Annotated in this window: 49 protein-coding genes, 1 tRNA gene, 1 pseudogene and 1 other annotated feature (1 of these 52 running past the window's edge); of the genes and pseudogenes, 21 read left to right on the top strand and 30 right to left on the bottom strand. The window is 66.8% G+C overall.

What is annotated here, in order from left to right:
- Window positions 1-987, top strand: partial view of a tRNA guanosine(34) transglycosylase Tgt gene (gene tgt / locus DQ229_RS00360; RefSeq protein WP_114964305.1) — the 3' portion only. 144 nt of this gene lie to the left of the window's left edge; only the last 987 of its 1131 coding nucleotides appear in the window; the start codon falls outside the window, past its left edge; its stop codon occupies window positions 985-987.
- 15 nt (window positions 988-1002) lie between these two features.
- Here the strand turns inward: tgt and DQ229_RS00355 are convergent, their stop codons facing one another.
- Genes DQ229_RS00355 through DQ229_RS00345 form a run of 3 tightly spaced genes read right to left on the bottom strand, consistent with a single transcriptional unit; the run spans window position 1003 to window position 2578 of the window.
- Entirely contained in the window at window positions 1003-1284 is a 282-nt protein-coding gene (locus tag DQ229_RS00355; protein ID WP_155326403.1) for a hypothetical protein, read from the bottom strand.
- Window positions 1281-1568, bottom strand: a complete 288-nt coding sequence (locus tag DQ229_RS00350; RefSeq protein ID WP_114964290.1) for a hypothetical protein — start codon at window positions 1566-1568, stop codon at window positions 1281-1283. Before DQ229_RS00350 ends, DQ229_RS00355 begins: the two co-directional genes overlap by 4 nt.
- Window positions 1565-2578: an N-acetylmuramidase domain-containing protein gene (locus DQ229_RS00345; RefSeq protein ID WP_155326402.1), complete on the bottom strand. Its 1014-nt coding sequence runs from the start codon at window positions 2576-2578 to the stop codon at window positions 1565-1567. The genes DQ229_RS00350 and DQ229_RS00345 overlap by 4 nt, the downstream gene beginning before the upstream one ends.
- Before the next feature lie 262 nt (window positions 2579-2840).
- Here DQ229_RS00345 and DQ229_RS00340 point away from each other — a divergent pair.
- The 3 genes from DQ229_RS00340 to DQ229_RS00330 all read left to right on the top strand — a co-directional run bounded on the left by DQ229_RS00340 (window position 2841) and on the right by DQ229_RS00330 (window position 5563).
- Window positions 2841-2915 (top strand) — tRNA-Gly (locus DQ229_RS00340).
- Between the two features lie 168 nt (window positions 2916-3083).
- Window positions 3084-3143 (top strand) — a sequence feature (sul1 is cis-regulatory element that is thought to sense ions involved in sulfur or methionine metabolism; They are found in Alphaproteobacteria).
- Between the two features lie 61 nt (window positions 3144-3204).
- Window positions 3205-4695 carry a SulP family inorganic anion transporter gene (locus DQ229_RS00335; RefSeq protein ID WP_114964288.1) on the top strand — a complete coding sequence of 497 codons (1491 nt, stop codon included), beginning with the start codon at window positions 3205-3207 and terminating at the stop codon, window positions 4693-4695.
- A 13-nt stretch (window positions 4696-4708) separates the two neighbouring features.
- On the top strand, window positions 4709-5563 hold the full coding sequence (locus DQ229_RS00330; RefSeq protein WP_114964287.1) for a universal stress protein: 855 nt from the start codon (window positions 4709-4711) through the stop codon (window positions 5561-5563).
- A 337-nt stretch (window positions 5564-5900) separates the two neighbouring features.
- Here DQ229_RS00330 and DQ229_RS00325 read toward each other — a convergent pair whose 3' ends face one another.
- A complete protein-coding gene (locus tag DQ229_RS00325; RefSeq protein ID WP_114964286.1) occupies window positions 5901-6710 on the bottom strand; it encodes a type II CAAX endopeptidase family protein in 810 nt (269 codons plus the stop codon).
- Window positions 6711-7050: 340 nt separating this feature from the next.
- Between DQ229_RS00325 and DQ229_RS00320 the strand changes: the two genes are divergently transcribed.
- The 4 genes from DQ229_RS00320 (at window position 7051) to DQ229_RS00305 (ending at window position 11120) form a co-directional block, all read left to right on the top strand.
- Window positions 7051-8139: a polyamine ABC transporter substrate-binding protein gene (locus tag DQ229_RS00320; protein WP_114964285.1), complete on the top strand. Its 1089-nt coding sequence runs from the start codon at window positions 7051-7053 to the stop codon at window positions 8137-8139.
- A gap of 67 nt (window positions 8140-8206) precedes the next feature.
- A complete protein-coding gene (locus DQ229_RS00315; protein ID WP_114964284.1) occupies window positions 8207-9340 on the top strand; it encodes an ABC transporter ATP-binding protein in 1134 nt (377 codons plus the stop codon).
- Window positions 9341-9465: 125 nt separating this feature from the next.
- Entirely contained in the window at window positions 9466-10311 is an 846-nt protein-coding gene (locus DQ229_RS00310) for an ABC transporter permease subunit (RefSeq protein WP_238380901.1), read from the top strand.
- Window positions 10308-11120: an ABC transporter permease subunit gene (locus DQ229_RS00305; protein ID WP_114964282.1), complete on the top strand. Its 813-nt coding sequence runs from the start codon at window positions 10308-10310 to the stop codon at window positions 11118-11120. Before DQ229_RS00310 ends, DQ229_RS00305 begins: the two co-directional genes overlap by 4 nt.
- A gap of 59 nt (window positions 11121-11179) precedes the next feature.
- Here the strand turns inward: DQ229_RS00305 and DQ229_RS00300 are convergent, their stop codons facing one another.
- Entirely contained in the window at window positions 11180-11590 is a 411-nt protein-coding gene (locus DQ229_RS00300; protein ID WP_114964281.1) for a carboxymuconolactone decarboxylase family protein, read from the bottom strand.
- 287 nt (window positions 11591-11877) lie between these two features.
- Here DQ229_RS00300 and DQ229_RS00295 point away from each other — a divergent pair, with 287 nt between their 5' ends.
- Window positions 11878-13302, top strand: coding sequence for a hypothetical protein (locus DQ229_RS00295; RefSeq protein ID WP_114964280.1), 1425 nt, complete (start codon window positions 11878-11880; stop codon window positions 13300-13302).
- A 277-nt stretch (window positions 13303-13579) separates the two neighbouring features.
- Here the strand turns inward: DQ229_RS00295 and gdhA are convergent, their stop codons facing one another.
- From gdhA to DQ229_RS00245, 10 genes are all read right to left on the bottom strand, one after another.
- Window positions 13580-14929, bottom strand: a complete 1350-nt coding sequence (gdhA, locus tag DQ229_RS00290; protein ID WP_162300706.1) for an NADP-specific glutamate dehydrogenase — start codon at window positions 14927-14929, stop codon at window positions 13580-13582.
- Between the two features lie 164 nt (window positions 14930-15093).
- Window positions 15094-16338, bottom strand: coding sequence for an MFS transporter (locus tag DQ229_RS00285; protein ID WP_114964278.1), 1245 nt, complete (start codon window positions 16336-16338; stop codon window positions 15094-15096).
- Between the two features lie 104 nt (window positions 16339-16442).
- Window positions 16443-16901, bottom strand: coding sequence for an SRPBCC family protein (locus tag DQ229_RS00280; protein WP_114964277.1), 459 nt, complete (start codon window positions 16899-16901; stop codon window positions 16443-16445).
- Between the two features lie 112 nt (window positions 16902-17013).
- Complete coding sequence (locus tag DQ229_RS00275) at window positions 17014-17880, bottom strand: XdhC family protein (protein ID WP_114964276.1); 867 nt, start codon at window positions 17878-17880, stop codon at window positions 17014-17016.
- A 10-nt stretch (window positions 17881-17890) separates the two neighbouring features.
- Complete coding sequence (locus tag DQ229_RS00270; RefSeq protein ID WP_114964275.1) at window positions 17891-19084, bottom strand: vWA domain-containing protein; 1194 nt, start codon at window positions 19082-19084, stop codon at window positions 17891-17893.
- A complete protein-coding gene (locus DQ229_RS00265) occupies window positions 19084-19959 on the bottom strand; it encodes an AAA family ATPase (protein WP_114964304.1) in 876 nt (291 codons plus the stop codon). Before DQ229_RS00265 ends, DQ229_RS00270 begins: the two co-directional genes overlap by 1 nt.
- A 180-nt stretch (window positions 19960-20139) precedes the next feature.
- Window positions 20140-22560: an aerobic carbon-monoxide dehydrogenase large subunit gene (locus tag DQ229_RS00260; RefSeq protein ID WP_114964274.1), complete on the bottom strand. Its 2421-nt coding sequence runs from the start codon at window positions 22558-22560 to the stop codon at window positions 20140-20142.
- Window positions 22557-23048, bottom strand: a complete 492-nt coding sequence (locus DQ229_RS00255) for a (2Fe-2S)-binding protein (protein WP_114964273.1) — start codon at window positions 23046-23048, stop codon at window positions 22557-22559. Before DQ229_RS00255 ends, DQ229_RS00260 begins: the two co-directional genes overlap by 4 nt.
- Before the next feature lie 13 nt (window positions 23049-23061).
- Window positions 23062-23913: an FAD binding domain-containing protein gene (locus tag DQ229_RS00250; RefSeq protein WP_114964272.1), complete on the bottom strand. Its 852-nt coding sequence runs from the start codon at window positions 23911-23913 to the stop codon at window positions 23062-23064.
- A gap of 157 nt (window positions 23914-24070) precedes the next feature.
- Window positions 24071-25186: an MHYT domain-containing protein gene (locus DQ229_RS00245; protein WP_114964271.1), complete on the bottom strand. Its 1116-nt coding sequence runs from the start codon at window positions 25184-25186 to the stop codon at window positions 24071-24073.
- Window positions 25187-25498: 312 nt separating this feature from the next.
- On the opposite strand from DQ229_RS00245, the gene typA reads away from it, so the two are divergent.
- The 6 genes from typA to DQ229_RS00215 all read left to right on the top strand — a co-directional run bounded on the left by typA (window position 25499) and on the right by DQ229_RS00215 (window position 33743).
- Window positions 25499-27319 carry a translational GTPase TypA gene (typA, locus tag DQ229_RS00240; RefSeq protein WP_114964270.1) on the top strand — a complete coding sequence of 607 codons (1821 nt, stop codon included), beginning with the start codon at window positions 25499-25501 and terminating at the stop codon, window positions 27317-27319.
- 322 nt (window positions 27320-27641) lie between these two features.
- Complete coding sequence (locus DQ229_RS00235; RefSeq protein ID WP_114964269.1) at window positions 27642-29087, top strand: protein adenylyltransferase SelO; 1446 nt, start codon at window positions 27642-27644, stop codon at window positions 29085-29087.
- 268 nt (window positions 29088-29355) lie between these two features.
- Window positions 29356-30312 (top strand): Bug family tripartite tricarboxylate transporter substrate binding protein, encoded by a 957-nt coding sequence (locus DQ229_RS00230; protein WP_162300705.1) that lies wholly within the window; start codon window positions 29356-29358, stop codon window positions 30310-30312.
- 137 nt (window positions 30313-30449) lie between these two features.
- Complete coding sequence (locus DQ229_RS00225) at window positions 30450-30977, top strand: tripartite tricarboxylate transporter TctB family protein (RefSeq protein ID WP_114964267.1); 528 nt, start codon at window positions 30450-30452, stop codon at window positions 30975-30977.
- 42 nt (window positions 30978-31019) lie between these two features.
- Complete coding sequence (locus DQ229_RS00220) at window positions 31020-32513, top strand: tripartite tricarboxylate transporter permease (protein ID WP_114964266.1); 1494 nt, start codon at window positions 31020-31022, stop codon at window positions 32511-32513.
- 141 nt (window positions 32514-32654) lie between these two features.
- The gene (locus DQ229_RS00215) at window positions 32655-33743 is read left to right on the top strand and encodes an AbrB family transcriptional regulator (protein ID WP_114964265.1); all 1089 of its coding nucleotides are present in this window, start codon (window positions 32655-32657) and stop codon (window positions 33741-33743) included.
- A 561-nt stretch (window positions 33744-34304) separates the two neighbouring features.
- Here DQ229_RS00215 and DQ229_RS00210 read toward each other — a convergent pair.
- Complete coding sequence (locus DQ229_RS00210) at window positions 34305-35120, bottom strand: GntR family transcriptional regulator (protein WP_114964264.1); 816 nt, start codon at window positions 35118-35120, stop codon at window positions 34305-34307.
- Between the two features lie 221 nt (window positions 35121-35341).
- On the opposite strand from DQ229_RS00210, the gene DQ229_RS00205 reads away from it, so the two are divergent.
- Genes DQ229_RS00205 through DQ229_RS00195 form a run of 3 tightly spaced genes read left to right on the top strand, consistent with a single transcriptional unit; the run spans window position 35342 to window position 38988 of the window.
- Window positions 35342-36112 carry an SDR family NAD(P)-dependent oxidoreductase gene (locus DQ229_RS00205; RefSeq protein ID WP_114964263.1) on the top strand — a complete coding sequence of 257 codons (771 nt, stop codon included), beginning with the start codon at window positions 35342-35344 and terminating at the stop codon, window positions 36110-36112.
- A gap of 42 nt (window positions 36113-36154) precedes the next feature.
- Window positions 36155-37546 (top strand): MmgE/PrpD family protein, encoded by a 1392-nt coding sequence (locus tag DQ229_RS00200; protein WP_202909486.1) that lies wholly within the window; start codon window positions 36155-36157, stop codon window positions 37544-37546.
- Between the two features lie 47 nt (window positions 37547-37593).
- Window positions 37594-38988: an MmgE/PrpD family protein gene (locus DQ229_RS00195; RefSeq protein WP_114964262.1), complete on the top strand. Its 1395-nt coding sequence runs from the start codon at window positions 37594-37596 to the stop codon at window positions 38986-38988.
- A 253-nt stretch (window positions 38989-39241) separates the two neighbouring features.
- On the opposite strand, the gene DQ229_RS00190 is transcribed toward DQ229_RS00195, so the two are convergent.
- The 9 genes from DQ229_RS00190 to iscR form a co-directional block, all read right to left on the bottom strand.
- Window positions 39242-40462, bottom strand: a complete 1221-nt coding sequence (locus DQ229_RS00190) for a cysteine desulfurase (RefSeq protein ID WP_114964261.1) — start codon at window positions 40460-40462, stop codon at window positions 39242-39244.
- 20 nt (window positions 40463-40482) lie between these two features.
- On the bottom strand, window positions 40483-41073 hold the full coding sequence (locus DQ229_RS00185) for a YIP1 family protein (protein WP_114964260.1): 591 nt from the start codon (window positions 41071-41073) through the stop codon (window positions 40483-40485).
- Window positions 41074-41082: 9 nt separating this feature from the next.
- Window positions 41083-41583, bottom strand: coding sequence for a YIP1 family protein (locus DQ229_RS00180; RefSeq protein ID WP_114964259.1), 501 nt, complete (start codon window positions 41581-41583; stop codon window positions 41083-41085).
- A gap of 2 nt (window positions 41584-41585) precedes the next feature.
- Window positions 41586-42893, bottom strand: a complete 1308-nt coding sequence (sufD, locus tag DQ229_RS00175; RefSeq protein WP_114964258.1) for a Fe-S cluster assembly protein SufD — start codon at window positions 42891-42893, stop codon at window positions 41586-41588.
- Window positions 42893-43651 carry a Fe-S cluster assembly ATPase SufC gene (sufC, locus tag DQ229_RS00170; RefSeq protein ID WP_114964302.1) on the bottom strand — a complete coding sequence of 253 codons (759 nt, stop codon included), beginning with the start codon at window positions 43649-43651 and terminating at the stop codon, window positions 42893-42895. Before sufC ends, sufD begins: the two co-directional genes overlap by 1 nt.
- A gap of 98 nt (window positions 43652-43749) precedes the next feature.
- Window positions 43750-43995 (bottom strand): hypothetical protein, encoded by a 246-nt coding sequence (locus DQ229_RS00165; RefSeq protein ID WP_114964257.1) that lies wholly within the window; start codon window positions 43993-43995, stop codon window positions 43750-43752.
- Window positions 43995-45518: a Fe-S cluster assembly protein SufB gene (gene sufB, locus DQ229_RS00160; protein ID WP_114964256.1), complete on the bottom strand. Its 1524-nt coding sequence runs from the start codon at window positions 45516-45518 to the stop codon at window positions 43995-43997. Before sufB ends, DQ229_RS00165 begins: the two co-directional genes overlap by 1 nt.
- Before the next feature lie 80 nt (window positions 45519-45598).
- Window positions 45599-46648 carry a cysteine desulfurase family protein gene (locus DQ229_RS00155; protein ID WP_114964255.1) on the bottom strand — a complete coding sequence of 350 codons (1050 nt, stop codon included), beginning with the start codon at window positions 46646-46648 and terminating at the stop codon, window positions 45599-45601.
- Complete coding sequence (gene iscR, locus DQ229_RS00150; RefSeq protein ID WP_114964301.1) at window positions 46645-47106, bottom strand: Fe-S cluster assembly transcriptional regulator IscR; 462 nt, start codon at window positions 47104-47106, stop codon at window positions 46645-46647. Before iscR ends, DQ229_RS00155 begins: the two co-directional genes overlap by 4 nt.
- Before the next feature lie 179 nt (window positions 47107-47285).
- Between iscR and DQ229_RS00145 the strand changes: the two genes are divergently transcribed.
- Both DQ229_RS00145 and DQ229_RS00140 read left to right on the top strand, forming a co-directional pair.
- Complete coding sequence (locus DQ229_RS00145) at window positions 47286-47939, top strand: alpha/beta hydrolase (protein ID WP_114964254.1); 654 nt, start codon at window positions 47286-47288, stop codon at window positions 47937-47939.
- Window positions 47940-48252: 313 nt separating this feature from the next.
- The gene (locus tag DQ229_RS00140; RefSeq protein WP_114964253.1) at window positions 48253-48582 is read left to right on the top strand and encodes a DMT family transporter; all 330 of its coding nucleotides are present in this window, start codon (window positions 48253-48255) and stop codon (window positions 48580-48582) included.
- A gap of 88 nt (window positions 48583-48670) precedes the next feature.
- Here the strand turns inward: DQ229_RS00140 and DQ229_RS00135 are convergent, their stop codons facing one another.
- From DQ229_RS00135 to DQ229_RS00115, 5 genes are all read right to left on the bottom strand, one after another.
- Window positions 48671-50800: a TRAP transporter permease gene (locus tag DQ229_RS00135; protein ID WP_114964252.1), complete on the bottom strand. Its 2130-nt coding sequence runs from the start codon at window positions 50798-50800 to the stop codon at window positions 48671-48673.
- Between the two features lie 32 nt (window positions 50801-50832).
- A complete protein-coding gene (locus DQ229_RS00130; protein ID WP_114964251.1) occupies window positions 50833-51843 on the bottom strand; it encodes a TAXI family TRAP transporter solute-binding subunit in 1011 nt (336 codons plus the stop codon).
- 83 nt (window positions 51844-51926) lie between these two features.
- Window positions 51927-52835 (bottom strand): sugar ABC transporter substrate-binding protein, encoded by a 909-nt coding sequence (locus tag DQ229_RS00125; RefSeq protein WP_114964250.1) that lies wholly within the window; start codon window positions 52833-52835, stop codon window positions 51927-51929.
- Window positions 52836-52877: 42 nt separating this feature from the next.
- Entirely contained in the window at window positions 52878-54386 is a 1509-nt protein-coding gene (locus tag DQ229_RS00120) for an aldehyde dehydrogenase family protein (RefSeq protein WP_114964300.1), read from the bottom strand.
- A 260-nt stretch (window positions 54387-54646) separates the two neighbouring features.
- Window positions 54647-56002, bottom strand: coding sequence for a helix-turn-helix transcriptional regulator (locus DQ229_RS00115; protein WP_114964299.1), 1356 nt, complete (start codon window positions 56000-56002; stop codon window positions 54647-54649).
- Window positions 56003-56244: 242 nt separating this feature from the next.
- On the opposite strand from DQ229_RS00115, the pseudogene DQ229_RS00110 reads away from it, so the two are divergent.
- A pseudogene (locus DQ229_RS00110) lies at window positions 56245-56393 on the top strand (acetyl-CoA carboxylase, biotin carboxyl carrier protein); the annotation flags it as partial.

Genomic DNA, 56393 nt, shown 5'->3' with positions numbered 1-56393 from the left:
AACGTGCGCGCCACCGGCGCCGATATCCTGCTGGGCAACACCTATCACCTGATGCTGCGCCCCGGCGCCGAGCGGGTGGCGCGGCTGGGCGGCTTGCACCGTTTCATGAACTGGGCGCGCCCGATCCTGACCGACTCGGGCGGGTTCCAGGTGATGAGCCTGTCGGACCTGCGCCGCATCACCGAGGAGGGCGTACGCTTCAAGTCGCATATCGACGGCGCGACGCATCACCTGAGCCCCGAAAGCAGCATGGAAATCCAGCGGCTGCTTGGCTCGGACATCGTGATGGCCTTCGACGAATGCCCCGCCCTGCCGGCGGATCGCGACCGGATCGCGGCCTCGATGCGGCTGTCGATGCGCTGGGCCGCGCGCTCGCGCGAGGCCTTCGGCGACCGGCCCGGGCACGCGCTGTTTGGAATCATGCAAGGCGGGCTGGAGCGCGACCTGCGCGAGGAGAGTGCCGAGGCCCTGCGCGGCATAGGCTTTGACGGCTACGCAATCGGCGGGCTGGCCGTGGGCGAGGGCCAGGCGGCGATGTTCGGCGTGCTCGACTACGCCCCCGAAATGCTGCCCGCCGACCGCCCGCGTTACCTGATGGGGGTGGGCAAGCCCGACGATATCGTCGGCGCTGTGGAACGCGGCATCGACATGATGGATTGCGTGCTGCCCACGCGATCAGGCCGCACCGGCCAGGGCTGGACGGCGCGCGGCCAGATCAACCTGCGCAACGCGCGCCACCGCGACGACCCGCGCCCGCTGGACGAGGCTTGCCATTGCCCCGCCTGCCGGGGCTACAGCCGGGCCTATCTGCACCACACAGTGCGCGCGGGAGAGATCATCGGCGCGATGCTGCTGACCTGGCACAACCTGCAATATTACCAAGACCTGATGGCCGGGTTACGCGCGGCAATCAGCGAGGGCCGGCTTGCCGCCTTCGTCGCCGGGTTCCACGCCCTGCGGGCCGAGGGCGATATTGCGCCGCTTTGAGCGTCGCGCGCAGGATCAGCGCCCCGCCCCGGCCATGCCTTGCGCCCATTCGCCCAGCAGGCGCAATTGCGCGCCACAGGCACGCAGGGCATCGCGATCACGCCCCCACAGGGTTTCCACCTGCGCCTGCGCAAGGGCGCGGCCCGGCACCCAGCTTTGCGGCGCGCGACAGGGAGTCAGCAGCGCTTCGGGCGGATCGGGCAGGTCGCTGGCCGGGCGCGGGCCGCAGGCCGCCAGCAGGCCCAGCGGCAGGGCAAGCAGCAGGGCGCGCAGCATCGGGCACAACGCATGCCTCATCGCTGCAGCACCCGGTCGGCGGCGCGCGCGGGCAGCGCCATGCGCCCGGCCGTTTCATCTTCCTGTGCGGCGGCTTCCAGCCGGGCGGCAAGTGCGGCCCGGGCGCTGCGGGCGTGCCGCAAGGCCTCGGCCAGTGCGATGACCCGTGCGGCGGCGCGGTCGCGTTCTGCCAGCAGGGCGGCGCTGCGCGCCTGCTCACGCGCGCCCCGGTCGGCCCAGCCCCGACCATAGGCCGCGCCCAGCAGCGCCAGCAAAAGCGCCGCGATCATCAAATGCCGGCTCATGCCCGCACCCGACGCCACGCCCAGGCGCCGGCCCCGACCAGCGCGAACCCCACCGCGCCAAAGGCCGCCAGCGTGAACACCTGGTCGGGCAAGACCGCGCGAAACTCGCCCAGCGTCGCCGCCAGCGCCGACATCGCTGCCGCCGCCCCGGCAAAGCCGCGCAGCTGATCGGCCAGCGCATCGGCGGGGGTGGGTTGTGCCGGCGGATGCACCGGTGTGCCCCCGGCCGCTGCACGCCCCTCAAGCGCGGCCCAGCTGCGCGCGCCAACGACGCCGTCCACCGGCAACCCCGCCTTGCCCTGAAAGGACCGCACCGCCGCCAGCGTTTCCGGCCCGAAGGCACCATCGTCGGCCACGCCAAGCGCCGCCTGCAATTGCCGCACCTGCGGGCCGCGCGCGCCCACGCGCAGTACCACGGGGCTTTTCGCCCCGCCGCCATGGCGCCGGTACACCGCCTCCATCCGGCGGGCATATTCGGCCGCCTGGCCCGAGCCGTTGTAGCGTCTGGCAAATCTCTCCCAATCATGCGCGCGCAGGGCCGTGCCCAGCCCCCAGGCGCGGATCAGCGCGACAAAGGCGGCAAGCTGCGCCTCGGCCGCGCCCGCCATCGCCACGACCATCTCCTGCGCCGAGCCGAATCCTGCCTCGCGGCAGTTGAACCCCATGATCTGTGGCGCGCCCCAGCTTGCCGCGCGCAGCGCCGCCTCGGCATCGAGGGCGAATGCCCGGCACAGCATCGCCTCGCGCGCAGCACCCGGCAGCGCCAGACTGGCCCGCCAGGGCGCACGCCGGCCCGGCGCGAACCCCAGCGCCTGCCAATGCCCTGCCGGGAAATGATGCGGCTCGAACCGCCGCAGTAGCGAACGATCGGGCAGAAAGTGCCGTCCGCCCGCCTCGACCTCCCAGACCGCGCGCAGTTCGGCCTCGGCGCAGCCCAGAACCTTGGCGGCATCGGCGAAGGCCCTCGCCGGAAGCGCCCGTGCAGCGCCCTGCCAGGGGAAAGTGTCCATTTCCGTCCCTCCTTGCCGGGCCGCGCGCCGGGTGGCAGCGGCGACCGTTGCGATGGCGGAGGATTGATCGCCCAGGAAAACCAAACAGCTGTTACCGCTGCGCGCGCAGCCCGTTGCACGCTCCTTGCCGGGCGCCGCCCCGCGGCCCAGCCCCAAGCCGGGAACCGAAACCGGAAATCTTTGCCGGAATTCTTTGCGAGCGGGGGCAATTTTCCCCTTGCAGCCTCGCGTCGGAGTTTGTAAATCCCGCCTCACCAAGGACGCGGGCGTAGCTCAGGGGTAGAGCACAACCTTGCCAAGGTTGGGGTCGTGAGTTCGAATCTCATCGCCCGCTCCAATTTGCCAAGTCATCTGAATGACTTACGAGGGCCGCCACGCGCGGCCCTTCGGCGTTTCGGGCTCTCCGGCCGGCACGGCCCGCGGCCGAACTTCCGAACGTCTGCAACATATTTGCGCATTTCACGCCTTGGCTTTCTGCACTGCAGCAAGTAATTCCCCCGGCAAACACGGACCCGGGCGTGCGCGCGCCGGGTGGCTACTCCGGCCGCCAATCCGCCGGACAACGCAAAGAAAAAGGCTCTCCGGCCAGCAGGGTCAGCACCTTGCGGGCATGGAGCAGGACATGAATGATTTCACTTGATGCTTACCGCCGACAATGGGCCGGCAATATCCGCGGCGATCTGCTTGCGGGGCTGGTTGTCGCGCTGGCGCTGATCCCCGAGGCGATCGCATTCTCGATCATCGTCGGCGTGGACCCGAAGGTGGGTCTTTATGCGAGCTTTTCGATTGCGGTGATCACGGCGATCACCGGCGGGCGGCCCGGCATGATTTCGGCGGCCACCGCGGCCACCGCCGTGCTGATGGTCACGCTGGTGCGCGACCACGGGCTGGAATACCTGCTGGCCGCGACCGTGCTGGCGGGCTTGCTGCAGATCGGCGCGGGGCTGCTGAAACTGGGATTCATCATGCGCTATGTCTCGAAATCGGTGATGACCGGTTTCGTCAACGCGCTGGCAATCCTGATCTTCATCGCACAGCTGCCCGAGCTTGACCCCCGCAACGTCACCTGGATCACCTATACGATGGTCGCGGGCGGGCTGGCGATCATCTACCTGCTGCCGCTGCTCACGCGCGCGGTTCCCGCGCCGCTGGTCACGATCGTGGTGCTGACGGCGCTGGCCTGGGCGCTGGGGCTGGATGTGCGGGTGGTGGGCGACATGGGCGCGCTGCCTGATACGCTGCCGGTGTTCCTGATCCCCGACATTCCGCTGAGCTTCGAGACATTCCTCATCATCCTGCCCTATTCGGTGGCCGTGGCGGTGGTGGGCCTTCTGGAAAGTCTGATGACGCAGAACATCGTCGATGACCTGACCGATACCACCTCGAACCGCAGCCAGGAATGCGTGGGACAAGGCATTGCCAACACCGCCACCGGATTCATCGGCGGCATGGCCGGTTGCGCGATGATCGGACAGTCGATCATCAACGTCAAATCCGGCGGACGGGGGCGGCTGTCATCCTTCGCCGCCGGAGTGTTCCTGCTGGTCATGGTGGTGGGGCTGGGCGATCTGGTCAGCATCATTCCGATGCCCGCGCTGGTGGCGATCATGATCATGGTCTCGATCGGCACCTTTTCGTGGTCGTCCATTACCAATCTGCGCAGCCACCCGCGTTCCAGTTCGATCGTGATGATCGCGACGGTGGCAACGGTGGTCTATACCCACAACCTGGCCATCGGGGTGCTGGTGGGGGTGCTTCTGTCGGGCATCTTCTTTGCCGCCAAGATCGCGCAGCTTTTCCGTGTCACCACCGACATCAGCGCCGACGGGCGCGTGCGCACCTATCGAATCGAGGGGCAGCTTTTCTACGGCTCGGTCGAGGATTTCATGGCGGCCTTCGATTTCAAGGAAGCGCCCGAGCGCATCATCATCGACGTGTCACGCGCGCATATCTGGGATATCTCCTCGGTGCAGGCGCTGGACATGGCGGTGCTCAAGTTCCGCCGCGACGGGGCCGAGGTCGAGATTCGCGGCATGAACAAGGCATCCGAGACCATCGTCGACCGGCTGGCGATTCACGACAAGCCGGGCGCGATGGACAAGCTGATGGCGCATTGAGGGGGCAACCGACATGACACAGAAAATCGTCGCGCTGGTGGATGGCTCGATCTATGCGCAAAGCGTGTGCGATCATGCGGCCTGGGTGGCCGGGCGCACCGGCTGGGCGGTCGAGCTGCTGCACATCCTCGGCCGGCGCGAGGGCGCCGAGAAGGCCGATTATTCCGGCTCCATCGCCCTGGGCGCGCGTTCGGCGCTGCTTGAGGAACTGGCCGAGCTGGACGCGCAGCGGGCAAAGCTTGTCGCCCATCGCGGACGCGCCATTCTGGAAGATGCGCGCGCCGTCATCGACCGCGCGGGCATCAACGAAATCGCCACCCGCCTGCGCCATGGCGACATCGTCGATACCGTGGCCGAGCTGGACGCCACGGCGGAAATGATCCTGATCGGCAAACGTGGCGAGGCCGCGGATTTCGCCAAGGGGCATCTCGGCTCGAACCTGGAACGCATCGTGCGCACCAGCACGCGGCCGGTTTTCGTGGCCTCGCGCGCCTTTCGACCGATTGAACGCGTGCTGGTCGCCTATGATGGCGGGGCCTCGGCGATGCGGGCGGTCGATCACGTCGCGCGCACGGCGCTTTACGCGGGGCTGCATGTGACCGTCGCCACCGTGGGCAGCGAAAGCGACGCTACCCTGAAGGGCCTGGCCGATGCACAGGCGATGCTGGCCGCCGCAGGCATCACCGTCGAGACGCAGGTCATCGCCGGGCAGCCGGAAACCGCGCTGGGAAAACTGGTCGAGGAAGCGCCCTTCGACATGGTCGTGATGGGCGCCTACGGGCATTCGCGCATCCGCAGCATGATCATCGGCTCGACCACGACCGAGATGATCCGCTCGTGCAAGGTGCCGATCGTGCTGACCCGCTAGTGTTCCCCGCCCGACATAAGATACCCGATGAAAGTATGGTATCGAACACGGGCCCAGCACCCTGAAGCTTTCACTGACACGCGCCCTGCGCGGCATCGAGGCCGAAGGCCGCCGCGCATCGCCGGGCCGCCCCCCGGCACGGCGATACACGGCTCGACACCCGAATGGCGCATGCCCGCATGGCCGCCCCGCGGAGGTTCGTCCGGGCAACCGGGGGCGCACCAGAGTCAGACGGGGAACTTTGTGTCAGGTGGGGAACACGATGGAAGGCACGCGCCTGATGGGCTTCACCCCCCACGGGCCGCTTGCGGCCCGGGCGTGCGCCCCCCGGGGCCGGTCAGTGCTGCATGATCCGCGTAGCCGCGCCTTCACGGCTGAACATGGCGTCGCGCTTGGCCCAGGTCACGGCCAATGCCAGCGCCGCGAAGAGATACATGTCCCAGGGTTGCGCGTCGGGCCACATCGGCATGTTGAGCTGCCAGTGGAACAGCACGGCCACCAGAATGCTGCCCCGCGCCGCGTTGAAAAACGCCGTCAGGATCACACTGACCGCGATGATGCCGATCAGGAAGGGCAGAAAGGCCCAGTCGCTTTGCGGTGTGCCGCCAAGGTAGAAGGCCGGCAGGTGCCATAGGCCCCAGATCACCCCCACCAACAGCCCAGCCCAGACCGGCGCCATCCGTCGCTGCAAAAGCGGCAGCGCATAGCCACGCCAGCCGAACTCCTCGATCGGGCCAAGGATCAGCATGAAGCCGACAAGCGCCAGAAGCGTGCCAAGCGGCGGCTGCGCCAGCGCCTCGCGCGTGAGGTTTCCGCCAATCGCCGCCCCCAGCAGCGAGACCGCAGGCAAGCCCAGCAGAAGCAGCAGATACCACCCGATGGGCGCGCGCCACAGCAGCAGCCGCGCCAGAAACCCCCGCAGCCCGCGCCACCCGCCATGCCGGAGCACCAGGATGAAAGCCGCGATCGCCGGCGAATAGACCCCGAGGATGAAAAGCGGATGCGCCGCCCGCACCGGGCCGAACAGCGCCTCGACCGGGCCGGGCGCGACCAGGAACAGCCCGACAAGCCCCCAGGACAGCGCGAAGGTCAGCGCAAAAAAGGCCCAGACCGAGCCAAACGGCGGATCACGAGGGTCTGCGGCCATCTCTGCGCCTCATGCAATGCTGATTTAGCGTATCATGAACAGGGGCCGCCGGCAGGGCAAGCACTCCCTGCGGGGCGGCAACCGGCGCCCTGCCCCGGCCATCGCCTTTGCCTGCACGTTTCAGCAGCAGCGCAGCCCGGTTGCCGGCCGGATAACGCATTCACCACTTGTTCGGCGGGCCAAGCCCCGCTTAGGGTAGCTATAACCGGCGCGATTCCGTCCTTTTGCGGCAAGGTTGGCAGCATGGGGCGCGAGGCGTGCGCGGGGCGTGCCCTGCAAGCTGCGGGGCGTTCGTTCCTTTCCTGCCGGCAGGGCCGGCCATCAGGGAGTAGACAGAAACATGAAAAAACCAATCTTGCTCGCAATACTGGCCGGGTCCACAACTCTGGCCTCCGCCGCCCAGGCCGACACGATCAACGTGTTCAACTGGTCCGATTACATCGCCGAGGACACGCTGGCCAAGTTCACCGAGGCCACCGGGATCGCCGTGAATTACGACGTGTTCGATTCCAACGACACGCTCGAGGCGCGCCTGCTGGCCGGGTCGTCGGGGTTCGACGTGGTGGTGCCCACCTCGGATTACATGCAGCGCCAGATCGCCGCGGGCGTCTACATGCCGCTCGACAAGTCGAAACTGCCGAACCTGGTCAACATGGACGAGGCCCTGATGGCGCGGGCGGCAGATTATGACCCCGGCAACGAATTCGGCGTGATCTACATGTGGGGCACAACCGGCATCGGCTATAACGTCAATGCCGTGGCCGAACGGCTGGGTGAGGGTTATGAGCCGTCAAGCTGGGATCTGATCTTCGACCCCGAGATCGCCGCGCAACTGGCCGATTGCGGCATCACCTATCTCGATACACCGGTGGAGATGTTACCGGCCGCGATGAACTACCTCGGACTCGATCCGCGTTCGACCGATCAGGCCGATTTCGATGCAGCTGTCGAACTGCTTATGAGCGTACGGCCCCATGTGCGTTACTTCCATTCGTCGCAATACATCTCTGACCTGGCCAATGGCGAAATCTGTGTGGCCGTGGGCTGGTCGGGCGATGTGTTCCAGGCGCGCGACCGCGCCGAGGAGGCAGGGCGCGGCATCGAGATCGAATACATGATCCCCGAGGAAGGCGCGCTTCTGTGGTTCGACATGATGGCGATTCCGGCAGATGCGCCTAACCCCGATGGCGCGCATGCCTTTATCAACTTCATCATGGAGCCCGAGATCACCGCCGACATCACCAATTATGTCTGGTATGCGAATGCCAACGCGGCCTCGATGGAATTTGTCGATGAAGAAGTGGCTAACGACCCCTCGGTCTTTCCACCTGACGAAGTGAAGGCCAATCTCTGGACGAGCGAGGCATACCCGCCCGCCATCGACCGTGTCGTCACCCGCCTCTGGACCCGCGTGCGGACCGGCCAGTAAGCGCGGGCAACAGTGAAATGCGCCCCGCCCGATCTGCGGCGGGGCGGTATTGCGAGCGGCAACACGAATGACCGACACGAGACTGGCGGCCGACACCCGGCCCTGGCGCGACGCGCAGGCGCGGCCCTTCATCTCGATCCGGGGGCTGAGCAAGCGTTTCGGCGATTTCACCGCCGTCGATACGGTGGATCTGGATATTTACCGGGGCGAGCTATTCTGCCTGCTCGGCGCCTCGGGCTGCGGTAAGTCCACGCTCTTGCGGATGCTTGCCGGGTTCGAGAAGCCCAGCGAGGGCACGGTGACGATCGACGGGCAAGACATGTCGTCGGTCCCGCCGCACCGGCGGCCCACGAACATGATGTTCCAGTCCTACGCCCTGTTTCCGCACATGACGGTGGAAAGGAACGTGGCCTATGGCCTGCTGCGCGAGGGGATGCGCAAGGCAGATGCGATGGAGCGCGTGGCCGAGATGCTCAAGCTGGTCAAGCTGGGCCATCTGGCGCGGCGCAAGCCCGACCAGCTTTCGGGCGGGCAGCGCCAGCGCGTGGCGCTTGCCCGCGCGTTGATCAAACAGCCCAAGCTGCTGCTTCTGGACGAGCCGCTGGGCGCGCTCGACAAAAAACTGCGCGAGGAAACCCAGTTCGAGCTGATCCGCATCCAGGAAACGCTGGGCGTCACCTTCATCGTCGTCACCCATGACCAGGACGAGGCGATGACGCTGTCCACGCGGATCGGCGTGATGAGCGAGGGCGAAATCGTCCAGATCGGCGAGCCGCGCGAAATCTACGAAACCCCTGCCACCCGCCATGTGGCTGATTTCATCGGCTCGGTGAACCTGATCGAAGGCCGCGTCGATGTGGCTGCCGGCGACCAGATGCGCATCGACACGCGCGAGGCCGGCCCGGTGCTGGTCAGCCCCCGCGCGGGGCTCAGCCGTGGCCAGACCGTCTGGATCGCGCTCCGCCCCGAGCGCATCGCCCTGAGCCGCAGCAAGCCCGAAGGCACGGCGAACCTGCATCGCGTCACGGTCGAGGACATGGGCTACATGGGCTACCTGTCGAGCTACCGCATCCGGCTGCCCTCGGGGCGGCTCTTGCGCGCTAGCCAGTCGAACCGCCTGCGCGACGAAGACCCGATCAGCTGGGATGAAGAGGTCTGGGCAAGCTGGCAGCCCATGGCCTGCCGGGTGCTGACCGAATGAGCGCGCGGCCGGATCCGGGCGCAGACGCCGCCGGGCTGGGCGCGCGGGCCGTGCGCCGGGGCCGCACCGCGCGGCTGCTTGCGGCGCTGGGCCTTTCCGGGCGCACGCTGGTGATCGCGGTGCCGATGCTCTGGCTGCTGGTGTTCTTTCTGGTGCCGTTCTTCGTGCTGGGGCGGATCTCGCTGGCCGAGGTGATGATCGCCCGCCCGCCCTACTCGCCGCTGTGGGACCGCGCGGCGGACGGCACGCTGAACATCATCGCCAGCCTCGACAATTACCGCTTCCTGCTGGCTGACGCGCTCTATCGCAACGCCTATCTGTCCTCGATCGGGATCGCCTTTACCTCGACGGTGTTCGCGCTGCTGATCGGCTACCCCATCGCCTATTACGTAGCCCGCAGCCCCGAGCCGCGGCGCACCATCCTGCTTTTGCTGGTGATCCTGCCGTTCTGGACCTCTTTTCTCTTGCGCGTCTACGCCTGGATCGGGTTCCTGCAGCGCGAGGGGCTGATCAATTCCACGCTGATGATGCTGGGGGTGATCGACACACCGCTGGTCCTGATGCAGACCACCCTCGCGGTGCAGATCGGCATCGTCTACACCTACCTGCCCTTCATGATCCTGCCGCTTTACGCCAACCTGGTGAAGCTCGACGATCAGCTGCTCGAGGCCTCGGCCGATCTGGGCGCGGGGCCGGTGACGACCTTCCTTACCGTCACGTTGCCGCTTTCGGTGCCGGGCATCATCGCCGGCTGCATGCTGGTGTTCATCCCCGCCATTGGCGAATACGTGATCCCCGCGCTTCTGGGCGGACCCGACACGCTGATGATCGGCCGCGTTCTGTGGGATGAGTTCTTCTCAAGCCGCGACTGGCCGGTGGCGGCCTCGGTGGCCATCGTCATGCTGTTTTTGGTCGTGGCGCCGATCATGTGGCTGCAAAGCTGGCTCGACCGGCGGGGGCTGAATCAATGAGGCGCGGCTGGACATTGCCCATCCTCGCGGCGCTGGGCTTCATATTCCTCTATGCGCCGATCGTGTCGCTGATAGTGTTTTCCTTCAACGAAAGCCGGCTTGTCACGGTCTGGGCGGGGTTCTCGACACGCTGGTATGTGGCGCTGTTCACCGACCGGCAGATCCTGGGCGCGGCCTGGGTCAGCCTCAAGATCGCCTTCGCCTCGGCGACGCTGGCCACGGTGCTGGGCACGCTGGCGGCGCTGGTGCTGGCGCGGTTCGGGCGGTTTCGCGGGCGGCTCCTGCTGACCGGCATGGCCACCGCGCCGCTGGTCATGCCCGAGGTCATCACCGGGCTGTCGCTGCTGCTTCTCTTCATCTCGATGGAACTCACCTTCGGCTGGCCCGCGGGGCGCGGGCTACTCACCGTGATCATCGCGCACACGACCTTCTGCCTGGCTTTCGTTGCGGTGATCGCCGGCTCGCGCCTGCGCGACATGGATGAAAGCCTGGAAGAGGCCGCGCAGGATCTGGGTGCGGGGCCGGTGCGGGTGTTCTTCGACATCACCCTGCCGGTGATCGCGCCGGCGCTGGTGGCGGGCTGGCTGCTGGCCTTCACGCTCAGCCTCGATGATCTGGTGATCGCAAGCTTCGTGTCCGGGCCGGGGGCCTCGACCCTGCCGATGGTGATCTTTTCCAAGGTGCGGCTGGGCGTCAGCCCCGATGTCAACGCGCTGGCCACGATCATCATCGTGATCGTCGCGCTTTCCATCGCCACCGCCGGGGTGATCCTGACCCGCCGCGCGCGCCGCGGCACGCGCGGCGGCTGACCGCACCATCCGCCGCGCGGGGCGTGGGCGTGGGCGTGGGCGGCGGCGGCGGCGGCCGCTCAGCTTTCGCTGTCGCCTTCCTGGCCGGCCGCTTCGGCATCGATCGCATCGAGCACCCCGCGCGCCACGCGGAAACTGTCGACCATCGCGGGCACGCCGCAATATATGCCGACCTGAAGCAGCACTTCCTTGATCTCGTCGCGCGTGAGCCCGTTGTTGAGCGCCCCGCGCACATGCCCGGCCAGCTCGTGCGGGCGGTTGAGCGCGCTTATCATCGCCAGATTGATGATCGAGCGGGTCTTGGGCTCAAGTCCCTCGCGACCCCAAATCTCGCCCCAGCAATAGGTCGTGACCAGTTCCTGAAATTCGCTGGTGAAATCGTCCATCCGCTCCATCGCCTTGTCCACATAGGCGTCTCCCATGGTGCGGCGGCGGATTTTCATGCCTTTTTCGTATGTTGCCCTGTCCATCTGGCGCGTCCTCCTGTTGCACGGAATTTGCCCCGGCCCGCACCGAAGCATCTGGTCCGCCCTAGCTAGGCCAGCCGGCCGCCAATGGCAAAGCCCTCTTTCGCGCCGATCCGGGCCGCGCGGTGACCGGCGCGCGGCGCGTCCCCTCGCGAGGACGTGCGCGGGTTTCGGCGTACAGGGCTGGACGGCGCGGAGAGAGACGTTAAACACGGCTATCAGGAAACCCCGCATCGCGATCGGCGGCCGCGCCGGCCACCGACAGGCGGGCAAGCACGAGGGAGTGCAGGATGCTGGCATTTCGGTGGCGCAGCGGCGCGAAGCTGGGGCTGGCCCTTGCAATGGCGGCCGCACAGCCCGTGGCGGCGCAGACACCGGATTTTTCGGGTTTCGAGGCCGCCGCCGAAGCCGCGGGCTGGCGCGTCGGGCTGCTGCCCCTGCCCGAAAGCACCCCGCCGGAGGCCAGCAACCTGCGGCTTCAGCGCGGCGCGGTGGTGCTGCTGGCTGAAAGGCTCCAGCTTGACGAAACCGCCGGGCCGGAGGCCTTTCGCCTCGACGGGGTGCGTCTGCTGGAGCTGGGCCGCGAGGGCCGCAGCGGCGAGATGACCGCACGCACGCTTGCGGCAAGCCACACCGCCGCGCTTGACCTGCTCGACCCGCGCGGCGCGCCCGATCAGGACTTCTGCGCCGAAGACCGGCCCGCGACGCTGCGCCTGCGCGGCAGCGATGTGGTCATGCTTGCCGATCCCGACGCGATGTCGCTTGGCCAGGCGGGGCCGGAGGCGCTGCGGGTGGGGCAGGCCGAGCTGTCGATCCTGCGCCAGGGCACCGGCGAGACCTGCGGCCTTGCCCTGAGCAGCACGCTGGAACAGGTGCAGGCCCGCGCCGCCGATGGCACCGAAGGCTATATCAGCGCCCTGCGGATCGAGGCCGACACAGGCCCCGAAAACGGCGCCCTCACCCATCTTGCGCTTGAAATAGTCGACCTCGGCGCCCGCAACGGCAACCGGCTGCTGATGGCGGCCGAGCGCCTTGCGCTGCGGGCCTCCGGCGCCGATCTGGCGCGGCTCATCCCGGGCAATGCGGGCAATGCACCGCTGCTTGCACGGCTGTTCGATGCCGAAGGCGAGGTTGCGCTTGAAATCGACGCGATCGATCTGCCCCTGGGCGACCTGCTGCCCGAGGATATCGCCCTGCCCGCGCATCTGCTTGCGCGCATCCCTGGCGAACGGGTCGCAGGCGATTTCACCATGATGGCCCGGCTGGGCGAGCAAGGCGCGGTGGCGCTGGGGCTCGATATGACCCTTTCGGGGCTGGCCGACCTGGATTTCGACATCGAGGCGATTGTGCCGCAATCGGCCGGCGGGGCCGAGATGCTGCCCGGCGTTCCCGCCGAGATCGCCGGCATCAGCCTGAAGCGCGCGGGGCTTGCCCTGCATGACCGCGGGCTTGACGCGCTGCTGGATCATTACACCGGGCGCGGCCTGCAGACCCATACAGCCGAGGCCCTGCGCCCGGCGGGGCGGGTGCTGCCGGGGCCGGTTCTGGCCGGGCTTCAGGCGGGGGTGGAAGACTGGCTTGCCCGCGCCCTGCGCGACGGCGCCTGGCTCGAGCTTGCACCGCAAGAGCCGGTGTCGCTCATGCAGGTCGGTTCGCTCATGCTATTCGCACCCGACGGGGTGGTCGAACTTCTGGGGCTGCGCACCGAACGCTGACGCAAGCGGGCCGGGGGCGCGTCATGGCGCCCGCCGCATTTGCCTGGTTTCCTCCCGCCCGTCCCACTCCCGCCCCGGTGGGGCAATCCCGCCATACCCCTGAAGGGCCAGACAGGGGGCCGTGCTCCCTCCCCTTCACTGTGAGAAAAATATCCTCGGGGGGTCCGGGGGGCAGACAGCCCCCCGGCGTCGCCTGTCGCGCCGTGACCCGGGCCGCCGCTGTGTCATTGCGGCTCCACCCCCTTGCCGGGCGCAGCGGTTGCGCGGGCGCAGACGCTTAGATCACGCCAAGCGCGCGCATCGATTCGGCCACCCGCACGAAGCCCGCGATATTCGCACCCAGGACGTAATTGCCGGGGGTTCCGTATTCCTCGGCGGTTTCGGCGCAGCGGTCATGGATGCGCGTCATGATGCGGGCAAGGCGATCTTCGGTCTGCTCGAAGCTCCAGGAATCGCGCGAGGCGTTTTGCTGCATCTCCAGCGCCGAGGTCGCCACACCGCCGGCATTGGCGGCCTTCCCCGGGGCAAAGAGCACCCCGCCCTCCTGGAACACGCGCACTGCTTCGGGGGTGCAGGGCATGTTCGCGCCCTCGGCCAGCACAACGAGGCCATTGGCCAGCAGCGTCTTGGCGGCCTTGCCGTTCAGTTCGTTCTGGGTGGCCGAAGGCAGCGCCACCTCGCAAGGCACATCCCAGATGCTGCCCTTGGCGACATAATGGCTGCCTTCGCCGCGCTGGCGCGCGTATTCGCTGATCCGCTGGCGGCGCACTTCCTTGATCTCCTTGACCAGATCAAGGTCGATGCCGTTCTCGTCGACGACATAGCCGCCCGAATCCGAACAGGCGATGACCTTGGCGCCAAGCTCGATCGCCTTTTCCATCGCATAGATCGCCACATTACCCGAGCCCGAAACAACGACGCGCCGCCCTTCCAGCGCCTCGCCGCGGGTTTCCAGCATGCGCTGCGCGAAATAGACCGTGCCGTAGCCCGTGGCCTCGGTGCGCACGCGCGAACCGCCCCAGCGCAGGCCCTTGCCGGTGAGCACGCCCGATTCATAGCGATTGCTCATGCGCTTGTATTGGCCGAACATGTAGCCGATCTCGCGCTGGCCCACGCCGATATCGCCCGCGGGCACATCGGTATATTCCCCGATATGGCGGTGCAATTCGGTCATGAAAGACTGGCAAAAGCGCATGACCTCGCCATCCGAGCGGCCGCGCGGGTTGAAATCCGATCCGCCCTTGCCGCCGCCGATCGGCATTCCGGTCAGCGCGTTCTTGAAAATCTGCTCGAAGCCGAGGAACTTGATGATGCCAAGGTTGACCGACGGGTGAAACCGGATCCCCCCCTTGTAAGGCCCCAGCGCCGAGTTGAACTGCACGCGAAAGGCGCGGTTGATCTGGACCTGGCCCTTGTCGTCGACCCAGGGCACGCGAAAGATGATCTGCCGCTCTGGTTCGCAAATACGTTCGATCAGCGCGTCATCGGCATAATCGGGGTGCTTGGCAACGACCCGCCCAAGGCTTTCCAGCACTTCACGCACCGCCTGGTGGAATTCTTTTTCGCCGGCATTGCGGCGCAGAACCTCGTTGAGGACGGGTTCCAGCTTTTCGTCGATTGTAACCAATTCAGCTCTCCTCACATGTAGCAAGGGGACGATCCGCCAAGCCGACAGACCGCCCCCTGCCCGCCTGCTACACTGCGCGCGCGGAAAGTTGTATAGATTTTGCGCAAAGCGCCCAAAAAAATGTCGTTTTACGAAAATGCGGAACCCCAGGGGCAACATGCGCCTCAGGCGGCAGTGGCCTGTGCCGGCTGGCCTGCCGAGGGCGCGCCAGGGCTGCGGCTGCGCAGCAGGATCGCCAGCATGATCCCGATATTGAGGAAATTCCATGCGATCCCGTTGAGAAACGCCATGCTGTAGGAACCGGTCAGATCGTGGATCCAGCCCGACATCCAGCCGCCAAGGGCCATGCCCAGGATCGTCGCCATCATCACCAGCCCGACCCTTGCCCCGGCTTCGCGCGCGGGAAGATATTCGCGCACGATCACCGCATAGCTGGGCACGATTCCCCCCTGCGCCAGCCCGAAGATCAGGCTCACTACATAGAGCGAGACCAGCCCGTCAAAGGGAAGGTAGAGAAACAGCGCCACCATTTGCAGGGTAGAGCCGATCAGCAGCGTCATCACCCCGCCCAGCCAGTCGGCCAACAGCCCCGACACCAGCCGCGAGGCCACGCCCCCCAGCAGCATCAGTGACAGCATCTCGGCCCCCACCGCCGGGCCGTAACCCAGATCGACGCAGAAAGCGACGATATGCACCTGCGGCATCGACATGGCCACGCAGCAGGCCAGCGCCGCCAGCGACAGCGCCATGATCAACACTCTCGGGCGCAACTCCGCCACCCGCCGCCGCAGCCCCGGCATGGCGGCGGCGCGGGCATCGGCATCATGGGGCAGCCGTCGGCGCAGCAGCAGCGCCAGCGGCACCATCAGACCCAGGATCCCCAGCGCCAGCACCAGGTTGACGGCGCGCCAGCCATGCTCGGCCAGCACGCCCGCCAGAAGCATCGGCCAGATCACCCCCGACAGGTAGTTGCCGCTTGCCGCCACCGCGACCGCAAGCCCGCGCCGCCGGGCGAACCAGCGCGAGATATCAGCGATCAGTGGCCCGAACCCCGCCGCCGTGCCCAGCCCGATGACGAACTGCATCAGCGACAGCATCACGATGCCGCCGCTCAGCGCCGCAAGCCCGTAGCCAAGCGCGATCAGCCCGGCCGCGCCGCACAGGGCCGGGGTGATCCCGAAACGGTCCACCGCGCGCCCGATCAGCAGATTTCCCAGCGCAAAGCCCAGCATCGTCGCGGTATAGGCCAGCGATGACCCGGCGCGGGCCAACTCGAACTCCGCCTCGATCGCGGGCATCAGAACGATGATCGACCACATCCCGACATTGCCCACGGTGGCAATCGCCAGGGTGATGCCCAGCCTGAGCCAGGAATAGCCGCTGTCATGGATCGAGTCGTCGCCGCGCATGGCCGCAGGGTAGGCCAGGTTTCGCGCCGCTTGAAGCGAAATGCGCCGCGCGCGCGCCCCGGTGGCTGCACCCGCCCGGTCAACCGCGCGCGGCTGTTGCGAAGTCAGCCGTCCTTCGCCTCGCGCGCGGCCACCTGCTCGGAGAAGTTGGTGAAGAATTTCGCCGCAAGCTTCTTGGCCGTGCCAGTGATCAGCCGGCTGCCCAGCTGGGCGATCTTGCCGCCGATATCGGCGCGCGCCTCATAGCGCAGCAGGGTTTCCGCGCCGCGATCCTCAAGCTGGACCACCGCGCCCCCCTTGGCAAAACCGGCCGCCCCGCCCGAACCCTCGCCCGAGAGCGAGAACTCATCGGGCGCTTTCGACCGATCGAGCGTGACCTTGCCCCCGAAACGCGCCTTCACCGGCCCGACCTTGAGCACGACCTTGGCCTCAAGCTCGGTATCGGAATGCTTTATCAGCTCTTCGCAGCCGGGAATCGAGGCCTGCAGGATCTCGGGGTCGTTCAGCGCGGCATAAACGCGGTCGCGCGGCGCCGGGATGGTGATTTCTTCGCTCAGTTCCATTCCTTGGTCTCTCCTCAGCAGCAGGGAAATTTGACACGGCAGATCAGTTCTGCCCGGTCAATTGGCGGCGTTTCGGGCGGTCTGGCGGGCCAGAGCCCGCGCAGGAGACGCTTCAGCATGACGGCGCCTCCTCTTCATCCTTGCGCCCCGCAGAAGCGACCCCCGGCGTCTCGCGCTGGCTCTCGCGCCGGCAGGCAACGGCTTCGGCCAGGATCGACAGGGCAATTTCTTCGGGCGTGATCGCCCCGATGTCAAGGCCCGCCGGGGCGCGCAACCGTTCCATCTGCGCGGTCTCGATCCCCGATTCCGCCAGCCTTGCGCGCAGCGCCGCCATCTTGGCCCGGCTGCCGACAAAGGCAGTATACGCCGCTTCGGCCGCCAGGGCCGCGCGCAGCGCCGCCTCGTCACCGCGCCCCTGGGTCGACACCACGACAAAGCGCCGCCGCGCCGGCGCGGCCTCCAGCGCGTAGCCCTCGATCCGGCGCACGCCTTCGGGAAAGGTGCCTGCATCTCCGGGCGGCGCGCAGGCCGTCACCTCGAAACCGAAGCGCGGCGCCAGATCGCACAGGGCCAGCGCGACGGGGCTGGTGCCAAGCACCACGAACTCAGGGTGCGGCAGCACTGGCTCGATGAACACATCCATCGTGCCGCGGCTGGGGCACATCGAACGGGCGAAACGGATGCCATCGCGGGTGTCTCCCGGTCGCAGGCCCTCGGCTGCAAGCACATCCTCGGGCTGCACCGAGATCAGCCGAGGGTTGCCGTCTTCCAGCGCCTCGCGCGCCGCCCTGACCACCGCGCCACGCGCACAGCCGCCGCCGATCCAGCCGCCGGTGATCGTGCCATCGGCGCGGATCACCGCCTTGGCGCCCGCCTTGGCCGCCGTGACCGAAACCGTGCGCACCACCGTGGCCAGGGCGAAAGGTTCTTCCGCCGCTTTCAGATGCGACACAAGCGCGTGAATATCGTTGCTTGTCATCGGCTTACCCTCACAGTCGCGCGAATTCAGGTTCCAGCGCGGCCAGCGCCTCAAGCGTGTTGGCCGCGGCGAACAGATCAAGATGCGGCAGCGCCGCGGCCATGCCCGCCGCGACCGGCGCATAATCCTTCCAGCCCTTCAGCGGGTTGAGCCAGACAATCCGGCAGCCGCGCTTGCGCAGCCGCGCCAATTCCTGGGCAAGCAGTTCGGGCGGGTCGCTGTCATATCCGTCAGACAGGATCATCACCACCGAGCGCCCCGAAACCAGCCGCTGCGCGTAGGCGCGGTTGAAGGCCGCCAGGTTGCCGCCAATCCGCGTGCCGCCACCAAACCCCTGCGCCAGCAGCGACAGCCGGTTCACCGCGCGCAGGGTGTCGCGGTCGCGCAACGCATCGGTTATGCGCACCAGCCGGGTGTGAAACAGATAGGCATCGGTGCGCGCGTCGGCCCCCGTCAGCCCGCGCAGAAACGCCAGGAACACCCGCGCATAGACCGACATCGACCCCGAGACATCGCAGATCGCCACCAGTTGGGCGGGGCGCTCGACACGCCTGCGCCAGTGCAGCCGCAAGGGCTCGCCCCCGGTGGCGATGGCGCTGCGCATGATCCGGCGCATGTCGAGCCGAACCCCGCGCGCCGCCGCGCGCCGCCGCCGGCTGCGACGGTCGCGAATGGCCCGCGCCAGTCGCTCGGCCACACGCTCGGCCTCGGCGATGTCCTCGGGCGTGACCAGCTCGCGCAGATCGACGCGCGCCAGATTGCGCATCCGTGCCGCGATCAGCCGCCCCTCGCCCTGCTGGTCCATCTCGCCCTCGCGCGACTTGCCGGCATCGGGCCGCTCGGCCTCGCCCGCGGCATCCGCGGCCTGCGGCGCCAGCGGCTCCAGCCGCGCACGCCGCCGCGTCGTTTGGTGCTTTGGTGCGCCTGCCGGGCGGGCGCGCTCCCGCCCGCGGTTGAACCAATAGGCGGCGAACAGGTCATCAAAGCGCGCGAACTCCTCGCGCGTGCCGCAGCACAGCGCCTTGAGCGCCGCGCGCACCTCGCCGCTGTCGCCCGCGCTGACCTGCGAAAGCGCCTGCAACGCGGCCCGTGTCTCACCGGGACCCAGCGCCATGCCATTGGCCCGCAGATGCGCGATGAAGCCCGCCACCCGCCCGGCCGGGCCGCCCTCGCGCGCGGGAAATGCGGCGACGCCCCCGCGCATCACGCGGCCTTTCCCGCCAGCCGCTCGGCAACCTCGCGCGGCACGGAAGCCCGGTCCGCCTGCGTCTTGAGCAGGGTTACCAGCGCCGCCTGCACCGCCACCGGGTCGGCGCTCAGGTCGTTCACCCCCAGCCCGCCCAGGGCGGCGGCGAAATCCAGCATCTCGGCCACGCCGGGAACCTTTTCCAGCGGCTCGCGCCGCAGTGCCTGCACGAAGGCCACGATCTGCCCCATCAGCCGCAACTCCAGCTCGGGGTGATGCGCGCGCAGGATGGCGATCTCCGCCTCGCGCTCGGGATAATCCACGAAGGAATAAATGCAGCGCCGCCGCAACGCGTCCGACAAATCGCGCGTGGCGTTCGAGGTCAGGATCACATGCGGCCGGGCCCGCGCCCGGATGGTGCCCAGTTCCGGCACCGTCACCTGAAACTCCGACAGGATCTCCAGCAGATAGGCCTCGAAGGCCTCGTCGGCGCGATCCAGCTCGTCGATCAGCAGAACCGGCGCGACCTCCTCGCGCAGCGACTCCAGCAAGGGCCGCGCCAGCAGATACTCCTCCGAGAAGATCCGCGCCTCCAGCTCCGGCCCGGCCTCGCCCCGCTCCGCACCCGCGCGGATCGCCAGAAGCTGGCGCTGGTAATTCCATTCATAGATCGCCTGCGCCGCGTCCAGCCCCTCATAGCATTGCAACCGGATAAGCCGCGTGCCCAGCAGCTCGGCCAGCGCTGCCGCCAGCCGGGTCTTGCCCACGCCCGCCGCCCCTTCCAGCAGGAGCGGCCGCTCCAGCTTCATCGCCAGATGCAGCGCCATGGCCAGATCGTCCGAGGCGACATATTTCGCCCCCGCCAGCCCCTCCTTCAGCCGCTGCCACTCCATCGCGTCCACTCCATTGACGATCCGCGCCACATCCGGGCATGGCTCGAACCCGCCCTTCACTGTGTCAAAATATCCTCGCCGAAGGCAGCGGCCAGCCGCGGGCCCCGTGCCCGCGGCGCAGCCGCACCCGCCGCGCAGGCCGCTTTTGCGCCGCAAGGTGCAAAAGCGGCCCTTCTCCCGTCAGCCATGCAGCCCCAGATCACTGGCGACCTTCCATATCCGCCAATGGTCATGCGGCATATGCGCCTGTGTCAGCCCGAAGGTACGGAACGCGTCATGCACCGCGTTCGAGAACGCCGGCACCCCGCCGACATTGGGGCTTTCGCCCACGCCCTTGGCGCCGATCGGGTGGTGCGGGCTTGGCGTCTCTGTCCAGTCGGTGGTGTAGTTGGGCGTCTCCCAGGCCGTGGGTATGAAGAAATCCATCAGCGTGGCGGTCTTGACGTTGCCCATTTCGTCATAGGCAATCTCCTGCCCCATGGCGATGGCCAGCGCCTCGGTCAGCCCGCCATGCACCTGGCCCTCGATCACCATCGGGTTGATCCGGGTGCCGCAATCATCGAGCGCATAGAACTGCCGGATCGCGGCCTCGCCCGTGTCCACGTCGATATCCATGACGCAGATATAGGCGCCGAACGGGTAGGTCATGTTGGGCGGGTCGTAATAGCTGACCGCCTCGAGCCCCGGCTCCAGCCCCGGTATCGCCTGATTGTACGAGGCATAGGCGATCTCGGCCATGGTCTTGAACCGCTCCGGCGCGCCCTTGACGACAAAACGGTCCACATCCCATTCCAGATCGTTGTCATGCACCTCCAGCAGATAGGCCGCGATCATCTGCGCCTTGGCGCGGATCTTGCGGCCCGCAAGCGCCGTGGCCGCCCCCGCCACCGGGGTCGAGCGCGAGCCATAGGTGCCCAGCCCGTAAGGCGCGGTGTCGGTGTCACCCTCCTCGATGGTGATCATGTCGGCAGGGATGCCGGTCTCGCTGGCCAGGATCTGCGCGAATGTCGTCGCGTGCCCCTGCCCCTGGCTGATCGTGCCAAGCCGCGCAATGGCGCTGCCGGTGGGATGGATGCGGATCTCGCAGCTGTCGAACATGCCCATCCCGAGGATGTCACAGTTCTTGACCGGGCCCGCACCGACGATCTCGGTGAAGAAGCTCAACCCGATACCCATCAGCTTGCGGGTCTCGCCGCGCTTGAACGCCTCCAGCCGCTCGGCCTGCTCGCGGCGCAGCCCCTCGTAATCCACGGCCTTGAGTGCCTTGTCCCAGGCAGTGTGGTAATCGCCCGAGTCGTATTCCCACCCCAGTGCCGAATGATAGGGGAACTGGTCCTTGCGGATGAAGTTGATGCGCCTGAGCTCGGCGGCATCCATGCCCAGCCTCAAAGCCAGCACTTCGATCATGCGTTCGATGAAATAGGCCGCTTCCGTCACCCGGAACGAGCAGCGATAGGCCACGCCGCCCGGCGCCTTGTTGGTATAAACCCCGTCCACGCCAACCCAGGCCACCGGAATGTCATAGCTGCCGGTGCAGATATGGAAGAACCCGGCGGGAAACTTGGTGGGGTCGGCGCAGGCATCGAACGCGCCATGGTCGGCGGTGGTGTGGCACCACAGGCCGGTGATCTTGCCCTCCTTGGTGGCGGCGATCTTGCCCTGCATCCAGTAGTCGCGGGCAAAGGCGGTGGCCATCAGGTTCTCCATCCGGTCCTCGACCCATTTCACCGGCTTGCCGGTGACGATGGAGGCCACGATGGAGCACACATAGCCCGGATACACGCCCACCTTGTTGCCGAAGCCCCCGCCGATATCGGGCGAGATCACGCGGATGTTGTGCTCGGCGATCCCCGACAGCAGCGAAGCCACGGTGCGCACCACATGCGGTGCCTGGAACGTGCCCCAGAGCGTCAGCTTGCCGTTGATCTTGTCCATCGAGGCCACGCAGCCGCAAGTCTCGAGCGGGCACGGGTGGGTGCGGTGGTAATAGATCATTTCCTCGGCCACCACCTCGGCGCCGGCGATCACCTCTTCGGTGGCCGCCTTGTCACCCTGTTCCCACAGGAAGATGTGGTTGGGATGGCGGCGGGGGCCGTGGGCACCTTCAGTCTGGCCCTCCAGATCCTCACGCAGCACCGTCGCGCCCTCTTCCAGCGCCTTGAACGGGTCCGTGATCACCGGCAGGTCTTCGTATTCAACCTCGACCAGTTCGATCGCGTCGGCGGCGATGTAGCGGTCTTCGGCCACCACATAGGCCACTTCCTGGCCCTGGAACAGCACCTTGCCATCGGCCAGCACCATCTGCTTGTCGCCCGCGAGCGTGGGCATCCAGTGCAGGCCCAGCGGCTCCAGATCCTTGGCGGTCAGCACCGCCACGACACCGGGCAGCGCCAGCGCCGCCTCGGTATTGATCGACTTCACGCGGGCATGGGCGTGGGGCGAGCGGACGAAATCGCCAAACAGCATGCCGGGCAGTTTCACGTCATCGACATAGTTGCCCTTGCCCTGGGTGAAGCGCGCATCCTCGACGCGCTTGCGGGCGCAGCCCATCCCTTTGAGGTTGGCGACGCGCTCTTCGCGGGTTGGTGTCATCTCGTTCATTCTGCGGCCTCCTTCGCGGAGTTCATCTCGGACGCGGCAGCAAGCACGGCCTTGACGATGTTCTGATACCCGGTGCAGCGGCAGAGGTTTCCGGACATGCCGAAGCGTACCTCCTCCTCGGTCGGGTTCGGGTTTTCCTGCAGCAGCCGCCAGGCGCGCGTGATCATGCCCGGCGTGCAGAAGCCACATTGCAGCCCGTGATGCTCGCGGAACATCTCCTGCAGCACATGCATGCCCTCGGGGTTGGCAATGCCCTCGATGGTGGTGATCTGCGCACCTTGGGCCTGGGCCGCAAAGACGGTGCAGGATTTCACCGACTTGCCGTCCATGTCCACGGTGCAGGCGCCGCAATGGCTGGTCTCGCAGCCGATATGCGGCCCGGTGATGTCAAGCTTTTCGCGCAGCACATGGATCAGCAGCTCGCGCGGCTCGGCGAGGGTCTCGACCTCCTGGCCGTTGACCTTGAGTTTCAAATGCATCTTGCTCATGGGGTCCCCTCCCTCAGGCCCGTTTCCAGGCACGTTCGATGGCACGGCGCAGGATCACCCCCGCGACATGCTGCTTGAAGGCCACGGGGCCGCGGTTGTCTTCCATCGGGTCGATATCGCCCAGCATCGCGATCACGGCGGCATCCAGCGCCGCCGCGTCGCAGGCCGTGCCGAGAAGCGCGGCGCCCGCGCCCTCGCTGTAGACGGGCACATCCGAAAGGTTGGTCATCGCCACCGAGGCGCTTTTCACCTTGCCGCCTTCGGCTTCGATCAGCACTGCCGCCGCGGCGGTGGCATAATCGCCGATCTTGCGCTTCTGCTTTTCATAGGCGTAGCCCGGCGCGTGGCGCGGAAAGCTGATCGCCACGAGGATCTCGTCATCCTCGCGCGCGGTCATGTAGGCGGCCTCGTAGAAGTCGCGCGCAGACACATCGCGGGTACCGTCGGGCCCGGCCAGCGTATAGGTGGCATCAAGGCACTGCATCAGGCCGGGCATGTCGTTGCCCGGGTCACCATTGGCCACATTGCCGCCGATCGTGCCCATGTAGCGCACCTGCGGATCGGCGATCTGCATCGCGGCCTCGCTCAGGATCGGCGCGGCCTCGGCCAGGCCGGCATGATCGAGCAGCTCGGCCTGGGTCGTCATCGCGCCGATGCGGATGGTGTCACCCACCGCGATGTCGCGCAAATCCTCGATCGCCTGCAAGTCGATCAGATGCGCGAATTCAGCCATGCGCAGCTTCATCATCGGGATCAGGCTGTGCCCCCCGGCAAGCACGCGCGCCTCGTCGCCATGCGCACCCAGAAGCTTGAGCGCGGCGTCGAGGCTCTCGGGCCGGTGGTAATCAAAGGCTGGTGGTATCATCTGGCTCCTCCCACGCGGCGGCGTTTTGCCGCATTTCCGGTCACGAGGCATAGGCGCCTGCCGGAGCGCGTGCAGATCTGCCGCACAGGCTGCGGCGGTTCATTCACGAAATGCGCCTGTGCTGCACGAAATGCGTGCGCTGCACAGGCCGGCCAGGTCAGATTCCCAGCGCCTCGCGCACGGCAGAAATGCGGGCGCGCGCCACCGGCACCTTGCCCAGCCCCGGCGTGCCCTCCATCAGGCAGACCCCGTTATCTTTGCGCCGCTCGAAGCCGGTGACATGCGCGGTATTGACCAGATAGCTGCGGTGCACACGCAGAAAGGGCGCTGGCAGACGCGCCTCAGCCTGCGAGATCGACCAGGGGCAGAACACCCGTCCTTCGGCTGTGTAGGCCACGCTGTAATGCCCCTCGGCGCGGATCGCCGCGACCATGTGCGCAGGCACAAAATAGGTGGCGCCATCGCGCTCGAACGGCACGCGCGGGGCGGTGGCCCTGGACGTGGGCTGCGCGGCGGGCGACGGGGTTTCGCCTGCGACCGGGGCATCGCCCGCCCCCTGCGCCATCGGGCGGTTGAGCACGCTTGCCGCGGTAAGCAGGAACGCGCCCGAGATGACAAACCCCGAGAGCAGCACGACCAGCGCGATTTCCGCATTGCTCATCGCCGGCGCCTCGAGCGTGCGGCGCGAGGCCTCGACAAAATCGGTCCAGTGCATCGCGCTGAAATGCACCACCACCACCGAGGCCCCGAACACCAGCGTGGCAAACGCGGTGTTGCGCGCGCTGCGCTGGCCATAGGCAATGGCAATGGCGGCAACCCCCATCGCCCCGGCCAGCGTGCCTGCCACGATGAAGCCCGCCGGGCGGTAGACCGGGCGGCAGCCATCCATCGCGCCCAGCCCGACATAGTGCATCACCGCGATCCCCAGCCCCAGAACCACGCCCGCCAGCACCGTCTTGGGCCGGGTGCGCGGCCCGAAATGCATCAGCACCAGCGCCACACCGGCCATCAGGATGGCAACCAGCGCCGAGGCCGTTGTTTGCAGCAGATCGTAGAACACCGGCACCGGAAAGCGCATCGCCAGCATCGCCACGAAATGCATCGACCAGATGCCCGCCCCCAGCGCGATCGAGGCCATGATGATCCGCAACTGGCGCTGGCTTTCCACCAGCCCCGAGATCCCCCGCGTCAGCGACAGCCCGGTGAAGGAGGCCATCAGCGAAATGGCGACCGAGGCGGCCACCAGCCAGGGATCGTAGGAATAGACGATCATAAGGACAAATTCTCCCCCGACGCGCGCCACCAGCAGCTAGCCACCCGGCCGGCACCCTGCAGCGCGCGCATGCCCGCAAGATTAGCGAGCCGCGGCGCGAACTGTCAAACAGACGCTGCACCAGCGCGACCGGTTGCGCCTGGGCGGCGCAGGCCCCATATGCAGCCCCAGCCGCCGCGCGCGCCATCGGCCATCTCGGCCGGGCAATGCCGCGGCAGATATATCGCAACATGGCCGGCGCGCCGCGATCAGGGCTGGTCATCCGGCCCGATCCCCGTTATCGCGGCGGCGCAGCATTCAGGGCAGAGACTTATGGACCTTCGCAATATCGCGATCATCGCGCATGTCGACCACGGCAAGACCACGCTGGTGGATGAACTTCTCAAGCAATCCGGCGCCTTCCGCGAGAACCAGGCGGTGGCCGAACGCGCGATGGACAGCAATGACATCGAACGCGAGCGCGGCATCACCATCCTGGCCAAGGCCACCAGCGTCGAATGGGGCGATCTGCGCATCAATATCGTCGACACTCCCGGCCACGCCGATTTCGGCGGCGAGGTGGAGCGCATCCTCAGCATGGTCGATGGCGTGGTATTGCTGGTCGATGCCGCCGAAGGGCCGATGCCGCAGACCAAATTCGTCACCTCCAAGGCGCTGGCGCTGGGGCTGCGCCCCATCGTCGTGCTCAACAAGGTTGACAAGCCCGCGGCCGAACCCGACCGTGCCCTCAACGAGGTGTTCGACCTCTTCGCCAATCTGGGCGCCGATGACGACCAACTCGATTTTCCGGTGCTCTATGCCTCGGGCATCAATGGCTGGGCCGATACCGAGCTGGACGGCCCGCGCAAGGATCTCACCGCGCTCTTCGAGCTGATCGTCGCCCATGTGCCGGCGCCCGCGCAGGTGGCGCGCCGCGATGAGCCCTTCACCATGCTGGCCACGACGCTGTCGGCCGACCCGTACCTGGGCCGCATCCTGACCGGTCGCGTCGAATCCGGGCAACTGAAGGCGGGCGACACGCTCAAGGCGCTCTCGCGCGACGGCGCGCGGATCGAACAGTTTCGCGTCTCCAAGGTGCTGGCCTTCCGCGGCCTTGGCCAGCAGGCCATCGACCTCGCCGAGGCGGGCGATATCGTGACGCTTGCGGGCATGTCTAAGGCGACAGTGGCCGACACGCTCTGCGCGCCCGAGATCGACACCCCCCTGCCCGCGCAGCCGATCGACCCGCCCACCATCAGCGTGACCTTCGGCATCAACGACAGCCCGCTTGCCGGCCGCGACGGCAAGAAGGTGCAAAGCCGGGTGATCCGCGAACGCCTGATGAAAGAGGCCGAGTCGAACGTGGCGATCCGCATCAGCGATACCCCCGGCGGCGAGGCCTTCGAGGTGGCGGGCCGGGGTGAATTGCAGATGGGCGTGCTGATCGAGAACATGCGCCGCGAAGGCTTCGAGCTGTCGATTTCGCGCCCGCGCGTGCTGACCCGCGACGAGAACGGTCAACGGCTCGAGCCGGTCGAGGAAGTCACCATCGACGTGGACGACGAATTCACCGGCACGGTGATCGAGAAGCTGACCGGCCCCCGCAAGGGCGACCTGGCCGAGATGAAGCCCGCCGGCGCAGGCAAGACGCGGATCATCGCACATGTGCCCTCGCGCGGGCTGATCGGCTATCACGGCGAGTTCCTCACCGACACCCGCGGCACCGGCGTGCTCAACCGCGTCTTTCACGGCTGGGCGCCGTGGAAAGGCGCCATCCAGGGGCGCCGCGCGGGGGTGCTGATCTCGATGGAGAATGGCGCCTCGGTCGCCTATGCGCTGTGGAACCTCGAGGAACGCGGGCAGATGTTCATCGGCGCGCAGGAAGATGTCTATGAGGGCATGATCATCGGCGAGCATAGCCGCGAGAACGATCTCGAGGTCAACCCGCTCAAGGGCAAGAAGCTGACCAATGTGCGCGCCTCGGGCACCGATGAAGCCGTGCGGCTGACCACGCCGGTGCGGATGTCGCTGGAACAGGCGATCGCCTATATCGACGATGACGAACTGGTCGAGGTCACGCCAAAGGCGATCCGCCTGCGCAAGCGCTTCCTCGACTCGCATGAGCGCAAGCGCCAGTCCCGCGCGGCGGGGTGATCGGCGCGGCGCCGTCCGCCGCCTCCCGAAAGCGCGCCTGTTCTTCACTGTGAAGGAAATATCCCCGCCGGAGGCACTGGCGCGGGGCAAAGGGCCGCAGGCCCGCCGCGTCATCTCTTCAGGCCGCCCGGCGGCCTGACGTCACCTCGGCGCCGCCCCCCCCACGCAGCCTGCCGTGCGCGATATCTCCTGTCGCGATTTCAGGTCAGGCGAACCCGGCGGGCTTGAAATTGCGTTAGAGACCACCCGATCCCCCCGTCCCCGCCATCAAATCCTGCGCGGGGGGCTTCCCGCCGGGCTCATTGCGCATTACCTGCCTTGCATGAGCCTGAAGATCGCCTTCGACAACAGCTATGCTGCCCTGCCCGCGCGGTTCTACGCGCGCCTGTCACCCGAGCCGGTGCCCGCGCCCGGGCTGGTGCGCCTCAATCATGCGCTGGCTGAAGAGCTGGGCCTGGACGCGCAGGCGCTGGCCGGGCCTGAAGGCCTGGCGATGTTTTCCGGCAATGCCCTGCCCGAGGGCGCCGCGCCGCTGGCGCAGGCCTATGCGGGGCATCAGTTTGGCGGGTTTGTGCCGCAACTGGGCGACGGGCGCGCGCTGCTGCTGGGCGAGGTGATCGACCGCGGCGGCCGCCGCCGCGACATCCAGCTCAAGGGATCGGGGCGCACGCCATTCTCGCGCTCGGGCGACGGGCGCGCCTGGATCGGCCCGGTGCTGCGCGAATATGTCGTCAGCGAGGCGATGCACGCGCTGGGGGTGCCTACCACCCGCGCCCTGGCCGCCGTGACCACCGGCGACTGGGTCTACCGCGAAACCCGCCTGCCCGGCGCGGTGCTCACGCGCGTGGCGTCGAGCCATATCCGGGTGGGGACATTCCAGTATTTCGCCGTGCGCGGCGATCTGGACGCGCTGCGCAGGCTCTATGCCCATGCGCGCGACCGGCATTTTCCGCAAGCCGATGACCCGCTGGAGTTTCTGCGCGCGGCGGTGGCGGCGCAGGCCCGGCTGGTGGCGCAATGGATGGCGCTCGGGTTCATCCACGGGGTCATGAACACCGACAATTGCCATGTTGGCGGCGAGACGCTTGATTACGGACCCTGCGCCTTCATGGATGCGTATCACCCGCACAGGGTGTTCTCCTCGATCGACCGGCATGGCCGCTATGCCTATTCCAGCCAGCCTGAGATCGCGGTGTGGAATCTGGCCCAGCTGGCCTCCTGCTTGCTGCCCCTGATGGATATGGGCGAGGAGGAAGCCGTAGGCGCCGCCACCGAAGTGGTTCACGCGTTTCCGGCCCTCTTTCAGGAGGCCTGGCTTGACCGGTTCCGCGCCAAACTGGGGCTGGCCGGCGCGCAGGAAGGCGATCGCGCCCTGATCGAGGCCCTGCTCGACATCATGGCGCGGCAGGGTGCGGATTTCACGCGCAGCTTCCGCGGCCTGGCCGATGGCCGCGCGCGCGACGCCTTTGCCGGGCCGGAGGCCTTCGACAACTGGGCAGAGGACTGGCGCGCGCGCCTGGCGCAGGAGGGCGGCAGCCCCGAGGCGCCCCGGACCATTACCGCCCTCCGCGCGGCCAACCCGGCTTTCATCCCCCGCAACCACCGGATCGAGGCGGCCATCGGCGCCGCCGTCAGCGGCGACTTCACGCCGTTTCACCGGTTATGCGACGTACTGGCCCGCCCCTATGAGGACCAGCCCGGCGCCGAGGACCTCAAGGCGCCGCCCGCCCCCGAAGAGCAGGTGACGCAAACTTTCTGCGGCACCTGAGCGGGGTCGCGCGCCGCGGCCTGGCAAGCGGGGGGCTGTCTGCCCCCCGCGCCCCCCGAGGATATTTCGGCCAAGAAGAGGAAACTGCGCCGGCCCCCGGCGCGGCACGGCCATGCGGGAGTGGATGAATCCGCGATTGCTTTTAAATTATATCTTATATAAGTTTCAGGAGTCCGTGGCCCGTCACGGGATGAAACGAGTCGCGCCCGGCCAGGGGTTTGACATCCTCCGGCAAGCAGTGCGCGCGGCGACAACGGAGGAGGAAAGAATGAACGGTTTCAAAACACTGCTGGCCGGTGTGCTTGCCGTGCCGCTCGGTCTGGCGGCGGCGCCGGCGGACGCGCAGGACTGGCCGACACGGCAGGTCAACCTGGTGACGCATTCCAGCCCCGGCGGCGGCGGTGACGTGATGCTGCGCAACCTTGCGCCCACCATCGAGAACAAGTTCGGTGTCAGCACGACGGTCGACAACCGCGTGGGCGGCTCGGGCGCGGTCGCCATGACCTGGATGGCCACGCAGGCCAATCCGGATGGCTACACGCTCCTGTCGGTCACGCCGACCCAGCTGATCACACCACTGCGCGCCGAAGGTATCCCCAGCTATGAGGACCTGACGCCGATCGCGCGGCTGTTTCTCGATCCGACGACGCTCTATGTGCATCGCAACAGCCCGATCGAGACCATCGAGGAATTTCTCGAGGAGGCCCGCGCCAATCCGCGCGGCCTGACCGTGGGGATTGGCAGCGCCGGTTCGCTCGACCAGCTTGTGCTGCAGAACTTCATGGCCGCGACCGACATTGAGGTGCGCACCGTGCCGCATGAAGGCGGCGGCGATGCGGTTCTGGCGCTTCTGGGCGAGCATGTCGATGCCGTGGTGGGCGAGCCGGGCCAGGCGCTGACGCATCTCGAGGATGGCACCCTGCGCATGATCACCGTGTTCCAGGACGAGCGTCTGGACGCCTATCCGGACGTGCCGACGCTGAGCGAAGTGGGCTATGACGTGGTTTCCAACAAGTTCCGCGGCATTTTCGGCCCGCCGAACATGGACCCCGACCTGGTCGAGGCCATCGCCGAGGCGCTGGGCGGGCTTTATCAGGACGAGCCCTGGAACACCTATTGGGTCGAGGGCAGCCTGAACCCCGCCTTCCTGGGGCCGGATGACTTCAAGGCCAATCTCGATGTCGCGAACGAAGAGCTGCGCAGCTTCATCGAAAGCCTGAACTGACAGGGTGCTGCCCCGGCCGGTGCGCAACGGGCCGGGGCGGACGGATTGTCCTTGCCTTTCGCAGACGTCGGGCCGCACCATGACGGGCAGACCCGGCGCCCCCCTTACGCCCGAAAAAGCGAGCCGAGCGCACGAAAATGAACCGGACCAATGTCATTGCAGGCGTGATCTGCTTCTGCATCGGGGCCCTTGTCTACTGGTATGCCGGATCGGTGCCCGCTTTTACCGCCACCGACAACCTTGGCGGGCGCTTCTTTCCGCGGCTGGTGGCGAGCATGTTGATGCTCGCCTCGGCGGGGCTGATCATCACCGGATTGATGAATATCGAGATCTCCGGCGGCACCGCGCGCAAATCCTCCGCCCCCGGAGCCCAGAGCATGGCCGGGGAGGAAGCGGCGCGTGACGAGCAACCGCGCACCCCGCGCATCGGCGCGGGCGAGGCGCGGCTGATCGGGTTCATCCTGGTGATGGTGATCTACACGCTGATCCTGCCGCTGCTGGGGTATATCCCGGCCTCGCTGCTGACATTTGCCGCGCTGATCTGGATTGCGGGCGAGCATCGCCCCACCCGTGTCGGGCTGGGCAGCCTTTTCATAACGGGGCTGCTTTATCTGCTGTTTGCGGTGATCTTCAACATGAACCTGCCCGAGGCCTCGCTGTTCTGAGGCGGGGGGGCGTGCGCGCCTGGCGTGGAGTGAGAGAGCACGATGATCGACTATGCTTCCATCGGCGAGGCGTTCCTCAACGTGATGACGCCTTACACGCTGTTCTTCCTGTTTCTCGGGGTGCTGATCGGCATCGTCGCCGGGATCCTGCCGGGGATCAACGGCGCCATCGGCATCAGCCTGATCCTGCCTTTCACCTTCGGGATGGAGCCGGCGGCGGCGCTGATCATGATGCTGGGACTCTGGGGCGGGCAGAACTTCGGCGGGGGAGTGACGGCGGCCCTGATCCATGCGCCGGGCGCGGCCTCGGGGGCGGCCACACTCTTCGACGGATACCCGCTGGCGCAAAAGGGCCAGGCGGGCAAGGCGCTGGGGATCATCTGCATCGCCTCGTCGATCGGCTGGTTCCTGTCGACCATCCTGCTGGCGCTGATCGCGCTGCCGCTGGCGGCCTTCGCGCTGCGGTTCAGCGCGCCGGAATATTTCGCAGTGGGCATTTTCGGGCTGAGCATGGTGGCGAGCCTGGCCACCAAGAACATCTTCAAGGGGGCCATTGCCACGCTGTTCGGGCTGCTGATCGTGACCATCGGCACCGATCCGTTCAGCGGGCTGCCGCGCTTCACCTTTGGCCGCTACGAGCTGATGGACGGCATCAACTTCCTTATCGTGATGATCGGGGTCTTCGCGCTGGCCGAGGTGCTGGTGCAGGTTCAGCGCGGCGGCGTGCAGGAAAAAATGGTCAGTTTCTCGCGCGAGCTGCCGAGCTGGCCCGAGATCCGCGCGTTGCTGCCGGTGATCTTGCGCTCGTCGGGGATCGGGATGCTGGTGGGCACGGCGCCGGGCGCGGGCGGCTCGATCGCGGCCTTCATCGCCTATAGCGAGGCCAAGCGCTTTTCGCGCAAGCCCGAGGAGTTCGGCCACGGCTCCCATGAGGGGGTCGCGGCCCCCGAGGCGGCCAACAACGCCACCGAAGGCGGCGCGATGGTGCCGCTGCTGGCGCTGGGGGTGCCGGGATCGGGCGCGGCGGCGGTGATCCTGGCGGCCATGGTGCTTTACGGGTTGCGGCCGGGGCCGCAGATCTTCGTGCAGCAACCCGTTCTGGTCTACAGCCTGTTCTTCGGGCTGGCGATGGGGGCGGTCGTGCTGCTGATCCTGGGGCTGCTGCTGACACCTTACCTGGCGATGGTGATGCGCATTCCGCGCCCCTATCTGATCACCGGGATCGCCGGCGTGGCCTTCATGGCGGCGATGGCGATCACCGGCCTTCTGTTCGACGTGCGGCTGGTGCTTCTGTTCGGTGTGATCGGCTATATCATGCGCCGCTACGAGTTTCCCGCCGCGCCAATGATCCTGGCGCTGGTGCTGGGTTTCATGATCGAGACAAATCTGCGCCGCTCGCTGATCCTGTCGGATGGCGACTGGTCGATCTTCTTCACGCGGCCGATTGCCGCCACCATCCTGGGCCTTGCGATCCTGTCCTTCCTTTTTCCGATCCTGCGCACCTTGCTAAGCCGGCGGTCCTCGCTTAAGGGCTGAGGCACAGGATAAAAGCCCGAGTCACGACCGTGCCCGCAGCCGGGTACGGCCGCTTCCGGTCGCGGGCCGGAGGGCGGGCGCGTTCTGTTTGATTGCCAAATCCCGGCGCATCCCAGCCGGGGCCGTGCGGGACGTGACAATATGGACATATGGGGCGAGAAGGCAGGCTGGCAGGAACGCCTGCTGCGCACGACCATCGTCGGGGTGATTTTCGGAACCCTTGCCAACGCGCTCAATGTTCCGCTGCCCTGGATGCTCGGCCCGCTGTTCGGTTGTGCGACGCTCTCGATTGCGGGGTTCCGCCTGGGGATGCCTGGAAAGCTGACGCTGGGCAGCCGCATGGCGATCGGCATGATCCTGGGCGCCGCGATCGACAGCGCCACGCTTGCGCGGGTCGGGCAATGGCCGCTGAGCTTGCTGATTCTGTTCGTGGGCATGGGGCTGGCGATCACCGCCGCCGCGATCTACTACCGCAAGGCCGCCGGATACGACAAGCTGACGGCGGTTGCGGCCTCGCTGCCCGGCGGGCTTGCCAACATCACCTCGGTGGCGCTGCAACTCGGGGCCAATGTGCCCGGCACGGTGGTTTCGCAACTTTTGCGCGTCTCGCTGGTGGTGATGACGGTGCCGCCGCTTTACATCTTCTGGATCGGTGCCGATGGCGCCGGGCTCGGCCAAATGAATGGCGGGTTCGACTGGGTGGGGCAGAACACCTGGATCGTGCTGGGCGCGGTGCCCGCCTACCTTCTGGGGCGGTTGGTGCGGCTGCCGGTGCCGGAAATGCTGGGGCCGATGATGCTGGCCACCGTGCTGAACCTGGCGGGCTATCAGCTTGTCATGCCGATCTGGCTGTTTGCGGCAACCTTCATCGTGCTCGGCTCGACCATCGGCGCGCGGTTCTACGGGCTCGAGCTGCGCGTGCTGCTAAGCTACGGGCGTCATGCGGTTGGCGGGACGGCGCTGTTGCTGACGGGGACCTTGCTGGTTGCGCTGGCCATCTCGCATGTGATGGATATACCGCTTTATGTGGCGCTTCTGGCGGTGATGCCTGGCGGGATCGCGGAAATGGCCATCCTTGCTGCAGTGCTGGGGGTGGACCCGGTTTTCGTGACCTTCCATCAGGTGTTTCGCAGCGTCATCCTGAACTCGACCGCACCTTTCATCCTGCGCTGGTGCCAGCGCACGGACCCAGCGGGTGGCGGGCCGGAGGGCGGCAAGGGCGGGGCCTGAGCGTCGGGCGCTTGGCCACGCGGCTGCCGCGACATTGCAAGAACGGCCAAGAGGCGCGCGATTGGCAGATCGCAGACGCGTCGCTCGCAGCCCATCCGGGCTTTGTGAGGATAAATCGCTGCTGTTCACAGCAAGATCGCCAAAGCAATTTCAGAAAAAGCTGACGGATTTCTTTTGGTTCGATATTGCCACAAGACAGAGGGCAGCGCCCGACCGCCGGGTGGGCGTGGCAACGGATGTGCGGTGCGCTTTATGGCGCAATCCACTTCCTCCGAACTTCGTGGCGGACCGTTGCAATAGCGCCCGCCCGAGGGGGCGGACGGGCGCTGCCCGGCGGCGCTTCGCGCCTTGATTCCGGGCAGGAGGGCGCTTCACCTCGCACAAGGACTGCCCTTTCGTTTTGTCAGAAGCGTAACCCCAGGATCTGTTCCGTTGAATGGGCTCGTCCAGGCTCCGCCCATAGGGCATGCTCGGGCCGCAAGCGGCATGGGCGAGCAGGAGCAGATCGAACGCGACATGCACTGGCGCGCAGCGCCATCGCAAGAACGGCCCTGCGGGCAATCAGCCCGACTCGCTGGAATAGAAAACCCGCGCAGCGTCGCCCGTCATGGTGCGCCATTCCACCGGCTCGCCGCCAAGGCTGTAGGCCACACGCTCGACCTCGAGCACCGGCGCTGCCGGGGACAGCCCGAGAAGCCGCGCTTCTTCGGCACTCGCCAGGCGGGCGCGAATGCGCTCTTCCACCCCGGTGATCAGGATGTTGTAGTGCTGTTCCAGAAACAGATAGACCGAAGGCGGCTTGGCCTCGGCCAGCCGCGGGCGGATGCCGGGGCACAGCTTTTCGGGCAGGCAGATATGCTCCACCAGCACCGGGCGGCCGTCGAGCGGGCGCAGCCGCAAAGTCTCGACCCCCGCGCTGCCGGGCGCCAGCCCCAGCGCCAGCGCAGCGCGCTTTGGCAGCGGCGCGTTGCGGATATGCAGGAAATCCACCTCTGACCCGGCGATCTTGCAGCCATCGTCCGAGCAGAGCCGGTGAAACCGGAACGGGCGGTAATCGCCGCTATGCGAGGTCACGAATGTGCCGCGCCCGGCCTGCCGCGCAACCAGCCCCTCCTGCGCCATTTCCTCAATGGCCTTGCGCACGGTGCCCTGGCTAAGCCCGTATTCCTCGGCCAGCTTGATCTCGGAAGGCAGAAGTTCGCCAGGCTTCCAGTTCCCCGCCAGCACCCGACGCACCAGATGCTGCTTGACCTGCCGGTAAAGCGGCTGGCGGGTCGGCGCGGCGGGCTGCACCACGGCAAGGCCGGCACCTTCAGCCGCTTCGCTTTCGGTGTCAGTGGCGTCGCGCTGCCGTTTTCCCCAAGGCAATGTCGCCATCTGTGTTCCTCTCTGAATAAACTGCCGGCAGTCTTCCTGGCTGTCTGATACACTGAAAATGCCTTCGCATCACCACGCCAGATTGCGATTCTGCCCGCCGGTTACCCTGCTGCCGCCTGCCCGGAATCCGATTTTGCCGGCGTTTCATGCCTGCATCCACCTTGGCATTATATCTTATATAAGATATGAAAATAAGCGAGTCTTGAAGGGGAGGAAAAAACATGGCGGAACCCAATCCGGCCCGGCCGCTTGACGGTCGCGTGGCCGTCGTCACCGGCAGCGGCCGCAATATCGGGCGGGCGATCGCGCTGCGCCTCGCGGCGGACGGCGCGGCCGTGGTGGTCAATGCCCGCAGCAACCAGGCCGAAATGGACGAGGTCATCGCCGAGATCAAGGCCCAGGGCGGCCGCGCGGCGGGCTGCCTGACCGACGTGGCCGACGAGGCCGGCGTGCAGCGCCTGATCGACACCGCCGTCGACAGCTTCGGCGGCCTCGATATCCTGGTCAACAACGCCGCCGTGCGCCACGAAGGCCCGCTTGAGGAAATCACCCTCGCCGACTGGCACCATATTCTTGGCATCATCCTTGACGGCAGCTTCCTGTGCGCGCGCGCCGCCGCGCCGCACCTCAAGCGCAGCCCGGCGGGCACCATCGTCAACATCGGCGGCATGACCGGCGGGTCGGGCGCGGCCGACCGGGTGCATGTGGTCACCGGCAAGGCCGGGCTGGAGGGGCTGACCAAGGCGCTGGCCTGGGATCTGGCGCCGCATGACGTCACCGTCAACCTGATCCATCCGGGCATGGTGGATACCTCGCGCGGGTCGTCGAGCAGCAAGGCGGTGCCGGGGCATCACAAGGATCGCCGCACCCTGCTGGGCCGTCTTGGCACCTCCGAGGAAATTGCCGGCATGGTCGCAGCCTTCTGCGGGCCTGACGGGCGCTACACCACGGGCCAGGTGCTGCATGTCAATGGCGGCACCTATCTGCGCTGACCCGGCCCCCGCCTGCACCCTTCACAACCGGAGCCGCAACCCATGGCCGAGCCTGCCGAAAAGATCACCGGCGAAACCCTTTCGGAACAGATGGCCGGGGTATTCAGCACCTGGCGGATCGAGGATCTGCCGCAATCGGCGCGCGACATCGCGATCAAGGATCTGATCGACATGGCCGGGCTGTGCGTCTCGGCGCGCGACACCGAGTATGTCCGCCAACTCGTCACCGGCTGGGACAGCGACGGCCCCTGCACCGCGATCGGCCACACCCGCAGGCTGGATGCCGCCGGGGCGGCGGTGGTGAACGGCACCGCCACCCATGGCGAGGATTTCGACGACACGCTGGAGGGGGCGCCGATCCGCGTGGGAGCGATGGTGATCCCGGCAGTGCTCGCGGCGGGCGAGCGTTTCGGCCTGTCCGGCGCGCAGGTGCTGACCGGCATCATCGCCGGTATGGAGGCCGTCTGCCGGATCAACCATGTCGCCGCCGGGCACATGCACCGCAACAATTTCCACCCTGTCAGCGTGGTGGGCACGCTGGGCGCGGCTATGGGCGCGGGCACCGCCATGGGGCTGGGCAAGCGTGAGCTAGCCATGGCCGTGGGCATCGCGGGCAGTTTTTCCTCGGGCATTCTGGAATACCTCACCGACGGCGCATGGACCAAGCGGCTGCACCCCGGCTGGGCCGCGCAATCAGGGCTGCGCGCGGCGGTGATCGCGCGCACCGGCTTTTTCGGGCCGCGCACGGTGCTTGAGGGGGGGCACAACTTCTTCAAGGCCTTCGCCCCCACCGCCACGCCCGATTACAGCCACCTGACGCGCGGGCTGGGGCAGGAATTCTACATGGAACGCGTGGTGTTCAAACCCTATGCCTGCGGCACCATGATCCACCCCTATATCGATTGCGCGATCCGCCTGCGCGAGCATGACATCACCGCCGAGCAGATCGAAAGCATCCTCTGCCCCACCGGCGAGGGATTGGTGCATCGGCTGTGGGAGCCGCTCTCGGCCAAGCATGCGCCGCCCTCGGGCTATGCCGCCAAGTTCTCCATGCCCTATTGCATGGCCGTGGGGTTTCTGGAGGGCGATGCAGGGCTTGCGCAATTCACCGATGAAAAGGCGCGCGATCCGCGCATCCTGAAGCTTGCGCGCAAGATCAGCTACCGGATCGACCCGGAAAACGAATACCCGCGCAACTATTCGGGCCATATGCGCGTCACCCTGACCGATGGCCGCCAGATCGCGCTCGACCAGCCGCATATGCGCGGCGGTGTGCATGAGCCGCTCCCTCTCGAGGCGATCATCGCCAAGTTTCACGGCAACATCGCCCATGGCGGCTGGCCGGCGGCGCGCGGCGAGGCGCTGCTGCACCACATCCGGAACATTCCGCAACACACAGATATGACAGGACTTTCCGCCTTTGGCGCCGACTAGGCCACTGGGGCGCAGCCGCCACCGGCCAGCATGAAGGAGACCGCAACATGACCGTCCAGGACAAACCCGCCCGAACCCAGGGCCCGACCGTATCACAACAGATTGCCGACTGGGCGGCGCAGCTTGGCCCGCAGGACGTGCCTGAGGCGATGCGCGCGGCGGCGGCCAACACCATGCTCGACACGATCGGACTTTCCATCGCGGCCTGGGATACCGATTACGGGCAGGCGCTGCGGTCCTCGGCGCTCTCATCGGGGGGATGCACCGTCATGGGCACGAGCGAGCGCCGCGATGCGTTCGAGGCCGCGCTCATCAACGGAACCACGGCGCATGGCGAGGATTTCGACAACACCTTCGAGGGCTGCCCGGTACACTCGGGCGCGGTGATCGTGCCGGCCGTCTTCGCTGCGGGCGAGGCCCACGGCCTGAGCGCGGCGCGCGTGGCGCTTGGCGTGGCCGCCGGGATGGAGCTGATGTGCCGGCTGGGCGTCGTGGCGCAGAAAGGTGTCCATGCGCAGGGCTTTCACCCCACATCCGTGCTGGGCACCATGGGGGCCGCCCTGGGCGTGTCGGTTGCGCGTGTGCTGGATGCGGCACAGACGGTCAACGCGCTGGGGCTGGCGGGTTCGATGGCCTCGGGCATCATCGAATACCTGGCCGACGGCACCTGGACCAAGCGGATGCACGCCGGCTGGGCCGCGCAGGCCGGCATCCGCGCCGCCGCGATGGGGGCTGCGGGCTTTCTGGGGCCGGTCAGTGTGTTCGAGGGCACGCACGGGCTCTACAAGGCCTTCGCGCCCAGCGTCACGCCCGATTTCAGCATCCTGACGGAAGGCCTGGGCAGCCGCTGGGTTTCAGCCGATGTGGCCTTCAAACCCTATGCCTGCGGGACCATGACCCAGCCCTATATCGATTGCGCCGTGCGGCTGGCGCAGCGCGGCGTCGACCTGGACGCGATCGAGCGGATCACCTGCAAGGTCGGCCACGGCACCGTGCACCGGCTGTGGGAGCCGCTGGCGCTGAAACAATCGCCGCCCACGCCCTATGCTGCCAAATTCTCGGGCCCCTACACGGTGGCTGCCGGGCTGGTCTGGCAGGATGCCGGGCTTGCCCAGTTCACCGAAGAGGCGCTGGCCGACCCGCGCGCCGCGGCACTGGCCCGCAAGGTCGCGTTCATCGTCGACCCCGACAACGAATACCCCGCCAACTATACCGGCGACGTGGCGCTGCACATGAAATCGGGTGAGCTGATCGAAGAGCACCAGCCGCAGATGCGCGGCGGCCTGCGCCAGCCGATGACCCGCGACGACCTCGTGCGCAAATGTGCCGCCAACCTGAAATTCGGCGGCTGGCAGGGCATGGACGCAGAGGAGATCGCCACGATGGTTGATGCGATGTTCACATCCGAGGCGGATTTCTCGGCGGGTGCCTTCGGGCGCTGATGTTCCCCGCACGGGGGTATTCCCCGCCGCGCTCGCGATGTGAGACATGCCAGCGCAAGTGCGGGGGCGCGCCCCCGCGTTCGGCGCGGCTGCGCCGCACCGATGCCTTCGGCGAGGATATTTTCCTCACAGTGAAGCAATGAGGTGCGCCTAGAAAATTCACTGTGAGAAAAGTATCCCCGCCGGAGGCCCCCGCTGACCAGGGGCGCGCGGCCGGAAAGGCATTTCCTGCCACCGCCCTGCAGATTCGGCTTCAGGCGAACAGCTCGTGGCACAGCTCCAGCGCCTCGACCAGCTTGTCGACCTCGTCGCGGGTGTTATACATCCCGAACGAGGCCCGGCAGGTCGCCGTCACACCCAGATGATCCATCAGCGGCTGCGCGCAATGGTGGCCCGCACGCACCGCGACGCCCTTCTTGTCGAGCACGGTCGAGATGTCATGCGCATGTGCCGCGCCTTCCAGCGTGAACGAGAAGATCGCCCCCTTGCCCGCCGATTTCCCCTGCACGTTCAGCCAGTTGAGGCCATCGAGCCGAACGCGGGCATAGTCGCGCAGATCGCGCTCATGGGCGGCGATATTCTCCATCCCCAGCGCCATCAGGTATTCCAGCGCGACGCCCAGCCCGATCTGCTGCACGATTGCCGGGGTGCCGGCCTCGAACTTCATCGGCGGGTCGTTATAGCTGACGGCATCGCGCGTGACCTCGCGGATCATGTCGCCGCCGCCCATGAAGGGGCGCATCTCGGCCATGCGTTCGCGCGCGATCCAGATCGCGCCCGATCCGGACGGCCCGTAAAGCTTGTGCCCGGTGACAGGGTAGAAATCGCAGTCCAGCTCAGTCAGGTTCACCGGCATGTGCACCGCCGCCTGGCTGCCATCGACCAGCACCGGCACGCCACGGGCGCGCGCGCCCGCACAGATCGCCTTCACATCGACCACGGTGCCCAGCACGTTCGACATATGGGTGACGGCCACCAGCTTCGTTCGCGGGGTGATGGCATCGAGCACCGCCTGCGGGTCGAGATCGCCATTGGCATCCACATCGACCCATTTCAGCACCACCCCCTGACGTTCGCGCAGAAAGTGCCAGGGCACGATATTGGCGTGATGCTCCATGATGGAGAGCACGATCTCGTCGCCCGGCTGCATCCGCGGCATGGCCCAGCCATAGGCGACCAGGTTGATCCCCTCGGTGGTGCCGGTGTTGAGGACGATCTCGTCCTCATGCGGGGCGCCGAGGAACCGCGCGACGGTCCCTCGCACGGCCTCGTACTTGTCGGTCGCGAGGTTGGAAAGATAGTGCAGGCCACGGTGAACATTCGCATATTCTTCGGCATAGCTGCGCGTCACGGCCTCGATCACCGCGCGCGGCTTTTGCGCCGAGGCGCCATTGTCCAGATAGACCAGCGGCTTGCCGTTCACCTTGCGGGCAAGGATCGGAAAGTCGCGGCGGACGGATTCGACATCGAACATCGGACACCTCACTGCCGGCGTCAGCCCATCTCGGGTGGCGCCAGCCCCAGAATCGCCATCAGCACGGTCACGACAAAGCCCAGCCCGATCGCGGTGAGAAGGATCACCCCGAACACCTTGCCAAGACTTTCGAACCCGTGCAGCTCGGCCACGAAATTGGTCAGCAGCCACAGAAACAGCACCATGCCCAGGATGCCCAGCATCCCGGCAAAGGGCGGCAGCAGGAGCAGCGCCAGCACCTGCACCACCTGCACAAGGAGCAACAGCGCCTGCAGCCAGGTGACCAGGATCAGCGTATCGGCAAAGCTGCCCTGCCCGCCCATGAGGCGCCCGACATTGAAGGTGGCAAAGACCAGCAGGAGCAATGCCCCGCCCTGCAGCATTCCCGATTGCAGGGGGCTGGCCATCATGCCGCCGTTCAGCGCGTCGGTCCCCAGCATCAGCAGCGTCGCGACGCGCCCCAGAAGCACGCTGAGCACGATCACCAGCAAGAAAGCCTGCCAGCGCGCCGACATCGGAATATCGACGGATATCACCCGCCGTGCACCGGCGCGTGGATCGGACAGGGTTTCGCGGACAAGCGCCAGAAAGGCGGAAGCAGATGTATCCATGCGCACCTTCTAGGCGGTCGTCGCGGGGGGCTCAAGCGCGGCTTCGCGCAGACCTGCCCCCCAGATGATGGCAAATGCGCACAACACACCCGCGCCCGCAAGCAATGTGATGCCCCCCGGCCCGGCAAACCCCGCCAGCGCGCCATGCAACAGCATCAACGGGCTGACCGCCAGCAGCGCCCAGAACAGCGCCAGCCGCGCCGCGCCCCCTGATACCGGCCGCCCGAACAGCCGCGCCACAAGCTGGCTGAGCAATGCCACGCCATAGCAGATCAGCGGCAGCACGAAGACCACCGCCAGCAGCGCCCCGACAATGCGCGCATCCAGCGGGATCTCAGGGTCGAGATGCGCGGCACGGGCCAGGCGTGGCCATTGCCCGATGAAGATCAGCACGCAGGCCAGCGCCAGAAACCCGAGCGAGCGCTCTTCCCGGATGCCCCGGTCAAGGTGAAACCGCATCACCGAACGCGGCGCCAGATAGCTGCGCAGGATCAGGGCGCTGACCGACATGTTCAGCCGCGGTGCCGGTCAAGCCAGCCGGCCAGATGGGTGCGCACATCCTCGGCCAGGTCGGGGTTCTCGATCTCCTCGATCGCCTCGGCCACGAATGCCAGCACCAGAAGCGCCGAAGCCTCTTCCTCGGGCATCCCGCGCGAGCGCAGGTAGAACAGCTGCTCGGGGTCGATCTCGCCCGTGGTGGAGCCGTGGCTGCATTTCACGTCATCGGCGTAGATCTCAAGCTCGGGCTTGGCCAGAAACTGGCTGTCATCGCCCCCCAGCAGCAGCGCCTGGCTGATCTGGTAGCCATCGGTCAATTGCGCGGGCTGTTTCACCAGGATCTTGCCCTGGAACACCCCCGTCGCCCCGCCGCGAAGCACCTTCTTGTAGACCTGGCGGCTTTCGCAGGCCGGGGCGGCATGGGTGATGAACACCGTGTCGTCATGGTGGAACGCCCCGTCGCCCAAGGCCGCGCCGGCGATATGGGCCACCCCGTCACGGCCATTGAGGGTGATGAAGGCCTCGTTGCGCGTCAGCGCGCCATTGGCCGAAAGCGTGAAGGATTTCAGCACGCCCCCCTCGCCCACGCGGGCGAAAAGGTTGCTGTTCGACACCCGCTCATGGTCGCGGCCCTGGGTGCGCACATGATTGAACCGCGCACCATCGCCCACATCGACCTCGAGCACCTGGCTGAAGCGGGCCGCTGCCGCGCCGCTTTCCAGAAGCGTCATCTCGCTGCCCGGCTCAAGCTTGATGCAGTGATGCACCATCGCGTCGGCGTTGCCATCCTTGCGCAGGTAGTGCAGCGCCACCGGGCGCGAGACCTTGCCGGTGGCCCGGATCAGCACCCCGTCAGTCGCAAACGCGGTGTTGAGCGCGGCCAGCGGGCGCTCGACCGGCGCCTGCCCTTCGGCCTCGAGCAGGCCATAGGCATCGCGCGCCCAGTGCAGGTCATGCCTTGCCGCCTCGGCCAGCCGCGTGATCTCAAGCCCCTCGGCCGCAAGGTCGTCCGAGGCGTCGGCGTCGAATTCACCATCGACAAATACGATCTTCAGCCGGTCGATCGTGTCGAAAACCGTGCCGTCCGGGTCTTCGCCCAGCAGTTCCGCGCTGTCCGTCGCCGGCGCGACCAGCGCGGCCGGGTCGGTGAACTTCCAGTATTCATCGCGCCGCGTGGGCAGGCCCATCGCGCGCAGACGCGTCAACGCATCCTCGCGCGCTCGCGTGATCCAGCCGCCCCCGGCAGGCAGCGTCAGCGCATCAAGCCGCGCCGACGCGGCCTCCTGCCGGGCCTTGAGCAGAACTTCCCTGCGCAATGCCATCACTTCGCCTCCGCCAGAATGTCGGCATAGCCGTTTTCCTCAACCTCGAGCGCAAGCTCCGCCCCGCCGGTCTTCACGATGCGGCCCTGCGACATGATATGCACCACGTCAGGCACGATATGGTTGAGCAGCCGCTGGTAATGGGTGATGACCAGAAAGCCCCGGTTCGCATCGCGCAGTGCGTTCACGCCATCGGCCACCAGCTTCATGGCGTCCACGTCGAGCCCCGAGTCGGTTTCATCGAGGATGCACATCTTCGGCTCGAGCATGGCCATCTGCAGGATCTCGTTGCGCTTCTTCTCGCCGCCGGAAAACCCGGTATTGACCGGCCGCTTGAGCATTTCCGGCTCGATCTTGAGGGTCTTGGCCTTGTCGCGCACCGCCTTGAGGAACTCGGTCGAGGACATCTCCTCCTGCCCGCGGGCCTTGCGCTGTGCGTTCACTGCCGTGCGCAGGAAGGTCATGTTGCCCACGCCGGGGATCTCGACCGGATACTGGAACGCCAGGAACATGCCCGCCGCGGCGCGCTCCTCGGGTTCCATTTCAAGAATGTCCTCGCCAAGGAGCGACACGCTGCCCTCGGTCACCTCGTAGCCCTCGCGCCCCGAAAGCACATAGGCCAGCGTCGATTTGCCCGAACCATTGGGCCCCATGATCGCATGCACCTTGCCGGCCTCTACCGTCAGGTTGACGCCATTGAGGATCTTTACATCCGGGTCTTCCTCGAGCTGCGCGTGCAGGTTCTTGATTTCCAGCATCTCTGTCTCTTCCATCCGTTTCCTCGCACCGCGTGGCGCCCCTTGGCAGGGCCGGCCTTGCGGTGCCGTTCCCGTTCGCACTGACCCGCTTTTGCGGTTCAGCCACCGTTCCTTCGCATTGCGCGCCCGGCGATGGCCCAGCCCAGCACAAGCTGCACCAGAACCCCCACCATCAGCGCCCAGAGCAGGCCGAGGGGCGTGGCAACGGCCAGCAGCACGATCACCGGCACCGAAAATGCCAACGCGGCCAGCTTGCCCGTCATCAGGTGCTGTGTCGGCGCATCCAGCCCGCGCCGCACATCACCTGAGAAATTCGCCACGAAATCCCTCAGCAGATCGAGCATCAGCCGACGCTCCCCTCCAGCGAGATCGCGACCAACGCCTGCGCTTCCATCGCGAACTCCATCGGCAGGGCCTGCAACACCTCCTTGCAGAAGCCGTTGACCACCAACGCCACGGCCTCTTCCTCGTCCATCCCGCGCGAGCGGCAATAGAAAAGCTGGTCGTCATCGACCTTGGAGGTCGTGGCCTCGTGCTCGACCCGCGAAGAGGTGTTCTTGACCTCGATATAGGGCACCGTATGCGCGCCGCACTGATCGCCGATCAGCAAGCTGTCGCACTGGGTGTAGTTGCGGCTGTTCTTGGCCTTCGGGTGCATCGAGACCAGCCCGCGATAGGTGTTCTGAGCGTGGCCGGCCGAAATCCCCTTCGAGACGATCCGGCTTTTGCTGTTGCGGCCCAGATGGATCATCTTGGTGCCGGTATCGGCCTGCTGCCAGTTGTTGGTAATGGCGATCGAGTAGAACTCGCCCTGCGTGTCATTGCCGCGCAGGATGCAGGACGGGTATTTCCAGGTGATCGCGCTGCCGGTTTCCACCTGCGTCCACATCACCTTGGCGCGGTCCTCGCGGCAATCGGCCCGCTTGGTGACAAAGTTGTAGATGCCGCCGCGGCCTTCCTCGTCGCCTGGGTACCAGTTCTGCACGGTGGAGTATTTCACCTCTGCATCTTCCAGCACGACGATCTCGACCACCGCCGCGTGCAACTGGTGCGTCTCGCGCTTGGGGGCGGTGCAGCCCTCCAGATAGCTGACATAGGCCTCGCGGTCGCAGATGATCAGCGTGCGCTCGAACTGGCCTGTGTTTTCGGCGTTGATGCGGAAATAGGTGCTCAGCTCCATCGGGCAGCGCACACCCGGCGGCACATAGACAAACGAGCCATCCGAGAACACCGCCGAGTTGAGCGCGGCAAAGAAGTTGTCCGATTGCGGCACGACCGAGCCGAGATATTTCTTCACCAGTTCGGGATGCTCGCGCACCGCTTCCGAGATCGAACAGAAGATCACCCCGGCGCGGGCGAGCTCTTCCTTGAAGGTGGTGCCAAGGCTGACACTGTCGAACACCGCATCGACGGCAACCTTGCGGCCCTCGCCCATCTCGCCATCGGCCCCTTCGACACCCGCCAAGATCATCTGCTCCTTCAGCGGGATGCCCAGCTTGGCATAGGTTTCCAGCAGTTTGGGGTCCACATCGTCAAGCGATTGGGGCTTGTCCACCATGCTCTTGGGTTTGGCATAGTAATACTGGTTCTGGTAATCCACCGGCGGGATGTTCAGCATCGCCCATTCGGGCTCTTCCATCTTCTGCCAGCGGCGGTACGCCTCGAGCCGCCAGTCGGTCAGCCACTGCGGTTCGCCGTTCTTCTCCGAGATGAGGCGCACGATATCCTCGTTGAGGCCCTTGGGGGCGAACTCCATCTCGATATCGGTTTCCCAGCCGTGCTTGTACTTCCCGGCCATCGACGCAACGGTTTCGACCGTCTCGCGATCGACGCCCTCGCGCACTTCCGTCTCGTCCAGTGCAGCCATGCCTATTACCCGTCTTTCCTGTTCGCTGAGGGGCACGATACCACGCGCCCCCGTTTCCAAACCTTCAGGCGCCGGCCCTGTCAGGCCGCCCGCGCCCTGAACCTTTTCAACTGCCGCTCCCACGCATCGGCGAAACGCAGCACATCCTCTTTCGTCACCCCCGGCCCCAGCGACACCCGCAAGGCCGAACCGGCCGCGCGCGCCTCAAGGCCCATCGCCCGCAAGACCCTGCTTTCGCGCACCTTGCCCGAGGAACAGGCCGAGCCCGACGATACCGCGAACCCAGCCAGGTCCATCTGCATCACCTGGGTCTCGCCCTTCCAGCCGGGCGTGACCAGGCACAAGGTGTTGGGCAGACGCGCAGCGCCTTTCCCGACCAAAATAGTCTCTGGCGCAACCGCTTCCAGAGCGCAACCTAGAATATTTCTAATTTCCTCGACTTCCGCCCAGGCTCCATGCGCAAGATCCCGCGCGGCCGCCTCGGCAGCGGCGCCGAATCCGGCAATGGCGGCGACATTCTCGGTGCCCGCGCGGCGCCCCATTTCCTGCCCGCCGCCCTTTATCTGCGCAGCCAGGTCCAGCCCCCGCCGCAGCACCAGCGCCCCCACCCCCTTGGGTCCGCCGATCTTGTGGGCCGAGACAAAGCCCATCTCGCAGCCCAGCCAGTTGAAGGCGATCGGCAGCTTGCCGAAACCCTGTGTCAGGTCGGAAACGGCCAGCCCCTCGGGCAGCACCTGCACCACCCCGGTTTCCGAATTGGCGATCTGCAGCGTCGCCTGTGCCGGGTCGGGTACCGTGACACGGCCCTCGCCATCGCAGGGCAGGATCGGGTCGATCCAGGCCGCCACCGCGTCATGCTCGATCCCCGCGCCCACCAGGTCGCGCCCCGCAAGCGCCAGCGCCGCAGCCTCGGTCGCGCCCGAGGTGAACACGATATCCGCCCCCTCGGCCCCCAGCGCCGCGGCCAGTTGCCCGCGCGCCCTTTCCACCAGCGCCCGCGCCGCGCGCCCCTCGGCATGCACCGACGAAGGGTTGCCCGTGACATCAAGCGCACCGATCAGCGCCGCACGCGCCTCGGGGCGCAGCGGCGCGCTGGCATTCCAGTCAAGATAGCAGCGCGTCCCATTCATGAATCGTCCACCACCTCGAACAGGTTGGGCACCGCCGGACAGGGCGAAAGCGCATTGCCCGCCACATCCGACAGCCGCGTCTGGTGCAGGAACACATAGACATGCGCCGAAAGCCCCTCCCACAACCGGTTGCTGAGCGATTGCGCACGCGTGCCGGAAACCCCGCCCGAGGCCCCTGCCCCGGTATGCATGGCGCTGACCGTTTCATCCACCGCCTCCAGCACATCGGCCACGCGGATGGCATCGGCCGATCTCGCCAGCCGATAGCCGCCGCCGGGCCCGCGCACCGACTCGACAAGCCCGGCGCGGCGCAGCTTGACGAAAAGCTGCTCGAGATAGGCCTGCGATACCTGCTGGCGTTTCGATACCTCGGCCAGCGAAACCGGCGCGCCCCCGTCCGACAGCGCCAGATCGACGAGCGCCACCATCGCGTATCGGCCTTTTGTAGAGAGTTTCATATCGTTACCCGGGGCAAAAACATTGACGTGACGCGCGGCGCCGCTTAACTGCTGCACGATCGGCGGTCGCGATGCCCCATCGGGGGCGCGGCCATACATTAGAATCATTCTAGATTGGTCATGCAAGGCCGTCAACGTGACGTTCCTGCATACCAAGCACAGGAAAGACAGGCAACTGAATGCCCGAGGTGATCTTTGCCGGCCCTGAAGGCCGTCTCGAGGGACGTTACCATCCGCAGCCGGAACGTGATGCGCCGATTGCGCTGATCCTGCATCCGCATCCCCAGTTCGGCGGCACGATGAACAACCGGGTTGTCTACAACCTGCATTACGCCTTTCACCGGATGGGCTTTTCGGTGCTGCGGTTCAACTTCCGCGGTGTCGGGCGCAGCCAGGGCGAATACGACCAGGGCGTGGGCGAGCTGTCCGACGCGGCCGCGGCGCTCGATTATCTCCAGTCGATGAACCAGAACGCCAAGCATTGCTGGGTGGCGGGCTTCAGCTTCGGCGCCTGGATCGGAATGCAGCTCCTGATGCGCCGGCCCGACATCACCGGCTTCATCTCGCTCGCGCCGCCGGCCAACATGTATGATTTCACCTTCCTCGCGCCCTGCCCGGCCTCGGGCCTGATCGTCAACGGCACCGCCGACCGGGTGGCGCCGCCCAAGGATACCGAGGCGCTGGTAGCCAAGCTGCACGAACAGAAGGGCATCACCATCACCCATGAGCAGATCGAGGGGGCCGGCCACTTCTTCGAAGACGAGCACATGGACACGGTGGTCGATATGGTCACTGGCTATGTCAAGCGGCGGCTGACCGAAGGCACTCGCTGAAAACAGCCCGCACCCGCATCTCCGGTTCCGCCGCAAGACCTGAACCGCCAGGCGCCCCCGCCCGCTCTGACCTTGCGCATCACAGCCCCTTCACTGTGGGTGAAATATCCTCGGGGGGTCCGGGGGGCAGACAGCCCCCCGGCTTTCCCGCCCCGCCCGGCCGCTTTCGCCCGCGCCTCCCTCCCCGGTTCACCTGGCCCCGTTCACCCGGCCCAGTTCACCCGGCCCAGTTCACCCGGCCCAGTTCACCCGGCATTGCCGCGCCCGCCGCATATGCTATGTCCGGCGCGTCGGCATTACCGGAGGGCGTGACATGCACTGGCTGTTTCTCGGCACCGCGATCCTTTTCGAGACCATCGGCACCACGGCGCTTCAGGCCAGCAAGCAGTTCACCCGGCCGGGGCCATCGGCGCTGGTGATCGTCTCCTACGCGGTGTCGTTCTACCTACTGTCGCTGACGCTGCGCTACATGCCTGTGGGCGTGGTCTATGCTTTCTGGTCGGGGCTTGGCATCTGCTTCATCGCGGCGATCGGCTATATCGTTTTCGGCCAGAAGCTCGATCTGCCGGCGGTGATCGGGCTGGCGATGATCATCTCGGGGATTCTGGTGATCCAGCTTTTCTCCGGCTCCGCCACGCACTGACGCGATGTGACAGGGCGGGGCGGGGCGCAAGCCGGAACGCCGCTGCCCGCCGTTCCGGCCCCGCCCCTGCCGTTCAGCGCGCCGGCAGTCACCGCGCCGGCAGCGCCTCGGCCTGTGCCAGCCGCCGCCGCCAGCTCCACCAGAGCAGCCCGAGATAAAGCGCCGCAGGGATGATTTTCAGTTCCGCCTCCAGCGGCCATAGCAGCACCGCTCCCAAAAGCAGCGAAACCAGCCGCAGGGCCAGCCCCGCGCGATGTTCGATCACCCCCGAAAGCGCCGCCGCAAGCGCATGAATGCCGATCAGCGCCGGCAGGAAGATGGTCATCATCGTCCCCCAGTCACCGCTCAGAAGCGGGGTGAAGGCGAACAGCAGCGGCACGATGTATAGCCCCTTGGCCAGCCGGAAGGCGGTCAGCCCGGTGCGCATCGGCGCGCTGCCCGCAATGGCCGCCGCGACAAAGGCGGGCAGGCACACCGGCGGCGTGACATTGCTGTCCTGCGACAGCCAGAAGATGATCATGTGCGCCGAAAGCAGCGAGAGCATCATCAGTTCCGGCTCCAGCACCATCGGCCGCAGCGTCGCGCGCAACTCCAGCGGCAAGCCGTCAAGCAACGCGCGCGCCTGGGCCGCGGTCAGCCCGGCCTCCATCATCGCGGGGAAGGCTGGCTCGGCCAGTTGAAAGAACATGCCCGCCTGATCGGGCAGGTTGCCCGCGACCATCATGTCGATCACATGCCCCGAGGTGATGAGATCGGCCAGCGATGGCGCCGAGATGGTTGCCAGCACGATATAGGCGGCCGTCACCGGCAAACCCATGCCCAGCACCAGCGACACCAGCACGATGAACAGAAGCATCAGCAGCAGGCTGCCGCGCGACCATTCCAGGATCATCAGCGAAAACGTCGGGCCAAAGCCCGTAGTGCCCAGGATCCCCACCAGAAGCCCGATCGCCACCAGCAGGATCGCCGTGGGTGTGGCGTTGCGGGTGCCGTCGATCATTGCCTCGACCACCTGCCGCGGCCCCATGCGGTTGCGCGGCGACAGCCACGAGAAGACGATCACCGAGACGATCGCGCCCGCCGCCGAATAAGTGGCGCTGTAGCCCACGACCAGCAACGCCACCAGCACCAGAACCGGCATGAGCGTATGCCAGCCATCCTTCAGCACCCGCGCGATCGGGCGCGCATCGGGGTCCACGAACTCGGTCGCGCCCTCGCGAATGGCCTCCATCCGCACGAAGAAGAGGACCGATGCGAAATACAGCAGCGCCGGCAGCACCGACACCGCGGCGATGGTGACATAGGGAATCTGCGTGTAGCTCGACATCACGAAAGCGCCCGCCCCCATGATCGGCGGCAGGAGCGGGCCGCCGGTCGAGGCCGCCGTTTCCACCGCCGCGGCAAAGCGGGGCGTGTAGCCCGAGCGCTTCATCAGCGGGATGGTGACAACCCCGGTGGTGGCGATATTGCCCACCGCCGAGCCGTTGATCGACCCCATCAGCGCCGAACCCATCACCGCTACCATGCCCGAGCCGCCGATGGCGCGGCGCGCGACCGAACGCGCCAGGTCGATGATGAACTCGGCCGCGCCCGATTTCACCAGGAAGGCGCCGAACAGCACGAACATGAACACATAGGTCATGGAAATCTGCGCGATCTGTCCGAAAAGGCCCAGATCGCCGAAATACGACCGCGCGAGGATCTCGTTGGCCGAGATCGACGGAAAGCGGAACACCCCTGAGATATGCTGCCCCCAGAACCCGGCATAGCTGAGCATGAAGAGGATCAGCAGCGGGATGAAGATGCCCATCGTGCGGCGCAGCAGCTCGAGCGCCACCGCCACCGCCGCAAGGGCGACATAGGGGTCGATCCCGGCCATGCGCCCGCCGCGCGCCCAGTAATCGTAATCGTTGAACAGGAAATAGATGCCGCAGAACAGCGCGATGCTGCCCACCAGCAGATCGAGCGATATGCCACGCACCGTTGTCGCCTCGGATTTTCGAAACGGAAACAGCAGCGCACCGATGAAGCCGAACAGCCCGAAGTGAATCGCCGCAAAGCGCAATTCGGACATCAGCCCCAGCGAGTTGAAATAGACATGAATCGCCGAGGTGATCACTGCCGCCGTCACGAAAAGCGGCCCGATCAGCGGGTGGGAGAGGCGGCTTTTCAGCCCCCCCTCCTGTTCGGCCACGGCCTCGGGTGCCTGTGTGGACATTCGCGTAAGCCTCCCGGCCCGGCCTGTTGCGTTTACTCGGCGATCAGATGATCGGGAATATCCAGCCCCTGCTCGCGGTAGAAACGTGCAGCCCCCGGATGCAGCGGAATGGTGATACCGCCGATGGCCGACTCGATGCTCATGTCGGCGAAGGAGCCATGCACGCTGGTCAGGAAGGGTACGTTTTCATACATCACCTTGGTGATGTCATAGACATCCTGTTCAGGCACATGGTCGCCGACCAGCAGCAGGTTGGGCTGGGCGATGGTCTCGACCGGCGCGTTCTGGCCCGGATAGGTGCCCGCGGGGATCGTGTAGGGCCCCCAGACGGTGCCGGTGGTCATCTGCTCGCGCATCTCGGGGCTGAAGCTCAGCATCGTCACCCGGCCTTCCAGCGCGGCCATCGCCATGGTCGCGGCGGCATTGGGGACGCCCGAAGTCAGGTTGATCGCATCGAGCGTGCCGTTGATGAAGGCCTCGGCCCGTTGCTGAAAGCCCACATGGCTTTGCTGGAAGAAGCTTTCCGGGTCGTCGATGCCGATATTCGACAGAAACTCGTTGAACGAAAGCAGCCCGCCCGAATTCTGCTGCCCCAGCACCACGCGCTTGCCCTCCATCTCGAACAGGTCATCCATGGTCCCGGTGGGCGCCAGTTCGTTGGGGGCAATGAACATCTTGGTGTTGAACATGATCGCGCCCACGGCGCGCAGGTTCTCCTTGGGGCCGGTGCCTTCGAAATCGCCCACGCCGCGATAGCCCCAATCGGTGTTGAGCGATTGCGCGATGCCGAAATCGACCCGGCCATCGGCGATCATGTTGACGTTGTCGAACGAGCCCTGCGAGGTGATCGCCGACATGTTGACCTGCTCTTCCTGGCGTGTGCCCAGCTTGAGCTTGACCAGCGTGGCGATGCCCACGCCCACCGGATAGAAGGTGCCGCCGCTGCCGCCGGTGCCGATCAGGTAATCGCGGGTTTCGGCCTGTGCGCCGCCCGCCACGGCCAGCCCGAGCGCCGCCGCCATTATGGTTGCTGTGAATTTCATGGTGTCTCCTCCTCCATGTCGCGCATCCGTCGCGCCTTTCGGTATTGCCGCAGCGAATGCGCTGCGGGCCTTTACGTCAGATCTCAGGCAGTGCCCGTTAGCGCCTGCCAGTCCGGCAGGTCGCGCTCTTCATAGGGGCGATCCCATTGCGCGCAGTTGCCGGCATCGACAATCTCGACCGGCAGTTCCAGAACCTTCGGCACCGGCTTGCCCTCGATCAGGCGCACGGCGGCATGGGTGGCGGCGCAGGCGATCTTCATCGCGTCGAACGCCGCGGTGGCGCGCATCTTGCCGGCCTTGATCGCGGCGATGGCGTCAGGCATGGCGTTCACGCTGACCAGCTCGGCCTGTTTGCCCGCCGCCTCCAGCGCGTCGATCACGCCCATGGCCATGAAATCATTGGCGCAAAGGATGCCGTCAAAGTCAGGCGTGCGCGCCAGCAGGTCGGTCATCGCCGCCAGCGCGTCAGGGCGCTGGTAATTGCCCACGCAGCGATCCACCAGCTGCGCTGCGGGATAGGCTGCAAGCGCCTTTTCGAACCCTTCGGTGCGCGGCGGGCTGGTGGGCGAGATGGCAGCGCCCTCGACAAGCACGAAACGCCCCGCCCCGCCCATGAAATCGATCAGGTAGCGGGCAATCCCCTCGGCCAGCGCGAAATTGTCCGAGGTGACGAAACAATCAGGCGCAACCTCGGGGCCGCCCTCGGGGTAGCTGACGAAACAGACCAGCGGTATGCCCGCCGCGCGCACTTGCGCGATCAGGCTGTTCAGGCGCGTGGGATGCGCCGGCGCAAGCATGATCGCATCGGGTTTCGCGGCCAGCGCGGTGGCCAGAAGCTCTGCCTGCTCGTCGGGGTCATCGGGCGTTTCGGGGTAGGTGCTGGTCACGGTGCAGCCAAGCGCCCCGGCAACCCGTCCCACACCGATCCGCGCCCCGAAATAGGCCGGGTTGGTGCCGTTCTTGGTGATGCAATGCAGGTGATGGCCCGCCATGTCGGTTTCTCCCCCTCGTTCCCTTTTTGTGGCGACGCGCGGTCAGGCGCGAAAGCTTACGATCCGTTCTTCCGTCATCTCGCGCACCGCGTAATGCGGCCCCTCGCGCCCGAAGCCGCTGTCCTTCGAGCCGCCATAGGGCATCAAATCAACGCGCGAGCTTGAAGTTTCGTTGATATGCACGCCGCCCACCTCGAGCTGCCGCGCGGCGGCAAAGGCCAGGTCGAGCCGGTTGGTAAAGATCCCTGTGGCCAGGCCGAAAGGCGTGGCGTTCACCGCCGCGATCGCCTCGTTGAAATCGTCGAAGGGCCGCAGGCAGATGACAGGGCCGAAAATCTCGCAGCGGCCCACACGCATGTCGGGCGTGATGTCGGCCAGCAGCGTGGGCGGCACCACGGCCCCCTTGCGCGGGCCACCCGCCAGCCGCGTCGCGCCCTGGGCGATGGCCTCCTCCACCCAGAGTTCGACCCGGCGCGCGGCCTCTTCGCTGATAAGCGGGCCGGTAAACGTGCCCTCGGCATGCGGGTCGCCATGGGCCAGCGCCCGCACCATCGCGCCAAGGCGTTCGCTGACCTCGTGCAGGCGGCTGCGATGCACCATCAGCATCTGCACCGAGGTGCAGACCTGCCCCGCCTTGCGATAGCCTGCCGCGATGATCCTGGGCAGCGCGGCATCCAGATCGGCATCCTCGCACAGCAAGGTGAAGGCGATCGAGCCAAGCTCCATCTGCGTGCGCCGCAGCCCCGCCGCCGCCTGGATCTTCCGCCCCACCCCAGTGGAGCCGGTGAAGGCAATGAACCGCACCCTTTCATCGGCAATCGCCTGCTGCGCGACCGCACCATCGCCATGCAGAACTTGCACGAAACCGCGTGGCGCCCCGGCCTGCTGCAACAGCCCGGCCAGCCGCACTGCCGTAAGCGGCGTCAAGGTGGAGGGCTTGACGATCACCGCATTTCCGGCGGCAAAAGCCGGCGCAAGCTTGTGCGCAACCGTGTTGAGCGGTGCGTTGAACGGCGTGATCGCCAGCACCACGCCCAGCGGCACCCGCAAGGTGAACCCCAGCCGCCGGGCCTGCCCCGGCGCGCCCTCGAACGGCACCATCTCGCCGGTCAGGCGCCGGGCTTCCTCGGCCGAAAGGCGCAGGGTTTCAGCCGCGCGCATCACCTCGCCGCTTGCATCGGCGTGGGTAAAGCCCGCCTCGGCCTGCAGCAGCGCGATGAATTTCTCCCGGCCGTCCAGCAGCAGCGCGGCGGCACGGTCGAGAACGGCGCCGCGCTCATGCGCGGGGGCCGGCCCCTTGCGAAAGGCCGCCTCGGCCGCATCGATGGCCCTGCACACTTCGGCGGGTTCGGCCGCGCGCCCTGTGGCCAGCGCCGCCCCGGTAAACTTGTCGCGCACCGTGAGTTCCGGCCCGCGGCCCTCGGTCCATTCGCCATCAATGAATTGCGGGCAGCCGACAAGACACGCCTCGGGAAATGCTACGGCCTCGATATTGCTCACGTCACGTTCCTCTATGCGGGCCTCATTCCGGGCCTCTGCGCGGGCTTGCATCAGGGGCCTTTCCAGGCCGCCACGGGCACGCCTCCGGGTCAAACCCTTCCTGCGCTCTGCCGCGCGCAGGGCAATGACACCCATAACGGCGCGCGGAAAGGCACGGAAATACCGTTTTCCGAGACCCTTCATAAGCACACCTTATATCCGCCGCGACAAACCCGGCGGCCAAGGCGGAAGGGCCGGCGCACCAGAGCGGGCGCTTTCGAAGGCGGCAAATGACAGGCAGGCCCGCAACAGACGGCGCGCGGGCGGTCGGGCTATACGCGTTGTCCAGCGGGCTCGCCGGCGACAATCGACGGCTCGCGTCGCGCCGGGCAATCGGGGCGCGGGCAGATACGACAGCTTGTCCCCACCGCGGTGATCTGCCCGGCGGACACTTCGGCGCCATCGCCATCTTCGGGCGCGGGGCGGATCAACATCGTCGCCTCGATCACCGGCGGCGTCTCGAACCCCGGTGGCTGCAGAACGGTGCTGACCGCATAAGCCTCGAACCGCTGCGGAAGGCGGCCCGACATTTCGACCATGCGGCGGATCGGCTGAAGCGGACGCGAGAGCGCCTCGAACAGCGGCCAGAGCGGGCAGGCCGCGCCAAAACGCGGCAACCCGAACCCGGCTATCGGCTTGCGAAAGGTCAGCGTGCCCGAGCCATCGCAGACCACCAGCCCGACGGGCGCAGAAGCAGCGGCGCGCGGCGGCAGGCAGGCCAGCCGCCGCAGCAGCCGGGGCAGGTCGCCCCCCAGCCCCGCCACCGGCGCCAGGTGCAGCGGGTCAGCGCCATGTTCGGCAACCGCGGCCAGAAGCCGCCGCAGCGGCAGGCCCTCGGCATCGCGGCGATAGCGGCGCAGATGCGCCACCGCCAGTTGACGCGCCGAACGGCTGGCCAACTGGGCCGCACCTTCAATCAGCGTCTCGGGCGCGGCGGGGTTGGGGCCTTCCAGTTCAGCAATGTGAAAACCGCGCGCGGCCAGCCAGCTTTCGAGCTCTTCCTGCGGGGCGGCGATGCCGGTCTCTTCCTGCTGCGAGGCCTCGAGATACCCGACCAGCGCCTGCGCGCCTTCGGTCAGCCTGAGCGAATCGGCATGAAGATTCTGGTGAAACCGCGCCCGCCATTGCGGGTCGATATCATCGGTTTCTGCCAGGATCGCCGCGGTTGAGCGTAGCGAGGCCGCCACCGACAGCACCTCGTGGAGCGAGGCGGAAAGATGCGGGTCATGGGTCATGCGGTCGGTCAGCCGCTCGATCACATGCTCCAGCGCACTCAGCCGGCGGTGCTGCGCCGCCAGCACCCCGGCCCAGCCGGGAAAACGCCCGGCCAGTTCCTCGATCCGGTCCAGTTCCGGGCCGGGCACGACCTCGTCGCCGGCCATGACCGCCGCATCGCGCATTGCCTCGAGCAGCCGCGCATCTGCGCCTTCGCTCAGCGCTTCGGCCTCGACACCGAGTGCCTGCGCCAGCTTTTCAAGCAGCTCCGGCGCGGCGCGGCGGCGGTTGTGCTCGATCAGGTTCAGGTAGGAGGGCGAGACCCCGACCTGCCGGGCAAGCTCGGCCTGGCCGAGTCCGGCAAGGGTCCGGCGCTGGCGAATGCGGGTTCCCGTCAGGGCGGAGCGGGCCATCGAACCTCCTGTGCGCGATCCGGCACCGCCAGCCACGGGATGGCCGGTGCCTGCTGATGCGTCAGATTTGCACGAAAACACAGGCGCGCGAAAGGGCGCAGACAGCAAGGCGGCTGCTGCGAACGGAAGGGTTTGCCATCCGGCGAACATCGCGCCTTTTCACCAGAATCCATGTCGCGTATAAGCGGGCAACTTCGGGCATCAGATCAAACGGACCACGGCAAGGACCGATCGAGGACGGGATGAGCAAACAAAGAACCGACGCGGACGTAGCCTTCATCGAGGCGCTGGCCGAGCTTCTCAACCGCAACGCCCTGGGCGAGATCGAGGTGCGGCGCCAGTTCGGCGAAGACGACAGCCTCGAGGTGCGGGTGGCACGACATGCGCCGGC

The sequence above is a fragment of the Alkalilacustris brevis genome (genome assembly GCF_003350345.1).
Taxonomy (GTDB): domain Bacteria; phylum Pseudomonadota; class Alphaproteobacteria; order Rhodobacterales; family Rhodobacteraceae; genus Alkalilacustris; species Alkalilacustris brevis.
This window is presented reverse-complemented; position numbering and strand designations above follow the sequence as displayed.

Excerpts from the sequence above, each read along its gene's own strand:
- DQ229_RS00355 (WP_155326403.1), bottom strand. The coding sequence starts at position 1,284 with ATGAGGCATGCGTTGTGCCCGATGCTGCGCGCCCTGCTGCTTGCCCTG.
- DQ229_RS00350 (WP_114964290.1), bottom strand. The coding sequence starts at position 1,568 with ATGAGCCGGCATTTGATGATCGCGGCGCTTTTGCTGGCGCTGCTGGGC.
- DQ229_RS00345 (WP_155326402.1), bottom strand. The coding sequence starts at position 2,578 with ATGGACACTTTCCCCTGGCAGGGCGCTGCACGGGCGCTTCCGGCGAGG.
- DQ229_RS00335 (WP_114964288.1), top strand. The coding sequence starts at position 3,205 with ATGATTTCACTTGATGCTTACCGCCGACAATGGGCCGGCAATATCCGC.
- DQ229_RS00330 (WP_114964287.1), top strand. The coding sequence starts at position 4,709 with ATGACACAGAAAATCGTCGCGCTGGTGGATGGCTCGATCTATGCGCAA.
- DQ229_RS00325 (WP_114964286.1), bottom strand. The coding sequence starts at position 6,710 with ATGGCCGCAGACCCTCGTGATCCGCCGTTTGGCTCGGTCTGGGCCTTT.
- DQ229_RS00320 (WP_114964285.1), top strand. The coding sequence starts at position 7,051 with ATGAAAAAACCAATCTTGCTCGCAATACTGGCCGGGTCCACAACTCTG.
- DQ229_RS00315 (WP_114964284.1), top strand. The coding sequence starts at position 8,207 with ATGACCGACACGAGACTGGCGGCCGACACCCGGCCCTGGCGCGACGCG.
- DQ229_RS00310 (WP_238380901.1), top strand. The coding sequence starts at position 9,466 with ATGCTCTGGCTGCTGGTGTTCTTTCTGGTGCCGTTCTTCGTGCTGGGG.
- DQ229_RS00305 (WP_114964282.1), top strand. The coding sequence starts at position 10,308 with ATGAGGCGCGGCTGGACATTGCCCATCCTCGCGGCGCTGGGCTTCATA.
- DQ229_RS00300 (WP_114964281.1), bottom strand. The coding sequence starts at position 11,590 with ATGGACAGGGCAACATACGAAAAAGGCATGAAAATCCGCCGCCGCACC.
- DQ229_RS00295 (WP_114964280.1), top strand. The coding sequence starts at position 11,878 with ATGCTGGCATTTCGGTGGCGCAGCGGCGCGAAGCTGGGGCTGGCCCTT.
- DQ229_RS00285 (WP_114964278.1), bottom strand. The coding sequence starts at position 16,338 with ATGCGCGGCGACGACTCGATCCATGACAGCGGCTATTCCTGGCTCAGG.
- DQ229_RS00280 (WP_114964277.1), bottom strand. The coding sequence starts at position 16,901 with ATGGAACTGAGCGAAGAAATCACCATCCCGGCGCCGCGCGACCGCGTT.
- DQ229_RS00275 (WP_114964276.1), bottom strand. The coding sequence starts at position 17,880 with ATGACAAGCAACGATATTCACGCGCTTGTGTCGCATCTGAAAGCGGCG.
- DQ229_RS00270 (WP_114964275.1), bottom strand. The coding sequence starts at position 19,084 with ATGCGCGGGGGCGTCGCCGCATTTCCCGCGCGCGAGGGCGGCCCGGCC.
- DQ229_RS00265 (WP_114964304.1), bottom strand. The coding sequence starts at position 19,959 with ATGGAGTGGCAGCGGCTGAAGGAGGGGCTGGCGGGGGCGAAATATGTC.
- DQ229_RS00260 (WP_114964274.1), bottom strand. The coding sequence starts at position 22,560 with ATGAACGAGATGACACCAACCCGCGAAGAGCGCGTCGCCAACCTCAAA.
- DQ229_RS00255 (WP_114964273.1), bottom strand. The coding sequence starts at position 23,048 with ATGAGCAAGATGCATTTGAAACTCAAGGTCAACGGCCAGGAGGTCGAG.
- DQ229_RS00250 (WP_114964272.1), bottom strand. The coding sequence starts at position 23,913 with ATGATACCACCAGCCTTTGATTACCACCGGCCCGAGAGCCTCGACGCC.
- DQ229_RS00245 (WP_114964271.1), bottom strand. The coding sequence starts at position 25,186 with ATGATCGTCTATTCCTACGATCCCTGGCTGGTGGCCGCCTCGGTCGCC.
- typA (WP_114964270.1), top strand. The coding sequence starts at position 25,499 with ATGGACCTTCGCAATATCGCGATCATCGCGCATGTCGACCACGGCAAG.
- DQ229_RS00235 (WP_114964269.1), top strand. The coding sequence starts at position 27,642 with ATGAGCCTGAAGATCGCCTTCGACAACAGCTATGCTGCCCTGCCCGCG.
- DQ229_RS00230 (WP_162300705.1), top strand. The coding sequence starts at position 29,356 with ATGAACGGTTTCAAAACACTGCTGGCCGGTGTGCTTGCCGTGCCGCTC.
- DQ229_RS00225 (WP_114964267.1), top strand. The coding sequence starts at position 30,450 with ATGAACCGGACCAATGTCATTGCAGGCGTGATCTGCTTCTGCATCGGG.
- DQ229_RS00220 (WP_114964266.1), top strand. The coding sequence starts at position 31,020 with ATGATCGACTATGCTTCCATCGGCGAGGCGTTCCTCAACGTGATGACG.
- DQ229_RS00215 (WP_114964265.1), top strand. The coding sequence starts at position 32,655 with ATGGACATATGGGGCGAGAAGGCAGGCTGGCAGGAACGCCTGCTGCGC.
- DQ229_RS00210 (WP_114964264.1), bottom strand. The coding sequence starts at position 35,120 with ATGGCGACATTGCCTTGGGGAAAACGGCAGCGCGACGCCACTGACACC.
- DQ229_RS00205 (WP_114964263.1), top strand. The coding sequence starts at position 35,342 with ATGGCGGAACCCAATCCGGCCCGGCCGCTTGACGGTCGCGTGGCCGTC.
- DQ229_RS00200 (WP_202909486.1), top strand. The coding sequence starts at position 36,155 with ATGGCCGAGCCTGCCGAAAAGATCACCGGCGAAACCCTTTCGGAACAG.
- DQ229_RS00195 (WP_114964262.1), top strand. The coding sequence starts at position 37,594 with ATGACCGTCCAGGACAAACCCGCCCGAACCCAGGGCCCGACCGTATCA.
- DQ229_RS00190 (WP_114964261.1), bottom strand. The coding sequence starts at position 40,462 with ATGTTCGATGTCGAATCCGTCCGCCGCGACTTTCCGATCCTTGCCCGC.
- DQ229_RS00185 (WP_114964260.1), bottom strand. The coding sequence starts at position 41,073 with ATGGATACATCTGCTTCCGCCTTTCTGGCGCTTGTCCGCGAAACCCTG.
- DQ229_RS00180 (WP_114964259.1), bottom strand. The coding sequence starts at position 41,583 with ATGTCGGTCAGCGCCCTGATCCTGCGCAGCTATCTGGCGCCGCGTTCG.
- sufD (WP_114964258.1), bottom strand. The coding sequence starts at position 42,893 with ATGGCATTGCGCAGGGAAGTTCTGCTCAAGGCCCGGCAGGAGGCCGCG.
- sufC (WP_114964302.1), bottom strand. The coding sequence starts at position 43,651 with ATGCTGGAAATCAAGAACCTGCACGCGCAGCTCGAGGAAGACCCGGAT.
- DQ229_RS00165 (WP_114964257.1), bottom strand. The coding sequence starts at position 43,995 with ATGCTCGATCTGCTGAGGGATTTCGTGGCGAATTTCTCAGGTGATGTG.
- sufB (WP_114964256.1), bottom strand. The coding sequence starts at position 45,518 with ATGGCTGCACTGGACGAGACGGAAGTGCGCGAGGGCGTCGATCGCGAG.
- DQ229_RS00155 (WP_114964255.1), bottom strand. The coding sequence starts at position 46,648 with ATGAATGGGACGCGCTGCTATCTTGACTGGAATGCCAGCGCGCCGCTG.
- iscR (WP_114964301.1), bottom strand. The coding sequence starts at position 47,106 with ATGAAACTCTCTACAAAAGGCCGATACGCGATGGTGGCGCTCGTCGAT.
- DQ229_RS00145 (WP_114964254.1), top strand. The coding sequence starts at position 47,286 with ATGCCCGAGGTGATCTTTGCCGGCCCTGAAGGCCGTCTCGAGGGACGT.
- DQ229_RS00140 (WP_114964253.1), top strand. The coding sequence starts at position 48,253 with ATGCACTGGCTGTTTCTCGGCACCGCGATCCTTTTCGAGACCATCGGC.
- DQ229_RS00135 (WP_114964252.1), bottom strand. The coding sequence starts at position 50,800 with ATGTCCACACAGGCACCCGAGGCCGTGGCCGAACAGGAGGGGGGGCTG.
- DQ229_RS00130 (WP_114964251.1), bottom strand. The coding sequence starts at position 51,843 with ATGAAATTCACAGCAACCATAATGGCGGCGGCGCTCGGGCTGGCCGTG.
- DQ229_RS00125 (WP_114964250.1), bottom strand. The coding sequence starts at position 52,835 with ATGGCGGGCCATCACCTGCATTGCATCACCAAGAACGGCACCAACCCG.
- DQ229_RS00120 (WP_114964300.1), bottom strand. The coding sequence starts at position 54,386 with ATGCAAGCCCGCGCAGAGGCCCGGAATGAGGCCCGCATAGAGGAACGT.
- DQ229_RS00115 (WP_114964299.1), bottom strand. The coding sequence starts at position 56,002 with ATGGCCCGCTCCGCCCTGACGGGAACCCGCATTCGCCAGCGCCGGACC.